The 57,671-nt window shown below is 34.6% G+C and carries 55 protein-coding genes and 1 other RNA gene; 8 read left to right on the forward strand and 48 right to left on the reverse strand.

Translation table 11 applies throughout. The features are described 5' to 3' along the window. Positions 1-39 precede the first annotated feature (39 nt). Both NEH74_RS07820 and NEH74_RS07825 read right to left on the reverse strand, forming a co-directional pair. Positions 40-1,320, reverse strand: coding sequence for a VanW family protein (locus NEH74_RS07820; protein WP_055305527.1), 1,281 nt, complete (start codon positions 1,318-1,320; stop codon positions 40-42). Between the two features lie 41 nt (positions 1,321-1,361). Continuing rightward, complete coding sequence (locus NEH74_RS07825; RefSeq protein WP_055305526.1) at positions 1,362-3,449, reverse strand: vWA domain-containing protein; 2,088 nt, start codon at positions 3,447-3,449, stop codon at positions 1,362-1,364. 262 nt (positions 3,450-3,711) lie between these two features. Between NEH74_RS07825 and NEH74_RS07830 the strand changes: the two genes are divergently transcribed. Next, positions 3,712-4,635: an exonuclease domain-containing protein gene (locus NEH74_RS07830; RefSeq protein WP_055242082.1), complete on the forward strand. Its 924-nt coding sequence runs from the start codon at positions 3,712-3,714 to the stop codon at positions 4,633-4,635. Positions 4,636-4,669: 34 nt separating this feature from the next. On the opposite strand, the gene NEH74_RS07835 is transcribed toward NEH74_RS07830, so the two are convergent. From NEH74_RS07835 to NEH74_RS07850, 4 genes are all read right to left on the reverse strand, one after another. Next, entirely contained in the window at positions 4,670-5,830 is a 1,161-nt protein-coding gene (locus NEH74_RS07835) for a serine/threonine-protein phosphatase (RefSeq protein ID WP_262941258.1), read from the reverse strand. A 3-nt stretch (positions 5,831-5,833) separates the two neighbouring features. Continuing rightward, the gene (locus NEH74_RS07840) at positions 5,834-7,531 is read right to left on the reverse strand and encodes a [Fe-Fe] hydrogenase large subunit C-terminal domain-containing protein (RefSeq protein WP_055242078.1); all 1,698 of its coding nucleotides are present in this window, start codon (positions 7,529-7,531) and stop codon (positions 5,834-5,836) included. 1 nt (position 7,532) lies between these two features. Then, positions 7,533-7,790: a (2Fe-2S) ferredoxin domain-containing protein gene (locus NEH74_RS07845; RefSeq protein ID WP_212724584.1), complete on the reverse strand. Its 258-nt coding sequence runs from the start codon at positions 7,788-7,790 to the stop codon at positions 7,533-7,535. 315 nt (positions 7,791-8,105) lie between these two features. After that, a complete protein-coding gene (locus NEH74_RS07850; RefSeq protein ID WP_262941259.1) occupies positions 8,106-9,830 on the reverse strand; it encodes a D-alanyl-D-alanine carboxypeptidase family protein in 1,725 nt (574 codons plus the stop codon). 167 nt (positions 9,831-9,997) lie between these two features. Between NEH74_RS07850 and NEH74_RS07855 the strand changes: the two genes are divergently transcribed. Both NEH74_RS07855 and NEH74_RS07860 read left to right on the forward strand, forming a co-directional pair. Continuing rightward, positions 9,998-10,489 (forward strand): CotY/CotZ family spore coat protein, encoded by a 492-nt coding sequence (locus NEH74_RS07855; protein ID WP_055242075.1) that lies wholly within the window; start codon positions 9,998-10,000, stop codon positions 10,487-10,489. A 98-nt stretch (positions 10,490-10,587) separates the two neighbouring features. Next, positions 10,588-11,070: a CotY/CotZ family spore coat protein gene (locus tag NEH74_RS07860; RefSeq protein ID WP_055242073.1), complete on the forward strand. Its 483-nt coding sequence runs from the start codon at positions 10,588-10,590 to the stop codon at positions 11,068-11,070. Between the two features lie 37 nt (positions 11,071-11,107). Here the strand turns inward: NEH74_RS07860 and NEH74_RS07865 are convergent, their stop codons facing one another. Beyond that, complete coding sequence (locus tag NEH74_RS07865; protein ID WP_055242071.1) at positions 11,108-11,959, reverse strand: hypothetical protein; 852 nt, start codon at positions 11,957-11,959, stop codon at positions 11,108-11,110. Positions 11,960-12,154: 195 nt separating this feature from the next. Between NEH74_RS07865 and NEH74_RS07870 the strand changes: the two genes are divergently transcribed. Continuing rightward, positions 12,155-13,435: an FtsW/RodA/SpoVE family cell cycle protein gene (locus NEH74_RS07870; protein WP_055305523.1), complete on the forward strand. Its 1,281-nt coding sequence runs from the start codon at positions 12,155-12,157 to the stop codon at positions 13,433-13,435. 33 nt (positions 13,436-13,468) lie between these two features. Here NEH74_RS07870 and addA read toward each other — a convergent pair whose 3' ends face one another. From addA to NEH74_RS07920, 10 genes are all read right to left on the reverse strand, one after another. Continuing rightward, a complete protein-coding gene (addA, locus tag NEH74_RS07875) occupies positions 13,469-17,071 on the reverse strand; it encodes a helicase-exonuclease AddAB subunit AddA (protein WP_055274797.1) in 3,603 nt (1,200 codons plus the stop codon). Then, entirely contained in the window at positions 17,064-20,621 is a 3,558-nt protein-coding gene (gene addB, locus NEH74_RS07880) for a helicase-exonuclease AddAB subunit AddB (protein WP_212724581.1), read from the reverse strand. Before addB ends, addA begins: the two co-directional genes overlap by 8 nt. Before the next feature lie 151 nt (positions 20,622-20,772). Next, positions 20,773-21,045 (reverse strand): HU family DNA-binding protein, encoded by a 273-nt coding sequence (locus tag NEH74_RS07885; protein ID WP_055242063.1) that lies wholly within the window; start codon positions 21,043-21,045, stop codon positions 20,773-20,775. 215 nt (positions 21,046-21,260) lie between these two features. Continuing rightward, positions 21,261-22,736: a stage IV sporulation protein A gene (gene spoIVA / locus NEH74_RS07890; RefSeq protein ID WP_055305520.1), complete on the reverse strand. Its 1,476-nt coding sequence runs from the start codon at positions 22,734-22,736 to the stop codon at positions 21,261-21,263. A gap of 337 nt (positions 22,737-23,073) precedes the next feature. Then, positions 23,074-23,322, reverse strand: coding sequence for a stage VI sporulation protein F (locus NEH74_RS07895; RefSeq protein WP_055242059.1), 249 nt, complete (start codon positions 23,320-23,322; stop codon positions 23,074-23,076). A 114-nt stretch (positions 23,323-23,436) separates the two neighbouring features. Then, on the reverse strand, positions 23,437-24,444 hold the full coding sequence (locus NEH74_RS07900) for an NAD(P)H-dependent glycerol-3-phosphate dehydrogenase (protein ID WP_055305519.1): 1,008 nt from the start codon (positions 24,442-24,444) through the stop codon (positions 23,437-23,439). A gap of 26 nt (positions 24,445-24,470) precedes the next feature. Continuing rightward, complete coding sequence (der, locus tag NEH74_RS07905) at positions 24,471-25,781, reverse strand: ribosome biogenesis GTPase Der (RefSeq protein ID WP_055274792.1); 1,311 nt, start codon at positions 25,779-25,781, stop codon at positions 24,471-24,473. 137 nt (positions 25,782-25,918) lie between these two features. Continuing rightward, positions 25,919-27,595, reverse strand: coding sequence for a S1 RNA-binding domain-containing protein (locus tag NEH74_RS07910; protein ID WP_055305518.1), 1,677 nt, complete (start codon positions 27,593-27,595; stop codon positions 25,919-25,921). Then, a complete protein-coding gene (gene cmk, locus NEH74_RS07915; RefSeq protein WP_055242051.1) occupies positions 27,595-28,260 on the reverse strand; it encodes a (d)CMP kinase in 666 nt (221 codons plus the stop codon). Before cmk ends, NEH74_RS07910 begins: the two co-directional genes overlap by 1 nt. 153 nt (positions 28,261-28,413) lie before the next feature. Further along, positions 28,414-29,397, reverse strand: a complete 984-nt coding sequence (locus tag NEH74_RS07920) for a hypothetical protein (protein WP_055305517.1) — start codon at positions 29,395-29,397, stop codon at positions 28,414-28,416. A gap of 233 nt (positions 29,398-29,630) precedes the next feature. Here NEH74_RS07920 and NEH74_RS07925 point away from each other — a divergent pair, with 233 nt between their 5' ends. Next, a complete protein-coding gene (locus NEH74_RS07925) occupies positions 29,631-29,864 on the forward strand; it encodes a ferredoxin (protein WP_055242048.1) in 234 nt (77 codons plus the stop codon). Positions 29,865-29,950: 86 nt separating this feature from the next. Here NEH74_RS07925 and NEH74_RS07930 read toward each other — a convergent pair whose 3' ends face one another. From NEH74_RS07930 to NEH74_RS08005, 16 genes are all read right to left on the reverse strand, one after another. After that, positions 29,951-30,718 (reverse strand): pseudouridine synthase, encoded by a 768-nt coding sequence (locus NEH74_RS07930; protein WP_055305516.1) that lies wholly within the window; start codon positions 30,716-30,718, stop codon positions 29,951-29,953. 132 nt (positions 30,719-30,850) lie between these two features. Then, on the reverse strand, positions 30,851-31,369 hold the full coding sequence (locus NEH74_RS07935; protein WP_082411177.1) for a spore maturation protein: 519 nt from the start codon (positions 31,367-31,369) through the stop codon (positions 30,851-30,853). A gap of 4 nt (positions 31,370-31,373) precedes the next feature. Further along, positions 31,374-32,000: a nucleoside recognition domain-containing protein gene (locus NEH74_RS07940; RefSeq protein WP_055274782.1), complete on the reverse strand. Its 627-nt coding sequence runs from the start codon at positions 31,998-32,000 to the stop codon at positions 31,374-31,376. Then, positions 32,000-33,103: a D-alanyl-D-alanine carboxypeptidase family protein gene (locus NEH74_RS07945; RefSeq protein ID WP_055305515.1), complete on the reverse strand. Its 1,104-nt coding sequence runs from the start codon at positions 33,101-33,103 to the stop codon at positions 32,000-32,002. Before NEH74_RS07945 ends, NEH74_RS07940 begins: the two co-directional genes overlap by 1 nt. A gap of 174 nt (positions 33,104-33,277) precedes the next feature. Next, complete coding sequence (locus NEH74_RS07950) at positions 33,278-33,421, reverse strand: hypothetical protein (protein ID WP_156344111.1); 144 nt, start codon at positions 33,419-33,421, stop codon at positions 33,278-33,280. 63 nt (positions 33,422-33,484) lie between these two features. Further along, positions 33,485-34,057 carry an SMC-Scp complex subunit ScpB gene (gene scpB / locus NEH74_RS07955; protein WP_082411166.1) on the reverse strand — a complete coding sequence of 191 codons (573 nt, stop codon included), beginning with the start codon at positions 34,055-34,057 and terminating at the stop codon, positions 33,485-33,487. Next, the gene (locus NEH74_RS07960; RefSeq protein WP_055242037.1) at positions 34,050-34,784 is read right to left on the reverse strand and encodes a segregation/condensation protein A; all 735 of its coding nucleotides are present in this window, start codon (positions 34,782-34,784) and stop codon (positions 34,050-34,052) included. The genes scpB and NEH74_RS07960 overlap by 8 nt, the downstream gene beginning before the upstream one ends. Positions 34,785-34,992: 208 nt before the next feature. Continuing rightward, a complete protein-coding gene (locus NEH74_RS07965) occupies positions 34,993-36,456 on the reverse strand; it encodes a spore germination protein (RefSeq protein WP_055305514.1) in 1,464 nt (487 codons plus the stop codon). Positions 36,457-36,496: 40 nt separating this feature from the next. Beyond that, a complete protein-coding gene (gene spoVAE / locus NEH74_RS07970; protein ID WP_055274776.1) occupies positions 36,497-36,847 on the reverse strand; it encodes a stage V sporulation protein AE in 351 nt (116 codons plus the stop codon). A gap of 46 nt (positions 36,848-36,893) precedes the next feature. Further along, the gene (gene spoVAD, locus NEH74_RS07975) at positions 36,894-37,898 is read right to left on the reverse strand and encodes a stage V sporulation protein AD (RefSeq protein WP_055305513.1); all 1,005 of its coding nucleotides are present in this window, start codon (positions 37,896-37,898) and stop codon (positions 36,894-36,896) included. A 39-nt stretch (positions 37,899-37,937) separates the two neighbouring features. Continuing rightward, positions 37,938-38,444, reverse strand: a complete 507-nt coding sequence (spoVAC, locus tag NEH74_RS07980; protein ID WP_055305512.1) for a stage V sporulation protein AC — start codon at positions 38,442-38,444, stop codon at positions 37,938-37,940. A gap of 332 nt (positions 38,445-38,776) precedes the next feature. Beyond that, positions 38,777-39,487, reverse strand: coding sequence for a sigma-70 family RNA polymerase sigma factor (locus NEH74_RS07985; protein WP_055242027.1), 711 nt, complete (start codon positions 39,485-39,487; stop codon positions 38,777-38,779). A gap of 46 nt (positions 39,488-39,533) precedes the next feature. Continuing rightward, entirely contained in the window at positions 39,534-39,974 is a 441-nt protein-coding gene (gene spoIIAB, locus NEH74_RS07990; protein ID WP_055242025.1) for an anti-sigma F factor, read from the reverse strand. A gap of 1 nt (position 39,975) precedes the next feature. Next, positions 39,976-40,329 (reverse strand): anti-sigma F factor antagonist, encoded by a 354-nt coding sequence (gene spoIIAA / locus NEH74_RS07995; RefSeq protein ID WP_055242024.1) that lies wholly within the window; start codon positions 40,327-40,329, stop codon positions 39,976-39,978. Positions 40,330-40,502: 173 nt separating this feature from the next. Continuing rightward, positions 40,503-41,672: a D-alanyl-D-alanine carboxypeptidase family protein gene (locus NEH74_RS08000; protein ID WP_055274772.1), complete on the reverse strand. Its 1,170-nt coding sequence runs from the start codon at positions 41,670-41,672 to the stop codon at positions 40,503-40,505. Positions 41,673-41,953: 281 nt separating this feature from the next. Then, on the reverse strand, positions 41,954-43,255 hold the full coding sequence (locus NEH74_RS08005) for a pyrimidine-nucleoside phosphorylase (protein ID WP_055242020.1): 1,302 nt from the start codon (positions 43,253-43,255) through the stop codon (positions 41,954-41,956). Between the two features lie 170 nt (positions 43,256-43,425). On the opposite strand from NEH74_RS08005, the gene NEH74_RS08010 reads away from it, so the two are divergent. Next, a complete protein-coding gene (locus NEH74_RS08010; protein WP_055242018.1) occupies positions 43,426-43,710 on the forward strand; it encodes a hypothetical protein in 285 nt (94 codons plus the stop codon). Positions 43,711-43,915: 205 nt separating this feature from the next. Further along, on the forward strand, positions 43,916-44,371 hold the full coding sequence (gene tnpA / locus NEH74_RS08015; RefSeq protein ID WP_262941260.1) for an IS200/IS605 family transposase: 456 nt from the start codon (positions 43,916-43,918) through the stop codon (positions 44,369-44,371). A 217-nt stretch (positions 44,372-44,588) separates the two neighbouring features. Here the strand turns inward: tnpA and NEH74_RS08020 are convergent, their stop codons facing one another. The 15 genes from NEH74_RS08020 to NEH74_RS08090 all read right to left on the reverse strand — a co-directional run bounded on the left by NEH74_RS08020 (position 44,589) and on the right by NEH74_RS08090 (position 57,109). Continuing rightward, positions 44,589-44,786 (reverse strand): hypothetical protein, encoded by a 198-nt coding sequence (locus NEH74_RS08020; RefSeq protein ID WP_055242016.1) that lies wholly within the window; start codon positions 44,784-44,786, stop codon positions 44,589-44,591. 14 nt (positions 44,787-44,800) lie between these two features. Beyond that, a complete protein-coding gene (locus NEH74_RS08025; protein WP_055242015.1) occupies positions 44,801-45,025 on the reverse strand; it encodes a hypothetical protein in 225 nt (74 codons plus the stop codon). A gap of 121 nt (positions 45,026-45,146) precedes the next feature. After that, entirely contained in the window at positions 45,147-45,866 is a 720-nt protein-coding gene (locus tag NEH74_RS08030) for a lysophospholipid acyltransferase family protein (protein WP_055242013.1), read from the reverse strand. Between the two features lies 1 nt (position 45,867). Continuing rightward, positions 45,868-46,344: a dihydrofolate reductase gene (locus NEH74_RS08035; protein WP_055242010.1), complete on the reverse strand. Its 477-nt coding sequence runs from the start codon at positions 46,342-46,344 to the stop codon at positions 45,868-45,870. A 76-nt stretch (positions 46,345-46,420) separates the two neighbouring features. After that, on the reverse strand, positions 46,421-47,227 hold the full coding sequence (locus NEH74_RS08040) for a class I SAM-dependent methyltransferase (protein WP_237257998.1): 807 nt from the start codon (positions 47,225-47,227) through the stop codon (positions 46,421-46,423). 144 nt (positions 47,228-47,371) lie between these two features. After that, a complete protein-coding gene (locus NEH74_RS08045) occupies positions 47,372-47,755 on the reverse strand; it encodes a single-stranded DNA-binding protein (RefSeq protein WP_055274769.1) in 384 nt (127 codons plus the stop codon). Positions 47,756-48,182: 427 nt separating this feature from the next. After that, a complete protein-coding gene (yfmH, locus tag NEH74_RS08050; RefSeq protein WP_068758901.1) occupies positions 48,183-49,472 on the reverse strand; it encodes an EF-P 5-aminopentanol modification-associated protein YfmH in 1,290 nt (429 codons plus the stop codon). Further along, positions 49,472-50,746 carry an EF-P 5-aminopentanol modification-associated protein YfmF gene (yfmF, locus tag NEH74_RS08055; RefSeq protein ID WP_055274767.1) on the reverse strand — a complete coding sequence of 425 codons (1,275 nt, stop codon included), beginning with the start codon at positions 50,744-50,746 and terminating at the stop codon, positions 49,472-49,474. The genes yfmH and yfmF overlap by 1 nt, the downstream gene beginning before the upstream one ends. A 97-nt stretch (positions 50,747-50,843) precedes the next feature. Continuing rightward, positions 50,844-51,560: a CAP domain-containing protein gene (locus tag NEH74_RS08060; RefSeq protein WP_147614362.1), complete on the reverse strand. Its 717-nt coding sequence runs from the start codon at positions 51,558-51,560 to the stop codon at positions 50,844-50,846. Positions 51,561-51,725: 165 nt separating this feature from the next. Continuing rightward, positions 51,726-52,436: a purine-nucleoside phosphorylase gene (gene deoD, locus NEH74_RS08065; protein ID WP_055242000.1), complete on the reverse strand. Its 711-nt coding sequence runs from the start codon at positions 52,434-52,436 to the stop codon at positions 51,726-51,728. Positions 52,437-52,464: 28 nt separating this feature from the next. Continuing rightward, entirely contained in the window at positions 52,465-53,127 is a 663-nt protein-coding gene (deoC, locus tag NEH74_RS08070; protein ID WP_055241998.1) for a deoxyribose-phosphate aldolase, read from the reverse strand. Between the two features lie 313 nt (positions 53,128-53,440). Next, positions 53,441-54,517: an AI-2E family transporter gene (locus NEH74_RS08075; protein ID WP_055274765.1), complete on the reverse strand. Its 1,077-nt coding sequence runs from the start codon at positions 54,515-54,517 to the stop codon at positions 53,441-53,443. A gap of 116 nt (positions 54,518-54,633) precedes the next feature. Then, positions 54,634-55,692 carry an RnfABCDGE type electron transport complex subunit D gene (locus NEH74_RS08080; protein WP_055305463.1) on the reverse strand — a complete coding sequence of 353 codons (1,059 nt, stop codon included), beginning with the start codon at positions 55,690-55,692 and terminating at the stop codon, positions 54,634-54,636. Between the two features lie 114 nt (positions 55,693-55,806). After that, positions 55,807-56,322 carry a peptide-methionine (S)-S-oxide reductase MsrA gene (gene msrA, locus NEH74_RS08085; RefSeq protein WP_055274764.1) on the reverse strand — a complete coding sequence of 172 codons (516 nt, stop codon included), beginning with the start codon at positions 56,320-56,322 and terminating at the stop codon, positions 55,807-55,809. Between the two features lie 25 nt (positions 56,323-56,347). After that, positions 56,348-57,109, reverse strand: coding sequence for a ThiF family adenylyltransferase (locus NEH74_RS08090; protein ID WP_055305462.1), 762 nt, complete (start codon positions 57,107-57,109; stop codon positions 56,348-56,350). A gap of 355 nt (positions 57,110-57,464) precedes the next feature. Between NEH74_RS08090 and ssrS the strand changes: the two genes are divergently transcribed. Then, positions 57,465-57,647: non-coding RNA, 6S RNA (ssrS, locus tag NEH74_RS08095), on the forward strand. The last annotated feature ends 24 nt before the right edge of the window (positions 57,648-57,671 follow it).

Consider the following 57,671-nt stretch of genomic DNA (forward strand, 5'->3'; position numbering starts at 1 on the left):
CGGGCGCACATAAAAAGGATTCCTTGATGGAATCCTTTTTTAATGAGTTTTCTTTTTATAAACACTCGTATGTAAAAACTGTTCGTAGACCACTTCCCCATCAGCATTATAGCCATAAAGCGTCGTATCTGCCTTTAGCCCGCCATCATAGATGATCGTTTTAGGACGATAAGTAATGCCATGTAGCGCTTCGGAATTCGACCAAATTTCAACCGTTAGGCTTCCATATTGCGCATAAGTATGAATGTAGATTGGATATTCTAGCGTGTTAATGAACTTTAAATCAATCGCATTATCCGCCATCGTGGCATCTTGACCGAGTGGAACATAACTAACTGGCAAACTATGATTGCGTCGCTCAGTGGCGATAATACCTGCCTTAAGTTGAGCATTATAAAGGGTTGAAGAGACTTGGCAGATTCCCCCTCCAACTCCAGGAACAGCTCTCCCATTTAAAAAAATCGTTGCATTCACATAACCATGCGCGCCATCAACCGGGGACACCTTTTCTGCATAAGAAAACTGTTCACCCGGCATCAAAATCGTATGATTGATTTTAGATGCGGCTAGCTCAACATTTTTAGCACGAGGAATTCCTGTTGGATAATCTGTCGAATAAGAGGAAATCTTAGTGTTGATCATTTTTAACTGCTCAATATCTCGTTCACGAGGATCAGTCATCACATTTGCCTCAACCTCAATCGGATCCATAGAACTTATATCCAGTTCCTCAATTAACATATCCCTTAATTCTTCGGTCAAAATGAGTTGACCATCTTGACCTTCATTTAATTTTAAGATTCCGTAACCAGCCATTTCGAATTTCGGTTCCACTTTTTCAACATAAACCTCTTTCTCGATCATTCGCGCCCATTTTTCAACTTCATCATGATCATAAGTATAGCCGACCGTAAATTCATAACGCATCGGCTCTTTGATTTGAGAGACCTGTTCCATTAGTTCTAAATCTTTTCCAATCGCAATAATTTCATCAACTAACTGGTCGATCTCTTGATTAACCGTCGGATTAAACTGTGATAACGTTGTTTCAAAATCTTTTTCTCCAACATGAACGATGATTTTCCGTTCTTTATACTGCTTTATTTGATCATCAATCATCGCTTTAATCTCATCTCGATTTAAGTTCGACACGTCTAAATCATTAATAAAGATATTTGGTAAGGCGATGTCTTCATACGCTAACACTAACGCTTTCGCATCTTGAAATTCCAACATCTTATATGCAACGAACGATAAGATAAACACCGTATTTAAAAAAGCAATGATTAAGCGAATGATTCGTCCTTGATTCATCTCCATCTCCTATATACCTCCTTTGTTAATGATTTTAGTGTCTCTTCTTAGGTTGTCGAGTGAATGTAATATTTATTCTCACAGACGACAATTTCACCAATTTTTTGTTTTGAAGTCAGCATTTTCCCAGTTGTTAGGTGCGTGTGTTGACCTTGTTTTTTCACTTCTCTCTCATATACCTCATCCCAATAAAAAATAGGTTGCCCACATAACTGAGACTGGATTCTTAATAAGTAGATTTTATTTTGAAGTATTAATCGTTGCTTTTTCGTCTCATTTAACCGTGTATATAATAACTGAAGAGGATTCTCTTGACTCATCAGCACTTGTTGTTGAATATTTTCATAGAGTCGTTGCCATTCACTCTGTTTTGGAAAATTTTCTATTGACCATTTGGTGAAGCTCTCATCATAAGCATCCCGTTTCGCTAATGCGTTTGATTTCACCCTTGGAATAAATAATCCTGACGGACTCACATGATACTGACTCCGGATGCGATTAATCGATTCATCTATTTGATGCTTGTCTAATCTAAACGTCGATTGATTCGTTGAAATAAGTGTTTTTAAGACTTGTTGTCTCAAGGTTAATTGTTCGAGTTCATATAATTGTTGAGCCATCATTTGACTAATATCAGATGAAAAACATTGAAAATGAGTTAACTTTAATCGTGATAAATCAATTAAATCAATTTCAGATTCATGATTGAGTTGCCCTGAAATGAGCTTTAATGCTACGAATCGCTTTCTGAGTGTCGGTGATAACCGGCACGCTAACGTTTGTAACTTTAAATTTCCACCTTCAATTAAAAAATATTCCCGAAAAATATAACAATCTAACTTCAAGTCCGTTTGATTTTGCTTCGCAACACCTTCGACTTTTACCGTGAACGTCACATTTTGTTTGGTCGTACTAGCTCGAACTTGAATAATTGGAAAATATAGCTTATCATGTGCCGTAAAGGTCACCCGACCATCGTCTTGTTTAATGGGAAATCGAGCTTCATTTTTATAATAAAGCTGAGAGAAGGAATCGTCTAAAATCATTTGAATCAATTCAAACACCGATAATGGAATAAACGATTGCACTCTTAATGCCTGCGGTGTGTATCGGGCTTGATTAATCGATGCTAAACTTCGACTTATTTCATTGATGGAATATCCTTGATGGATGATTGGGAAAAGCTCTGTCTCTTGAAGTAAAAAAGAGGCATCATCAATCTGACGTTGCTTGATAAGATAGTAGCCATAAGCAAGCTTAAAGTGTTGTTCAATCTCCTTTGAAACTTCATCAGCTGACGCTGGAACTTCTTGTTGTTCAAGTTTTAACGTTTCATCAAAGGTCACCACGAGTTGAGGAAGCGTCAATAACTGTTTAGGCTGATGAAGATGTAACGTTTGGGCCATGAGAAAATAGTCCTTATTAAATAGACAGATTTCCTGATGAGCGCCTTTTTTTAGTGAACTTTTCCATTGCTTGAAATGAGTTCGATATGTCTTTAAGTTTTGATAAGGATAAAAATCACCTGTCCGACTTGTCGTAGCTAACCAAGTTAAAAAATTTAAGTTATATGTTCCTATCCCTACAATATGCGTCATGACGTGTTGCTTCGCCAAATCAAGCATCCAACCATAACATCTCGATTGCTCCACGACAATGGAATGACTGGATGGATAAAGATGACCGTCTGTTACCACAATGAGCTGGATTTCTTCCTTATCCTTTTGTTTCGTTAACATGGCAAATGTGGTTTCAAGGGCAGACGATAACACCGTCCATTCATCACCACATCGTTCTTCTAGACGCTTGTGTAACTCTTCAGTAAGTAGATCTTTATCTATAATAAACTCTTGATTGACAAGCCAATCGTCTTCAAATTCATTCCCAAACAGTAAAATGGAAAGTTTATGGGATACATTTAATTGATGAATGGTTTCATGAACAATCTGCTTGAGGTCTTCTAAATAAGGAAGCATACTTGCTGAGCCGTCAATTAATAAAACTGTATGCAATAGATTATTTCTTTTTTGATGGTTTCCAATCTTATAAAAATAGCATGTCCTAGTTAGTTGTGGTGTTAAACGTAGTTGCTTTCTTCCTAAACTTTGAACACTTATTTGAACTTCTTTATTCAAAGCAACCGCCCCCTCATATGTAGTCACTGCTACCCAATATATGAGCGGGGCTTCGTCATTATTCTAGCAAACTTTAAAAATAGAAATTGGTCACTTTTTGTAAATCAACGACACATTCATCATATTTCGATGATTCTTTTTTCATTAAATCTGATGGTAGTCTCTATGGTTGTCAGTTTCTGTACTTTTGCTTCTAACCCTTAACAGAAAACCATTTGACAGTTATAATAGTGAATACAATCATTATATAGGGGGCTTCGTCATGAATTTTATCGCTATCGACTTTGAAACAGCAAATGAAAAACGTGCGAGTGCTTGTTCACTCGGGATGACGATTGTCAAAAATGGACAAGTCGTTGATGAATTATATTATTTAATCAAACCTAAGGAGTTAAGATTTAGTCCGATGAATACATGGATTCACGGATTAAGAGCTCATGATGTGAAAAATGCAAAAGAATTTGATGCTCTTTGGCCTGAACTTGAACCTTACTTTAGAAATAACTTTGTCATTGCTCACAATGCATCCTTTGATATCAGTGTTTTACGTGCGACCTTAGACGCCTATAGCCTTCCTTATCCATCATTTGACTATGGCTGTACGATGCTCTTAGCAAAAAACTTCTTTCCTATGCTTGAAAATGCCAAACTAAATACTGTTAATCATTACTTAGGACTTGAATTTAATCACCATCATGCGGGCGCCGATGCGTTTGCCTGCGCAAATATTTTATTAAAAGTTAAAGATGAGCTTAATTCCTTAACGATTCACGACGTGTTTGATCAAGTTGGAATTAAACCCGGAAAAGTGTATGATAAAGGTTATCAAGCACCCAAAAAAGGGCATTCGACCTTAACTTCTAACCGTCAATTCCAACGAATTACCTCACCGTTGTTTAATAGTCAAACAGACTTTTTCAAGCACAAAACAGTCGTCTTTACTGGTCCTCTTCAATCACTCTCACGCACAGAAGCGATTGCTTTAATCGGCCAATTAGGTGGAACGGTAGGCAGCTCAGTTACGAAAAAGACAAACATTATTGTGACAGGGATTAAAAACATTTATGAACTCTCTGCTGATGAAATGAGCACAAAACTAAAAAAAGCCATTCAACTAGTGTATCATGGTCAAGAAATCCTCTTTTTAAATGAAGACGAGTTTTTAAAAATTTTAACCTCATCATAAAAGGCATCCTCACTAATCGAGGATGCCTTTTGCTTTAAAAATATTGAATATGAACAACTTTTCCAACTTTAATTAAAATTTCTTCTAGCTCCTCAATAACTCGTAATTTAATGCTCAATTCTTTAGGAAAATCAGGATTTTGATGAGCCGCATTAATGGCCCTACCAATCAGTAATTGAATATGCGTACATTCCTCATACAATAACTTCGCTAAACGTGCTGCTCCATGTCCTTCTTCAAGTTTTTCAAATCTCGAATTCATTTGCACATCTTTTAAAATCTCGACGGCTCCTTTAATCGTCAATACGCCCTCTGTGACTAAATCAATCCCACGAATGGAAGCAATCGGTGGAAAACGTGGATCAATATAATCAAAAATCGTCTGTATCTCTTCACCAATTTCTCGTGCCACAATATTAGCGGCTGTTCCTCCACAAATAATTTTCTTCCCGCTACTTTTCATGAGTGTTTTGACAACCTGTTGATCTTCTAATTTCACCTGTGGCGGCCCAGCAAATAAGGTTGCCCATTTGGGTTTCATAACTTTTAAAGTCGCCACCGTTGTGTCATCCCCCGGTTGACCGACATATAAATCAGAACACACGTCAAGCAATAAATTCGTGATTTCACGAGCTGTCTTTTCTTCATCAATGACTGACTGTAAAAAACAAGACACTTCTGGCCAACTCCATCCTAAATTTAAAACCGTCCCAACGCCCGCATGAATCACACCATCACTTGTTAACACCAGTGTATCGCCTTCTTGTAAAACAAATTGACTTTCTTTAATTGTTCGCCCATTAATACAACGCTCTGTACTTTCTAAAGGTTTTACCCCTCCATCTCGAATAAAAAACACACTAGGATTATCGATCTCTACCACATAGACATTATCAGAGACGTCAATTTTAACGATGGTTAAGGTGGAATAGGCAAGCTTTCTCACTTGACAAACCGGGAGGGTATGAACCATTGTATCAACCACCTCATCAATCGAAAGTCCCGCTTTAAGCATCGTAATTGCAATTTTTGAACTCAACGTTGCTAGAATATTTGCTTTAACTCCACTTCCTAGTCCATCCGATAAAACTGCAATCACACAATCAGTCGTTCGAAAAAATTCAACTTTATCTCCACAAAGTTCTTCTCCTACCTTATTTAAACTACGACAAGCAAAATCGACAAAGTAATTCATCACTTATACCTCATTTTCTTGGATTAATTCTTTTAGTCGGGTTAAGGTTACTTTCGTCTCAGCTGTTGTCTCTCCTAGTAAGCTAGCGATTTCTTGTGCTACAATCATCTGTTTATTAATGACTTGTTGAGCCATATCAATCGCATTAATTTTTAACCGCTGTAAATGTTCTTCATGACGAATTTCTTCAGTTAAATCATGTAAAATACAAAGCATTACCTCTTGGTGCTCGATTCGAATAATACTCTCAATTACGGTTGTTTGATTATTATTAAGTGTCAAACGTAACCCTACTAAATCTTGTTTCGACTCCATCACTTCTAAAAAAGGCTCCTCCTCTAAAAAGACGGAAATGGGCAGCTCAATCGCTTGATCTTTCGTAATATCAAAAAAACGTTGTGCGGCCGGGTTCATATCAACAATCGTTAATTCATGATTAACTACTAAAATAATGCTTGGCGTCACATCAAAAATAACATGTGAGTATGTCTCTGCCTTATGCTTCATATAAGGTAAGCACATTGATGGTTCAGCCATATGATTATAAACAGCAATCGCCTTCTGCCGACATGTTTTATACCCGCACGAACCACAATTCAGCTCATCAGCAGATGAATATTTGCCTATATGATTTAAGATCTGTTCAATTTCTTTTTCACTTGGCTGAAGGATGGGGGCATATTTATTTTTAAATATTCGACCTACGTTAACGTGAAGCGGGTAGGTTTGTGAAGCAGGAATTTGATTTGGATCATTAAGTTCCCGATATTTTTTAATTCTCATTTTACGTTTGAAAATATTAACTTCCTTATCACCAATCGCAGGTCCTCCGATACAACTATGGTGGCAAGCACTCATCTCAAAAAAACAATTTTCAAATTCTCTACGCTCAATTCCTTCTAAGACTTTAATACAATCTTCAATGCCATCTACTGGAACAATCTCAATGTTTTTCTTTCGTTTAGTAAAGCAACTACTCATTCCCCCAACTATAGGATACGTTCGTTGACTTTGTTCCGTGGCATCTAAGTTCATCGATTCAACTTGATCAAAATCGAGATGTTCTTCAGAAATCCACTGAATGAGCTCCTCGATTGTAAGGACCGCATCAATAAACTCATCTTCTTCTCCTTCAATCTTTTTTGCTAGACATGGACCAATAAAAACCACCTTCGTTTCATGACCATATTTTTGTTTTAATAATCTAGCATGCACCATTAATGGAGTTAAAACAGGAATAAGTAATGGAATGAGCTTAGGAAAATGTTTTTCAATCAATAAGTTAACTGAAGCGCAGCAACTTGTAATACAACAAGTCTCTTCCATTTCCTCTTGAATCTTTTGATAAGCATTGGTGACCGCTAAGGCACCGACAGCTGTTTCCTCAACATAAAAACAACCTAACTTCTTTAATGCACCACAAATCTTTTGGGCTGAAACATCAAATACACCAAAACAAGTCGGTGCTAAAGAAATAGCGACCTTTTCCCCCTTATTCAAATAAGACTTAACTTTCTCAAGTTCCGTTTCAACCTTTTTTACATTTTTAGGACAAGCCTTTAAACATAATCCACATGCAATACAACGATCTTCCATAATGATAGCTTGCTCATCTTTTATTTTAATTGATTGAACAGGACATGCTCTCACACAGGCATAACAGTTCTTACAATTAGTTGACTCAAAATTAATCACACTCATCTTACTCTTCCTCCATTACAAGAGGAAGAATAACAGACTTAAAAATATGTTGAACTTGATCCGGTGATACACCTATCACTTCCCCCGTTGGTAACACCAATGAAACAGCCTCTGTACAATGACCTAAACAAAACGCAGCTCTTAGTTCAATACATGTTTCTAAACCCGCGTATTTAATAAGTTGTTGTAACAGTTGAATCACCTCATACGATCCTTTTAAATGACAGGAACTCCCGACACAGATTTTTATAGATTTCATCTTATGACGTCCTCCTTATTTGTGTATAAATACCTCTTTTAAAATATATGACTATCTCTTCAACAATCATGCTCATTCATTACATTTTTTATTTAAAAAGCTAGCTTTCGTTGCCTCTCGCAAACCTCGCTAGCTTTTTTTTATTTTTCTGACAAATCCACCTTATTTCCGAACATTTCGACAATCCTTTTAAACTATTTCCCGACAACTTTTTCTACCCTCTAATTATCGACAAACAATTTCCCGACATTTTTTTCAGTTAAATTGGAAATAAAAAAAGTGCAAATCTGCACTTTAAACTGGGGATGAATCAAACTATAATTGATATTTTTCTTGATCACTTAATTCCCTATTTTCTTGAATCGCTTGTTGTCTATCCTCATCTGATGACGACCCATCCATAGAGGAATCTTCGTTTAATTCAGAATCCATTGAATCAGACTGACTAGCATTACTTTTATCGGACAACGCTTCTTGATCTGATTCATCAAGGTGATCAGTCGATTCCTCTTCATCTATATCATCCGCCTCATTAGAGTCCTCTAGAGAAGAGTCTGAATGTGAAGGCTCTTGCTCTATTGTCCCTTCTTCTGGAGTCTGAACTTCATCTGATACGGCATCTAATAAACCATAGTTTAAAATATAGTCTTCTAACGTCCAATTGTTTTCAAAAATTTCAGTTGCTACTTCAACTCCAACATAACGAAGATGATACGGTTCATAGAAATAGCCAACTTCTGATTCACGATTTTCGGGATAACGAATAATAAATCCATACTCATGCGCATGTGCTAATACCCATTTTCCTTCCTCAGTATCAGCAAACTCTAGTGATAGCTCGTTATTAATCGATGGAGTCGTGATGTCAATGGCTAGTCCGGTTTGATGTTCACTATGTCCTGGTCGACTATTGAATTTATCAGCATACTCAAGTCCCATTTCATAGACGTCTTGATTGTATAAACTCTTCTGCACACTATACGAAATATAACCTGTTCTTAGTGTTAATTCATATCCCGCTTCTTGAGCTTTAGAAAATAATAATTCCGTCGCATCAGCAGCGTCACGACGTAAATAATTCGTATTCACTTGAGAATACGGTGTGACTGGTACCTCCACAGGAACAAAATCTGTCGGTGCATAAAATTCATCTAAACGATAATTTTGATTCACTAAAACAAGTAAGCTGTTCGTATTTGGTGTTTCAACGATGTCTTGATAAAATTTAGATTTTACGTTCGGATACTTAGCATATTGCAATGCATAAGTCACCGAATAATTTTCATCTTGACTTAACACTTCATCGTAGATGGCAAAACTTGAAGAATCAAAGCTACTTGCCGCCATCAACTCAAAAGCTTGATCTGGATTTAAAGTCGTTTCCATTAATGATTTCAAATCTGATAAGCCAAATTGATAAAACAATGCCTCAACTTCTTGTGATTCATACCCTTTAGATTTTAAATTGGGTAGCACAACCGTTTGATATTCATCAATAGCTGAGATAACTTCATCAAGTTTTAAATATGGATTTTGCTTTTCATAATTAACATAACTAAATAAAGTCATCAAATCACTTTCTGTTTCTTTAGCATAGTTTAATAGACGATTTAACGCTACGATATCAACTGATTCCACATACGTATTAAAATCAGGATCAGAGAACCAGGCCTTTATGGTCTCCTCTTCATATCCTTGCTGAAGCAAAGTTGGAAAAAAGACATGATCTAAAAATGTCGCTAAATAAACCACTTCACTCGATTCAAGAGTTGGATAATACTCCGCTAACTTCACATAAGCGTCATAACAATCATAATTAAATCCTTTAATCGTTAGATAATCTACAATATCTTCGCTTTTTCGATCATCCTCGATTAAATCTTGAACAAGATCAGGTTGTTCATTTATTAGGCTCTCAATCAGTGTTCGGTCATAACCAAGTCGTCTTAACACCATTTCATCACTCATCATATAGGAGTAAAATAATAGACCTGACCCAAGCAAAGCGACAATACCAATAGGAACTAATACTTTTTGCATCTAACAAGCACCCCTTTCCACATCATGTTTAGTATGTACCATCTTTTAAAAAATAAACCTAAAATTTAACAATTAAAATAGATAAATTAAATATCAAATTTGGGGATTTTAAATAGACATCTGTCTGAAATAGGCATAAATTAGTAGTGTATCTAGGAGGTGAGAATATGAGTTGTGAATGTAGTACTCCATCAACAAACAATAACTCAAATGCAAATAGATCAGCAAATTGTGTAGCTGACACAGTCAGATTCATTAATCGATTACAACAAGCGGTTGTTCCAACTGAAATTGGTTGCTCTCGTTGTAATACGCCTGTATTAGGCGAAACTTCTAAGGCTAATACACGGCCATTTATTTTATATCTTCCAAATGGTGAACCCTTTAGACTAGCCGTATTAACAGATAGTCCAAATGAACCAATTCCAGTCTTTCGGGTCGAAGATGTTAATGGAAATTGTGCTACCTTAAGAGCTTTAACAACAAGAAGAACTTGTTGTATGAATGACCGTGATATGCTTAATGAATTTAATTCAAATAATCCAGAGTCAGAATTCATTCCGACACGTTCTTGTGTCACTGTCAACTTAAATGATTTTATTGCTATTCAGTGTTTAGATGATGTATTCTTAAAATTAGAGATTTGTGATTGTATTTAAAAAAAGAGGATTAATCCTCTTTTTTTAATATTTAGGGAAACTCACTATACGGCCTATCGCAGTGAGCATAAATTATAAAGTGTAAGGGGGTGAACCGTGTGAGTTGTAGTTATTATCATACTATTCATTGTGAAACTAGTCCTTCTTGTGTTGAGAAAAATTGTATAGCAGACACATTAAAATTAATTGATCGATTACAACGTCAATGCCAATCTAAAGAAAAGGAAAGTCTTTGTACACGCTGTGATAAGCCATTTCTAGGACATCGTTCAACAGCTAATACTCGACCAATTATTCTATATTTAAAAAATGGCGATCCATTTGAAATTATCTATTGTGAAGAGAATACTTCTGCCTCTCATCTCATTTTTCGAGTTGAAGAAGTCAAAGGGAATTGTGCAGTTTTAAGATTATTAATTCCAATTTGTCCATATCATAATGAGGAAATAAACTTATATTCACCTTCTACATCTAAACTCTATAAAGTTACCCAAACATGCGTAACCATTAATTTAGATGATATCAGTGCTATTCAATGTCTTGATGACGTTCATTTAAACTTAAAAGGGTGTCAATATTAGTTTAATAAGTGAAAGAAGCCAACTAACTGGCTTCTTTTTATAAATGTAAAATTCTAATTCCTTCAATGTCTGCCAATGAAATAGTTTCAACGTCGTCCATCAAATTATCAATGGTGATGTGCCGATCATCTACAATTTCAATCATTCCCGATTTTAAACTTCCATCTTTTTTTACAATTTGAACAATTGGAGCTTTCATCATTGAAGGTCGATTAGTTAAATCTTGAATAAACATTAAAATCTCTTGTTGTTTTTCATCTAACTGCAATTCAGAACCATTTTGTTCAGCACCTTCGCTATTCATAACATGAACAACATCCTGATTACTTTCATTGACATCATTTATCATCACCTCATTATCCTCTGCTTCATGAATAACACTTTCTTCTGTAATCGAATGGCTATCTTCTTCAGCTAGAGTGTTTTCTTCAGATAAGTCGCTCATCTTTTCTTCTGCCAGAACACCTTCTTCATAGAAGGGGCTAATTTCTTCTTCAACCAAAGTATCTTGTTCATCTGAAGCATTTATCTCTTTTTCATTAAAGAATGATGTTTGTGGATGCTCTCCATAATCGACTAAAATATTAACAGTTTCATACGGACAACTCTCTTCTTCATAAGAAGCAATCGCTTCTGACTCATCAACTAATGGAGATGTTGGCACTATACTTGGTCGCTCTTCAACAACTTCACGGATGGTCACATTGGATGGAATTAATGATTTAAAATTACTTTCACTCATCTGATCAAAATTATGAACGTAATTATCCGCTACAATATCTTTTGGCTTTGGCGTTGGTGTTTTAAAAAAGCTTTGTTCGTTCACAAAACATCCTTTATACGTTGTATCAACAAATAAAAGTGGCTCTTTTTCAAATGATTTTGCCATTAAACTAACCTCCCTTACCTTCGTCATACTATAATCTATGCAATCACTCGTCAGAAGTCACTACCAGCTTTTTTTAATTCTAGAGTAGACTTAAAGTAATGAATTTGATTTTATCAAAACATTTCCCTTCAATTACTTATCAATTCCACGATTATCTGATAGAATAAAATTATCCTTATGTGATAGGTGATAAACTTGAGAACTATTTTAAATAAATTTCGGATTTTATTATATAATCCCATTATCGTGTACTTGATTTTAATTATCGGAATTGGAATTGTAGCTATCCAATCTGCCATTCCACTTGCTAAAATCAACTATCCTAACCTTCCGGCTAACTATGCGACGAAGCAATTAATGTTCGTTAGTCTAGGTGCATTTGTCGCTATTTTAGTTGTCATCATTGGTGTGGATCGAATTCGCGCCCTTCGTTGGTGGATTTATGGTTTTTGGATGATTCCTTTATTAGGTTTATTCATTTATAAAAAATTTCATATCCCCATTCCATTGGTAAAAGAAGCAACAAATGGCGCTGTTTCTTGGTATAATTTACCCGGTATTGGAACCATCCAGCCCTCTGAATTTATGAAAATTGGAATTGTGCTAGTTGTCGCTGATATTATTCAAACGCATAATGAGCGATATCCACATCTGACACGAACATTTAAAACAGATTTACATTTGTTAGTTAAAATTATGGCAGCTGTCTTACCGCCAGCTTTCCTTATCTTTGAACAACCCGATTCAGGAATTACGATGATTATTTTATTCTTCGTTGCTCTGATGATTTTTGCATCCGGTATTCAATGGCGTTATATTTTAACTGTTGGTGGCTTTGTAGCGGTTATCGTTACTTTATTTATTTTATTAGTAGGCGTCTTTCCTGAGTTTCTAACGGAAACATTAAAGATTGACCTTTATAAATTAAGTCGTTTCTCTGGTTGGTTTGACCCCTTTGGAACGATGGGAAATGAAGGAATGCAACTTGCTAAAGGGCTATTAGCCATTGGTTCTGGAAATTTAATTGGGAATGGATTCCAAAGTTCGTTAATCTACTTCCCAGAGGCTCATACCGATTTTATCTTTGCGGTCATCGGGATGGACTTTGGACTCATTGGAACGTTAATTACCGTCATTTTATGCGGCTTATTTGATTATGAAATTTTAAATACCGCCACATTAAACCGTGGACATTATAACAGTTATGTTTGTATTGGAATTTTTGGTATGTTATTCTTCCAACAAATCGAAAATATTGGAATGACGATTGGTCTTCTTCCTATCACAGGGGTAACATTACCATTTGTTAGTTATGGGGGAAGTTCTTCACTTTCTTACATGATTTTATTCGGTCTCGTCTTAGCTTCTTATATTGAAGGCATTAAGATTAAACATAACGAAGTGGATTATCATGAGCGTACACTCTATTTAAAAACAAAAGCCTATATTAAAGACAATGTAAAATTTGATGATTAAAAAAGCTGAACCCTTTTGGGATTCAGCTTTTTTCTATTCATAAACAATATATTGTTGAACTTTTAAAAAGTATACATAACAGCTTACTTTTTTAGTAGGATAAATTTCTTTAATGGCTTTTGAGTAATACTTCATCTGCACCGCGTAGCGATCTTTTAGCTCTTCATATTGAGTATTAAAATCACGAACATAATCGGTTTTATAATCAATAATCCAAACGTAATCCTCAAATTCTGCTAATAAATCGATAACCCCTTGTAATAAAATTTGAGATTGTTCATGATCGGCAACTTTAACAAGCGTCATGAATGGAACCTCTTTTTTCACACTTATTGCTTTCGTCAATTGTTCATAAAGAGGGTTCTTTGTGAAAGCTAATACTTGTTGTAAATCAATTTTATTAGCCATTGCCTCAGTCATCATTTCTTTTTCTATCACACGAGTTTTCATATCTTGCAAACTCTCAAGCGTATGATCGAGACTTATCGGCAAGTGTTGCATGAATTGATGTAGTGCAGTTCCCGCTTCTGGTCCACTCACTTGTTGTTCTTTCATAAATGATGGACGATCATAGGCGACTTGTGGCTTAACTTCAGGAATCCCTTTAAACATCGGGGTGGTTTCTTCTTCTTTTCGTTGAGAGACGGATTGTTTCGCATTAATTTCAACAAGCGGTTGATAATCATATGAATGATCAAAAATCTTCTCAAAGTCAAGAGCTGGTGGTTGCATTTCAACCTGTTGGTTTTCAATTTCTTGTTCTTCTAGTTGCTCATGCTCGGTAATGATACGTAAACGCCATGAACTTTGATCATCTAAGAAGAACGGCTTCGCTTCACAACACGTTTCGACGATTTCCTTTGAGTCTTTATGCTTTAAGACGGCCGGAATCACCCAATCTGCATAATTTTTTGCACTTAAACGATGACTTGATGGTAGTAACCAAGATGAATCTTTAATCACTTCATTCATTGAAGCCAATTTCTTTTCAGTATCAAAGACCCCCGTAAAAATCAGTTTTGATTTTGCACGCGTCATGGCTACGTATAACAGACGCATCTCTTCAGCTAACATCTCTTTATGGATCATCGACCCTACCACACTTTGAGCAATCGTCTTTTGCTTTAGTCGAAGCACAGGATCAATGTATTTTACAGCAACCCCATACTTTTTATGCACGAGATAATTTCCTAATTCATCTTGACGGTTAAATGTTTTATGAATTTGTGACACAAAGACAACTGGGAATTCTAATCCTTTTGATTTATGAATCGACATAATTCGAACGACATTTTCATTCGCTGTCACCGTCTTTGCTTTTCCGAAATGCTTCCCAAGTGCTTGCATACGATCAATATAATTCACAAACCCATACAATCCTTTTTTCGTACTATTTTCATACATTCGCGCTTTATCAACAAAGACATCAAGATTCGCTTTTCGTAAATAGCCATGTGGGAGTCCTAAAACGAATTCATAGTATAAGGTCTGCTCATAAATACGAATAATCAATTGAGATAACGATGTCGTTTTTGATTCAAAACGCCAACGTTCAATCGTCTGTACAAATTGAGCCACTTTTTGTTTTAACAGTTCATCTTCTCCGGCCTGTCGGTAGTAAAGAACTAAATCATAAAATGAATTAGCTTTTGTTGCCACTTTAATCAATGACAATTCACGCTCAGTGAAGAAGAATAGTGGGGAACGCATCAAACCAACGAGTGGAATATCTTGATATGGATTATCAATGACTTTTAAGCAAGAGACTAAGTTAATAATCTCAATCGAGTCAAATAAATCGGTATTTTGTTCCGTAAAGAGTGGGATGTTATAAAGTCTGAAGACATCTTGGAAAATCGTCACACTACCAAGTGAACGCATTAAAATCACAATATCTTGATACGTAATAGGACGATAACATCCTTTTTTACGATCATAAATTTCTTGTCCATTATTTACCCACTGTAAAATCAGACGGGCAATATGATGGGCTTCAATTTCGATCGCATTTAAGTCTGCTTCACTCTCTTCATCAAACTGTTTTTTATCAATTAAATGCACTTCACTTTTGTTAAATTCATCATTATTTTCACCGGTTACTCCAAGCTTTAACATGGCCGCTTCATCATACTCAATTTCTCCAACTGGTTCATCCATGAGTTGCTTAAAGATAAAGTTCGTCGCATCAATGACTTGTTGATGTGAACGATAGTTTTTCATTAGGTCGATTTTATTTCCGGCCTCTTTATTACTTGAATAGGCTTGATACTTACCTTGAAAAATGCTCGGCTCTGCTAAACGGAAGCGATAAATTGATTGCTTCACATCTCCTACCATGAAGATCGGAATTTCAGGCTGGGCAACCTTTGCAATTGAGGTAATGATACATTCTTGCATCGAGTTCGTATCTTGATACTCATCAATCATAATTTCTTTGAATTGATGATAAATATCCCTTGCAACATCGGTTGGTTGATCCTCTTGAACTAATAAGTGAAGCGTGTTCCATTCTAAATCGGAGAAGTCAAGCATCTGACGTTCACGCTTCGCCTTCAGAAATCGTTCATGAAACTTCATCACAAGCGTTGATAATGCGATGACTAAGTGTTCACTTTCATTAAAATGGCGGGCATGTGTTTCATTAGAGTACACGAAATACTTCTCTTCAAGTTTTCCTAAACGTTTTTTAAAAGCATCTCGTGCATTTTTACTCTGTTCATGAGCTTCTTTATCATATTGTTTTGCATTAAAACGAGGGAAGGTAGCTAATTTCGTATTTTTAAAGGCTTCACGCAAATCAGCATAAGCTGATTGTTGGCTTTCTTTTAAACGAGTTGCATAAGCGACGTCTTGGTCATAAACTTCTGTCCGATATTTATGATCAATTCCCATGACTTCAGCATCTTTCGCAAATTCACGTGCCTTTTCTAAATCTAAAAGGGCTTCATCAATCGAAGGCGCAATTAGTTTTCCAATTTCCTGATAATAGCGCCATGACTGTAAATCATGTCCATCCCACTCATATAAAGAGCGTAAATTCATGAGCCACTGATGCATCTGTGGATTAGAACGAGCCAACTCATAAACTTTCAGTAACATCGTTTTTAACGCCTCGTCATCGCGATCACTATTAAAGCTCTCACTTAAACAAAGGTAATTCTCATCCTCAATTTCCGCCAGTTCATCAAATAATTCTTCGATGACATCATCTTGTAAAATACCCACTTCAATGTCATCTGCAATTTTGAACACTGGATCGAGTTGAAGTAAGTAATAGTAACGACGAATTAATTTATTACAAAAGGCATGAAAGGTCGAAATATTGGCTGCTGAAATTTTATTTAATTGAGCCGAAAGAACTAAATTCCCTGGTTGTTTAGCAAGTTCTTGCTCAATACGAGCACGGATACGCTGCTTCATTTCAGCTGCTGCTGCTTCTGTGAAGGTTAAGACGAGTAATTCATCGATGTTAATATGATCAATTAAAATTTTTTGAATTATTCGTTCAACTAAGACGGCTGTTTTTCCTGACCCTGCTCCAGCAGAGATTAATAAATCATGTCCTTTCTCATAGATAGCTTGCCATTGTTCATCATTCCATATTGTATCATCCGGCTTTTTAGGAATATTACTCATCTCCGTCTCCTCCTTCCTCTAATTTACATTTCATCGCTTCCATCGCAAGATCAGCTTTCATTTTAGGTAACAGTCGGGATTCGTTTCCTAAGAAATCGGGATCAAATTGACAGATTCCTCGATACTGACAATAATCACAGGCTGTACTTTTTCCGTACTTCATTGGATTAATATTTAATTGGCCTTGCGTAATTCTTGTGGCTGACTCCTCAATCATTTGATTTGTGTATCTACGAAGCATCTGTAATGACTCCCCCGTTAACGTTGCATTTCCTCTTGCTGAGAAGCTTCCATCTTTCTTGAGTGTAATCGGCACAATATCACTTTTTGACTGCTCACTTAAACGCTGGTCACTTAAATGAACGACTTCATAATCTTCTGGTAAATAACCATTCATCTTATATTTTTCATGCTGCATTTGCTCAACTTTTTGTTCATACGCTTCTTGCCGTAATAAATCATCAACATCATGACTAATAAATGGGCGATGCACATGGAAGTATAATAATCCTCCAATCTCAGCTGGCATGTCGATTAACTGTAGAGCATTTGAAACAACGATATCTAAATACGTCAGTAACTGTAAACTGAGTCCATAATACACTTTATCAAGCTCTAAATCCTTTTCACTCGATTTATAATCAATGATTCGTAAATACGCGTGATCACCTTTTTCATTTTTCGCCACATCGACACGGTCAATAATTCCCTTTAACGATAACTTAAAACCATTAGGTAACTCGCGTGATTTTAAGTGAATTCCCGTTGTTTGTTGCGTATCAAAGGGTAATTCAAAGAATAGTGGCTTAAATGCACTATGATTCCCTTGATATTTTAGTCCAAGTAACGTCTTATAGACGACTTGGGTTAAACGTTCCGTTAGTTTCATCATTCGTTTACTTTGACGTAAAATTTTATATAATAATTGCTCACTTAATTCATCGGATACCATTTTTGATAACGTCAAACATTCATCAGGTGTTAAATCCGCAAAGGTACGATTCTCTTTCTTAATCAACTCCGCAATCCGTTTTAAGGCCTCATGATAAAGCTCTCCAATATGCGGTAAATCAAGCTTATATTGTTCACGTTCTTTTAATTTTAACCCATAACGGAGATAATGAGCGAACTCACATTGGTTAAATAGCTCTAAGCGTGAAACACTAGCAACAATTTCATCACTGTATAATTGCTTCGTAATCTGTGCATCTAAATTTGTCACTTCATTTTGATAATTTAAAATTTGCATGATCATTTGGTAGACAATAGGCTGCGTTTCTTGATAATAATCTAATAACGGTTCATAGTAAGAACGACGATTCGGATATTGCTTTAACGTCGCAATTAAATGAGCCACCGTTTGTGAATGGGTTGTTAAATGCTCATACACTTCCTCTTCCCATTCACGTCCAACATGATCTTCAGGAGCATCTGGGAATAAACTTCTTAAATGCGCATAAATATACGATGGTAAAAATTCTTTTCCCTCATCGTTACTACTTGCATACGATAACGTTAATGATTCTTTTGGTGACGTAAACACGGTATATAAAATAAATTGCTCATCGATTTGCGTTTGAACAAGGCTTGGCGCTAGTTCAATTCCAAATGCTTTCAATGATTCACGTTCTGTTTCACTTAATAAACTACTTTCCGTCATCGATTTTGGAATTTGCCCTTCGTTAACTCCTAAGACGAAGGCATGCTTAATGCCATATTGTCCAGGTGTCGTTAAATCACTCACGAGTTGATAACGGGCACGACGAAGCTCCCCAATCGCCACTTGATCCAGACGTGGTGGAACAGTTGCATACGCCATCTCTTCAATCCCAGATTTAAAGACATTCACGAAGTCTTCTAAGCTAACGGCTTCTTCTTGACCAATTTCAACCAGTTGTTCAAAAAGAGAAAGCAATTGATTCCAAACCTGACCGTGCTGTTTATATAGTTTCAAGTCTTGTAACTCTTGAGCACTTTCCTCGAATAATGCCAGTTTTTGTGGAACTTGACACTCTTCTAGGAAACTAAACGTAGCGATCGCATAATCCTTGTACGTTTTAGCTTTCTTTAACTTCGATTCAAAGGAAGAAATAAGTGTACTGACTTCTTTACGAATTCGATTCACTTTTTGTTCTAATTCAAGGTCGGCATCCGTTTTAACATACCCACGTCCAAGACCTTGATAACGTTCATAGACCCAATCTTCTGATGTTTGCCAATCTGATTTTTTTAGATTTCGAGCTAAGCAGTAGTTTTCTAATAAGTCAACTTGTCGTTGATAAGCTTGATACAACTCATAAAAAGACTGTCCTTTTTTAAATCCTTCGACATTCATTAGCAAACCGGTCTTGATCACCGTAAACAACGATTCGTGACGCCATTGATTTAAGATAACATCAAATAAATGATAAATCATCGTCATTAACGGATGGTATAACATAGACTCTTTATAGTCTAAGAACATTGGAATTTCAAATTTCGTAAAGATGGCCGCAATTAATTCATCATAAGCAGCCGCGTCTCCTGTATAAATGGCGATATCACTATAAGTACACCCATCATGATGAACTAAGTGATGAATTCGTTTCGCGACTTCCTCCACTTCGATTCGACGATTGGCAGCTGTAAAGAAAGAAATCCCCTCTTCATTTGAGGGAACAAGTGGAACTTGTAAAAAATGTTTCTCTAAGTGATTTAGTGCACTTGCCTTAAAGAATCGAGACTGTTCATGTGCGGTTAACTCACATATTTCATAAGTTAATCCTCGTTCTTCTGCCCCATTTTGTAAACGAGTGAGTGTACGCCCTGACATTTCAAACACTTGACTTTCTGAGTTTAAATCGTGTGTTAAAACAACGGTCACTGATTTAGCATATTTCATGAGTTGGAATAAAATTAATTCCTCTTGCTTATTAAAAATATGATAACCATCGACGTAAAAATCACTATTTGCCACCGTTTGGCTGTTGGCAATTTGCTCACTTAAAAGCGTATAATAATCTTCACTCATTAAATATTTATTAAAAGAGACTTGTTGAAATGTTTCGTATAAAACCGCCAAGTCATTAATTTTTTTCGTTGATTGTAATGACCAATTTAGATCTTCATGTGGTTGATTCACACATTGAAATAACTGCGATGGACTAACACAATAGTTTTTAAACTCCGCAATCATTTCACTGACTTTATTGATAAAACCGGGCTTGTTTGCATAAAACGGGAATACTGTTAAGTCTTCCTTTTTTTCGTTCATTACTTTTTGAAGTAAAATAGCCAGTCCCACTTGATCCAAATGATAACGACTTAATCCCCCAGTTTCTTGTAAAATACGATAAGCAAAGCGGCTAAAACTTAATCCTTGAACACGCATTAAACTCGGATGCTCACTTTGCTTCAGTAACTGATACTCCATATGAAATGACATCTGATCGGGAACGATGACATAGATAGGATCCCCTTGTGGTACACTGTCACAAGCCTGTTTAATTTCATCTAAAATAACACGAGTTTTTCCTACCCCAGATCGTCCCACAATGAAACGAATACTCATACTCTCACCTCTTTATCCTTTAGTGTAATATGGTTGATTTTCATGTATGCTAAACGATGAAATCTATTGTTATTATACCATGTTCTAAAGGTGCTAAAAAAATGAAAAAAAAGACAACTCATCAGAAGTTGTCTTGTCAATCATCTATCAATTATTTTAAAGCGTCTTTTAAAGCTTTTCCAGCTTTGAAAGCTGGGTATTTGCTAGCTTCGATTTCAATAGTTTCTCCAGTATGTAAGTTACGTCCTTGACGTGCAGCACGTTCGCGAACTTCGAATGTACCGAATCCTACTAAAGCTACTTTGTCATCTTGTTGTAACGCTTCAGTTACTGTTTCGATATAAGCACTTAAAAATTTATCTGCATCTTTTTTTGTTAACTCAGCTTTTTCAGCGATTTTATCTACTAATTGAGAACGGTTCATAAGTTTTAAATACCTCCTAAGATGTTTCATTGCAAGTAAAAGTTTACCACACCCCCTATAGGGTTGCAAACATTTATTTGCATATTTTGTTGATATAACACTATTTTATCCTATTATGTAATAATTCCGTAAGCTTTAAACAACTAAGCAAAATTTTTCAAAATAATAATAAAAATTCTCTCATCAACAGGCTGATGAGAGAATTTTCGCATACATTATAGCATGATCGCAATTAATCCGCCATTACCTTGGTTGACAATTTTAATTAATGTTTCTTGAAGTTTCATGCGAGCATTTTCTGGCATTGCATATAGTTTAGCAGAAATTCCATCACGAACGATGTCACTTAAGCAACGTCCAAAGACTTCAGTTGACCAAATTGATAATGGATTTTCATCCGCATCTTTTAAGATGTAGTCGATTAAATCTTTACTTTGTTGTTCAGTTCCAATAATTGGTTCAAAAACAGATTCAACATCAACACGAATCATATGAATAGATGGTGCAATCGCTTTTAAGCGTACGCCATAGCGAGCCCCTTGTTTAACGACTGTTGGCTCACTTAAAGTCATATCTTCAATAGCTGGTGTGGCAATCCCATATCCAAGTTGTTTTACCATTTGTAAAGCACCCGCGATTGGTTCGTATTCTTTTTTAATATTTGCATAATCTTGTAATAAATACATTAAATCTGCTTTATCTTTAATTGGTCCAACTAATTCAGTTAAGATTTGATCGTATAACTGATTAGGAACTTTAATTTCTAATTCAGCTAACCCCACCCCAGCATCAAGGGCACTAATATAGCAATCTTCAACGATATCTTCTGCTTTTAACTCTTCAGCTAAGTAGTTGATATCACGAAGCTTATAAAACTCATTTGTACTTTGATTAATTAATTTTAAGAAACGAGCTTTTAACCAGTTGTCATCACTTAAAGCATCCACCCAACTTGGCAATTTGATATCTAATTCTGAAACTGGGAATTCATATAATGCTTCAGTTAACACACTATAGATATCTTTTTTCGTCATATTTTCAACACTTAATGGAATAACTGGAACCCCATATTCATCTTGTAATTGTCCACGTAACTCCGCCACATCTTCTGTTTTTGGATGCGTCGTATTCAAGATGACGATAAATGGTTTATTAATCGCTTTTAATTGCTCGATAACTAATTGCTCAGCTTCTAAGTAATCCTCACGATCAAAGTTTCCAATCGATCCATCAGTTGTCATTACAATTCCAATATGTGAGTGATCTTCAATCACTTTTTGTGTTCCAATTGCTGCGGCTTCAACAAATGGAATTGGTTCTTCATACCATGGTGTATTAACCATGCGTGGTCCTTCTTCTGTTTCATAACCAACCGCACTCGGAATCACGTATCCCACACAGTCAATTAAGCGAATATTTGCTGATACTTCTCCTTCAACCGTTACATTTACGGCTTGTGCTGGAACGAATTTTGGTTCCGTTGTCATAATTGTTTTTCCATTCGCACTTTGAGGTAATTCATCAATCATACGTTTTTTTACGTTTTCATCTTCAACTAATGGAATAACAAGTGTTTCCATGAATTTTTTGATGAACGTAGATTTTCCCGTACGAACTGCTCCTACTACACCTAAATAGAATTCTCCATTAGTGCGGGCAAAGACGTCTCTCATCAGTTCATTAGTTTCCATATCGTAAACCTCCATTTTCACTTATATTTGTCAATATCAATGTATGATGCTTATCCTCTACTTTATGAGAGAATTTAAATAAAACTTTTAAAAACTTTTCTACTGTACTGCGATTGAATGAATTTTTATGATTCACTCTAACCTAATTTGATTGTGAATTAGGCTGCAGGCCTGCGTTTTCTTCGAATTATATGCATCACTGTGTGTCAGATATGATAACTTTTAATGAATTTTATATTCTTGATTATCTTTTACTTTATTCAAACAAAAAAAGGACTTAGCGTAGCTAAGTTCTTTTCTCAATCAATACCATCTTAATTAAAACCATTGATGATGGTTACATCATCATTTTTAATAATTCATTCATATCAGTTGGAACTTCCCCATTAATAATCATTTTTGTTAATTGATCTTCAACTGATTTATCTACTTTACGTCCTACCATTGCCCCAACACTTTGAATCAAAGCACGAACTTGCTCTTCATTTTTCAAATCCATTGTAGAAGCTTGGTCGGCAATATTAAAAAGATCCGCTTGATTCACATTTACATCTTTCCCAAATCGTCCAAAAAGATTATCAAACATAATTAAAACCTCCTCATGTCTCATGTTCAATATAACATATGACACCAGGAGGTAATTTGTACCTATTAGGCAAATAATTTATATTTTTTGTCCAATCCTAAAAGTTTTTTATCATTAATAAAACTCAGGTTTCATCTCACGAGTCATTAATTGAGCAATTGCAACACGTGGATCTAATTTATTGAAAATAACCTCATAAACCGTTTCAACAATTGGCATTTCAATCTGTAAAGCTTGTGCCATTTCATATGTCGCTTGACAAGTTCGTACTCCTTCAACGACCATCGTCATACTATCGATCGCCTCTTGAAGATTTGAACCACTTCCGATTTTATATCCAGCCTGCCAGTTTCGGCTATGAACAGACGTACATGTTACGATTAAGTCGCCTAAACCACTTAAACCACTGAATGTTTCTTCTTTTGCTCCAACAGCTGCTCCAAGACGTTTAATCTCAACTAAGCCACGTGTGATTAAAGCGGCTTTCGGATTATCTCCATATCCAAGTCCCGCAATGATTCCAGCAGCAAGTGCAATCACATTTTTAATTGACCCACCAATTTCAACACCGATTAAATCATCGACACGATAAACGCGGAAATATTCATTATTAAACATTTTTTGAATTTCATTTGCTTTATCTGCTACTGTTGCCGCACAAGTAACGGTTGTCAGCGCACGCTCAATCACTTCTTCAGCATGAGAAGGTCCCGATAAGGCAACAAACGCCTCTAAGTAAGTTTGATCAATTTCTTCAGCTACAATTTCAGATACACGCTTATGCGTTCCAGGTTCAATCCCTTTACTTGCATTAATAATCATGACAGCGTGATCTAACTGCTCATTAATCGTTTTTAAGACATCACGAATCACTTTCGTTGGAACAGAAAGTAAAATTATTTGTGCATCTTTTAATGCTTCTGTTAAATTTGTTGTTGCAACTAGTCCAACTGGTAACTGAACATCTGCAAAGAAACGTGAATTACGATGATTTTGATTAATATCATCCACAATTTCTTGATTTAAGTCATATAATTTTACATTATTTTGATTATCACATAAAACTTGTGCTAATGCTGTTCCCCAACTCCCAGCACCCACTACTGTTACATTCTTAGCCATTATAAATCCTCCTCATTAACCTATCATTAATCACGATTTCTTGCAATGATATGAATTGGTGTACCTTCGAATCCAAATGCCTGACGTAAGCAGTTCTCTAAATAACGTTTATATGAGAAGTGTAATAATTCAGGATCATTTACGAAAATAACAAATGTTGGTGGTTGTGTTGAAACTTGTGTCGCATAGTAAACACGTAAACGTTGTCCATTATGAGTTGGCGTTGGATTCATTGCCACTGCATCCATAATGACATCATTTAAGACATGTGTTACGACACGTTTCTTATGGTTTTCAGCCGCTAAATTTAATGGTTCAAATAAAGTATGTAAACGACGTTTTGTTAAAGCAGATAAGAAGACAATTGGGGCATAGTCTAAGAACGCCATGTCAGTACGAATTAAATCTTCCCATTCTTTCATCGTTTTATCAGTTTTCTCAATTGCATCCCATTTATTTACTACAATCACAACTGCTTTTCCAGCTTCATGTGCATATCCTGCCACACGCTTGTCTTGCTCGATTAACCCTTTAGAGGCATCAATTACAATTAAACAAACATCACTTCGATCAATAGCACTTAAGGCACGAAGAACACTATATTTTTCAGTTGTTTCATATACTTTACCACGCTTACGCATACCAGCAGTATCGATAACTACATATTTTTGTCCATCTTTAGTGAACTCTGTATCGATTGCATCACGTGTTGTTCCAGCAATATCACTAACAATAACACGTTCTTCACCAAGAAGCGCATTTGTTAACGAAGATTTCCCAACGTTTGGACGTCCGATTAAACAGAATTTTGTGACATCTTCATCATATTCCATTCCTTTTTTCTCAGGCATGTTTAACACAATTTGATCTAACATGTCCCCAAATCCAATCCCATGAACGGCTGATGTTGCAATTGGATCACCTAAACCTAATGAATAGAATTCATAGATTTGCTCCTTGAAGTTTACGTCATCGACTTTATTAACAACTAAAACCACTGGTTTATTTGTCTTATATAACATATTTGCCACTTCTTGATCCGCTTGCGTGATTCCATCACGAGCATTTGTAACAAATACGATAACATCGGCTTCATCCATTGCGATTTCCGCTTGATGCTTAATTTGTTTCATAAATGGTTCATCACCAATTTCAATACCACCCGTATCAATAACATTGAATTTACGTGTTAACCATTCTCCACTACTGTAAATACGGTCACGAGTAATCCCTGGCTCATCTTCTACGATTGACACACGTGATCCTACGATACGATTAAAAATTGTAGACTTTCCAACGTTTGGACGTCCTACGATTGCTACTACAGGTAATACCATGTTGCCACCTTCTTTCATCTTTACACAAAAATAAGTCGTTAATATTATAGTAGTTTTTGACGGCATTAGTCAAATTTTCAATCATGAATATAAAAAGGGGGAAATTCCCCCTTTTTATAACTGAAACTTGGAATTTATTATAGTAAGTTTTTTAAAGCGTCCCCAAATAAATCCCCTAATGTTTCATTTTCTACTGTTTCTTGTTGTTGCATATATTTATTGAATTCTTCGCGCTCTGCATCTTCTTTAATACGACGAATACTTAATTCTAGTTTAAAATTATTTGGTTCAAAACGAACTACTTTTACGTCAACATCTTGTCCAATTGATAACGCATCTTCTACACGAGAGATACGTTTTTCAGTGATTTGATTCATTGGTAAGAAGCCAACGACATCTTCAGCAACTGCCACGAAAGCACCACGATCATTCGCTGATTCTACTTTCCCAGTGATCACATCTCCAGATTTAAATGTTACTTCTGTCCAAGGATTTGATTTTACTTGACGTAAAGATAATCCTAAGCGATGTTTTTTAGCATCTAATGAAATAATTTTCACTTCAACTTCATCCCCAACAGCAACTAATGACGCTAATTTCACATTAGGATTCCATGAAGTTTCTGTATAATGACATAAACCTTCAATATATGGAGCAACTTTAATAAATGCCCCTAAGTCCGTGATATTCGTCACTTGACCTTTAATTACATCTCCAACGTTATGTCCGAAGGCTACCCATGGATCTTGTTCAACTTTTTTGATTGATAAAGCTAAACGCTGATTTTGGCTATCAATTGAAAGAACACGTACAGATACACGTTTTCCTTCAGATACAATATCTTCAAGCTTCACTTTATGATCCCAAGATAATTCAGAAAGGTGAACTAATCCTTCTACGCCTGGTGCTACCTCAACAAATGCTCCAAAATCCATTAAACGAACAACTTCACCTTCAACAATATCCCCTACCTGATGGGCTGAAACGAATTGTTCAAATGGAGTTGGTAAAATAGCTTTGATTGATAATTGAAGTTTTGTTCCTTCAATTTTAATCACCTTAGCTGTCACTGCTTGATTTACAGCTAACACATCTTCAACTTTTTCTACTGGTAAGTGAGAAATCTCAGAAATATGTACTAATCCTTCTAAAGCCCCAAAGCGAACGAATGCCCCGTATTTTTCAATACGGACAACTGTCCCTTCAACCACTTCTCCAACTGTTAGTGTTGAGAATTGGTCTTCTCGTTGTGCTTTTAATTGCTCAGCCACAACGATTTTGCGAGATACTTTAATTTTTTTATTACGAGCATTGAACTCAACAATACGTACTGAAACGGTTTGTCCTACATATTGTTCTAAATCAGAAACATATGTAACGTCAATCATATTCGCTGGTAAAAAAGCTTCCATTCCGATGTTTACAATTAATCCACCTTTTACAGCGCGTTCAACTTTTGCTTCTAATGTTTCCCCTTTTTCAAACGCTACTTTTAAGTCTTGGAAACGTTGATACTCAAGTAAAGCACGACGAGATAATAAGATTTGCTCATCGTCTACTTTTTTAATCATCGCTTTGATTTTATCTCCAACTTTAATAACTTCTTTAGCTGAATCAACTTTATCTAATGTTAATTCACTTAAATAAATTGTTCCTTCGGTTGCCCCATGGATATCAACAGTTACTTCTTGATTTGTTACACGAACAACTTCACCTTCGATCACATCATTTACTGATGGTAAATCAAAGTTTTCCATTGCTAATACGTCACCCATTGTCATTTCTTCATGGTTGAAACCATCGAATTGTTTCATTACTTTTCCCCACCTTTTACAATATTTATAATTGCATCGATCACTTCATCAATTGTTAAATCTGAAGTATCTACGACTATCGCATCTTCAGCCTTAATTAATGGTGAATGTTTACGTGTTGAATCTAATTCATCACGCGTTTGAATTTCTTGTTTTAAAGTTTCTAAATCGCATGGAATGTTACGTCTTAAATTTTCATCATAACGACGTTGTGCACGAACTTCCACAGAAGCAGTCATAAAGATTTTATAATCTGCATCTGGTAATACGTTTGTCCCAATATCGCGTCCATCCATGACCACATTATCTGTTTTAGCATACTCAATTTGACGACGTTTTAATTCATCACGAACAAATTTATGAGCTGAAACGGCTGAAACATTTTGTGATACAATCGGTTGTCGAATTGCATCCGTCACATCTTCTCCATCTAAGAATACTTTTTTATCATTCGTTAAACGAATACTTGTATCTTGAAGCATTTTTGCAATTGTTTCTTCATCTTCAACATCAATATTTTGATTTAATGCTTTTAGCGTTACTGCACGATACATCGCACCTGTATCAATGTATACATACCCTAACATTTGAGCTACTTTTTGAGCAATTGTGCTTTTTCCTGCTGCTGCTGGTCCATCAATTGCAATTACTTTAGAACGAACCATATTATCACCTCGACTGTAATTATTTTATCACATTATTTCATTTATAAACAACAACAAAATAGGGTTCTCACCCCAATTATTCATAATATTTACAAAAAATAAACTAAACAAAAATCGAATTAAATTCGATTCTGTTTAGTTTAATCAAATTACTTATTTAGATTGTAACACTAAATAGATTATAATCGCTAAAACAACTATTCCTGTCATTAAAATATACATATTTAATGCATTAACTTTATTGTGTTTAATAGGTTGAGTAACGACTTCATCCATCATTGTTGCTTCGTCCACTGCTAATTGTTCTTTCTTTTGTTCAGAATAAAAAACTTCTAAACTTGCTTGCTTATGTTCAACTGCTATTACTTTCTCCGTCTCTAATGATTGAGTATTTTGTTTCAATTGATCAATGGTTTCATTTAAATCTGTTGTTAACGGTTGAATCATCGGTCGCTCAAATTCTTCCCACTCACAATCATCTAAATCAACATCTGAATTAAAGATTAATTCAATATTTTTATTAAAAACATCATCTTGATAATTAGAACTTGATTTTTGCTCATTTTCAATAATTTCACTAAAAATAGAGCTAATACATTCACTATCAGATTGTAACTTTCGTAAACGGCCGTAATCATGTTGAACAAGGGCATCTAAATAATCCAAATCTGCGTCCGCATCAAGTGCTAATTCTTCAAATGAATCTTCAAACAGTGATAAACCAGACGGTTCTAATTTAGCATCGCTTGACTCCTCAACTAATGACTCAACTTGAACAGAAAGTAATTCTTGTTCTAATTGCTCCCATTCACTGAAATCTTCACTTTTAATCATTTGGGTAATTTTTGAATAGGTACGGGCTCCATATTTATCGTGTAACGCATGAATAATGTCATTTGAACGTTGACTTAATTGCGTCGTAAATTCATTTACCTCATCTTGACCAATCGATGAAAACATCTCATTCGCATCTAGAGTTGATGTCATCACCTCATGTAGACGAGAAGAAGGCGTTTCAAGTGGTTCATCTAATTCTGATTCAAAGTTAGATTCAATCGAATGAGATGGCGTTTTATCTTTTTCAGGATGACTAAAGTACAATCTTCGTAATTCAGCATAATCCGCCTTTTGTTCCACCTCACTCACACTCCTTTTTCCTAAACAATTTTTATATCATGCACCGACATTTAATATCGATTTATTTACTATTTTGTAAAAAAAACAAATAAGACTAGGTAATTATATCATAATTTTATTTTATTTAGAGTATTAAATTTGAATTTTTTTGTCTTTTTAGTTTATAATAAGTCATGTAATTCAACTGAATTATACGATATCAAACTATCATTCCTGTGAAGGGGGACAAAACAATGGCTAAATTCACAATTGTTTCAAAAGATGAGTGCATCGCTTGTGGTGCATGTGGTGCTGTAGCTCCAGATGTATTCGGATATGATGATGAAGGATACGCAGAAAACGTATTTTCAGGAGATAACAACACTGGTACTGTTGCAATTGAAGCTAGCTTAGAAGCTGATGTTATTGATGCTGCAGAAGGATGCCCAACTGAAGCAATCAAAGTTCAAGACTCACCTTTTAACTAATATTACCAAATCACACATTATTATGTAGGATTTTTTTATGTTTTATTCAAAAAAAGAGCGATTAGTGATCACTAATCGCTCTTTTTTTAGAATTGACGCATTTTTGTAAAGCGTAATTTCGGTTTTTCTTTTTTATCATTTGCCATCGAAATTAATGTTTTAACTTCATGTGGCGTTAATGGACGGAATTCTCCCGCCGCAAGTCCAGCTACATCAATGTTTCCAAATTGCTCACGACGTAGCTTCTTAACAGGGAATCCAATTGCATCAAACATCTTTTTAACTTGATGGTAGCGGCCTTCATGAATCACTAATCGAACTAATGAGGATTGATTTTTCTTATCCACTGACACTAATTGAGCTGTTGCTGGTTTCGTTTGATATCCATCAATTTTAACTCCACGAGCTAATGGCTTTAAACTTTCTTGTGTCACGATTCCTTTAACACGTGCTAAATAAACTTTATCGATTTCTCCACTTGGATGCATCATTTTATTTGCAAAATCACCATCATTAGTCATTAATAAAACACCTGCTGTATCGTAATCTAAACGACCAACCGGATAAACACGTTCTGATACTTTATCTTGGAAGAAGTCTACAACCGTACGACGATTCTTCTCATCTGATACCGTACTTACAAATCCACGTGGTTTATGTAAAACATAGTAAACTTTTTTCTCACGTTGTAGCGGGATGCCTTCTACTTCGATTTTTTCCTTTCCAGTTACTTTAACACCTAATTCGCGAACTACTTTATCATTAACAGTTACTTTTCCTTCTAAGATTAGTTGCTCTGCCTTACGACGTGATGCAACTCCAGCATGGGCAATAACTTTCTGTAATCGTTCCATGTAAAAAATCCTCCAATCAGAGATGATACTAAATTCGACAAGAATTTGTATTTAACCATCATTTTACCTTTATTATAAGTAAAAATCAATGTTTAATCCAATCGAGGTGTTATTTCATATGTGATTTAACTCTTAAAAGAAAAGTGAGACTGCTAAAATAGCAGCAAAAAATCCGATTAAATCAGCTGTTAACCCTAGTTTAAGGGCATGTTTCATTTCACTTAGTCCCACTGCAGCGAAATAAACCGTAATAATATAAATCGTTGTATCTGTACTTCCTTGCATGATTGAAGCTAAACGACCAACTGTTGAATCTGGACCATAAATAGAGATTAAATCCGTTGTTACACTTAAAGCAGCTGATCCTGAAAGTGGCCTAAGAATCATAAGAGGTAACACATGAGCATCCACATGAATCGCTGTTAAGACAGGATTTAGAAACTGTGCAATGGCATCAACAATCCCTGAGGCAAGAAACACTTTAATCGCTACAATCATTCCAACAATATTCGGAACGAGAGATACTGTCGTTCTCATCCCCTCTTTAGCCCCTTCAACGAAGTGATCAAACGCATTTGTTTTATTAACAAACGCCATCATGAAAACAGAAAGTAAAAATACAGGTAAAACATAGACACTAATCGCTCCCACCGCATCACCTTCTTTCATAGCGCTTAGCAATCGTTTTATCACCAGACGAAGGAATTCGTTTCATTCGACTATAAATGTTATGAATGATTAGCCCACCAATCGTCGTGATTCCTGAAGCAAATAGAATAGGTAAAAACACTTCACTCGGATTAGTTGAATGATACATATGCCTCACCCCAATGATAGTAGTTGGAATAATTGTAAATCCTGCTGTATTCATGACAAGAAGTGTATACATTTCAAAACTAGGTTTGCTTGGATCGGGATTGGTCGCTTGTAATTCTTTCATTGCTTTAAGACCTGTTGGCGTGGCGGCACTTCCTAATCCTAATAAATTACTTACCATATTTGTCGTTAAATATTTTAAAGCTGGATGATCCGCTCGAAGTTTTGGATATAAAAAGCGTGTCACTGGAGCCAATACCTTGCAAAGGACATCAAGCATCTTCGAATGATTAGCCACTTGTAACACGCCCGTCCAAAACACCATAATCCCTGCTAGGTAAATGACTAAATTAATAGCTTCTTGTGCTCCAGATAAAATCGCGTTATTGACTTCACTTGTTGTTCCATAAAAAAAACTATAGATAATACCGACTGTAAAAAGTCCCATCCATATTTTATGTATCATTAGAAGCTCACCGCCCCTGTAAACCAATTCATTAATTTATCAAACCAAGATTGGCTTTCAACTTTTGGTGTAATAGCCTTATAAACAGGAATCTCTTGTTGAATTTCTCCATTAATTAAAACTTGCAGTACCCCAACTTCATTGTCCTTTGCTTTTTTATATAATGATAAATTAGTTGTCACTTTTTCACTTCCATCTTTTTTAACAATCACATTGACCATTTTTTCAACATATAACTTATCACTTAATGTTTGATTCGAGACTTGAATTTCCCCTGGTTCAATAATGGTCTGTACCTGATAATTATCAAATCCATAATTAAATAAATTCATATGATCGTTCCAATCATCGCCTGCTTTTAATGTTACTACAACTAATTCCATATCATCTTTACGTGCAGATGTCACAAGCGTTCGTCTAGCTTGTTTGGTAAACCCTGTTTTTCCCCCAATGGCATACTCATAATAACCAGTTACCAATTTATGTTTATTATGCCAAACATAAGTCATCCCATTTTTAGTAGTTGCCTTATGTGTTTCTGTTCCTGTAATTTCTCTAAAAATTGGATTATTCATCGCATATTGCATGATGAGTGCCATATCTCTAGCCGTCGATAAATTATAAGTGGTCTCATCTAACCCGGAAGGGTTTTGGAATACACTATTTGTCATTCCGATTTCTTTTGCCTTGTCGTTCATCATCTTAACAAAACTTGCTTCATCGCCCCCAACAAATTCCGCAATTGCCATTGCGGCATCATTCCCAGATCGAAGCATGAGACCATATAGTAAATCAATTAGTTTCACTTGATCGCCTAACGTTAAATACAAAGCTGAACCCACTTGGCGTGTGACATTATCAGATATTTCTACCCATTCATCCAGATTTGCATTTTCAATCGCAACAATGGTTGTTAAGATTTTCGTAATACTTGCAATATACATTTGATCATCTGGACACTTTTCATATAACACACGCCCTGTCGATTGTTCCATCAGAATCCCACATTGCGAACTAATCTCCATTGCCGATACCCCGTTCGAATCGTTCGCTAATAAGACAACGAATATCGCAATAGTCAATAGTATTTTAATTTTTTTCATTTTCTGCTCACCTCAGTCCTGTAACTATTACAACTGTATGATGCATGTCCATAAAATATCAGTGAATAAAAACACCTGTTATGACAGATTTTTAAACATCTACACGATTTGTATACGACTTTTAACAAAAAAAGCTACCCCATCTATTGATAAGGTAGCTTTAGCTCTCAATGCTTAATTATATGTTTTTTTCGGTTTTTTACCTTTTTTAAGTTTTGGTTTTGAATCATCAACCACTTCAGCTGCAATTTCTACATCTACTGTATTTTTAGCAGCTTTAGCTTTAGATACTTTTTTACTTTTCGGATCTTTTGGCATACTAAAACCTCCTGTACTTAAAATAGGATACCTTTTTAGTATGTACAAAATGATAATGAGTATTTACTCTTCCTCAGAGAAACTAAATAAGTCTGATTCTTCATCTAAATTAAAGTCTGGTGTAACAAATGGTAACTCTGGCAATTCCTCTAATGTCTTAATACCAAAGTAATCTAAGAAATCGTCCGTCGTTCTAAATAAAATAGGACGTCCTGGTCCTTCCAAACGTCCCGCTTCTTCAATAAGAGAGAACGTTAAAAGCTTTCTTAGAACATTATCACTACTTGCCCCACGAATATTTTCAATTTCATGACGGGTAATTGGTTGACGATAGGCAATAATCGCTAGAACCTCAAGTGCCGCATTCGATAATCCACGTTGATTTGGGTTTTGAATTAAACGTTTTAAATAAATTGCATGATCTTTTTTAGTTGTCATTTTATAGACACCTGCAACTTCAATAATATCAATTCCACTACTAATACTTGCATATCGTTCTCTTAATTCAATCAATAATGATTTAATTTCAACTTCATTTACTTCTAAAACGTATTCTAATTGCTGTGTACTAATCCCTTCATCACCAACAGCAAATAATAACCCTTCTAAAATACCTAAACGTTCTTGTTTAAACAATTTCATCACCTTCTAAACTAGAAATATAAATATCCTCATAATAATTTTGTTGAGAAATACTGATTTGATTTCCTTTTACCAGTTCAAGTAGTGCTAAAAAGGTTACAACGATATATTCTTTATCAAAACGATCAAACAAACTTATAAATGCAACGCGTTTCTTATATTTTAACTGTTGACCTAATGATCGCATTCGTTCTTCTACGGAAATATTTTGTGGTACAATTCTTGTCTTCAATGGTTTGGCTAATTTATGACGACGTAGTAATTTCTCAAAAGCTGAAATTAATTGTTCTACTTGAAGGTTTTGTGGAAGCTTAGCTTCTTGATCAATATAATCAGAAAAATCAATCGGTGGTTTCGTAAAGAACTGTCCACGTTCTTCTTCTAACTCTCGTAACTCTTTCGTCACTTCTTTATACTGTTGATATTCAACTAATCGTTGAATCAAAGCTTCTCTTGAATCCTCTTCATATTCATCTTCTATTTCAACGACCTGTTTCGGTAATAAGCTCTTACTCTTTATCTCAATTAAAGTTGCGGCCATTACTAAATATTCTGACGCAATCTCAAGCTTCAAATCTTCCATGGCATGAATATAATCTAAGTACTGCTGCGTAATCTCGGCAATTTTAATATCATAAATATTTACTTTGGCTTCTTTTAATAAGTGTAAAAGTAAATCAAGTGGCCCTTCAAACGCATCAATTCGTACTTCATAACTCATAACCCACCTACTTCCTACTTAATAACATTTCTTAATTGTAGCGAATTTTTAACATTTGTACAATAAGTCTAAGAAAAAAACATACTTCCTTTTATTGATGTTTAGTTCATGATATCCCTAACTTCTCTATTTATCTCAATAAGCTAAAGAATTGAAAAAAAGTTCCTTCACTATCATACAATCATGAGTGATTAGGAACTTTCCTCTTTTATTCAGGTTGTGATTTTTGTTGTTCTTGCCTTTTATGCGTATTATATCGATAAGGAATTGGATAACGAATGACACTTTTTAATAAAGCTTTAAAGTTAAATGGAATCAGTGGGTATAAATATGGCTTACCGAAACTTTTCATTGTTGCTAAGAAAATTAATCCAACAACAATCGTTCCAATGTACCCCCATAATCCTAAAAGTGCTGTTCCGACAATAATAAATAATTTAAACATTTTATTAGCTAGTCCTAGCTCATAACTTGGTGTAACAAAAGCACCTAAAGCTCCAATAGCTACATAGAATAAAATTTCTGGTCCAAATAATCCTACATCAACAGCCACTTGACCAATTAAAATCGCAGATACGATCCCAAGAGCTGAGGAAATAGCCGTTGGCGTATGTATAGAGGCTAGACGTAAAAACTCCATTCCAATTTCACCTGATATAACTTGAAGAACAATTGGGATATTGCCTTCTTCTTGTGGTCCTATAAAATTCAGAAAATCAGGTAAATATTCTGGATGAAGCACGAATAATAGCCATGTTGGCATTAGGAAGACTGATACAATAATCCCAGCATAACGAATAAGGCGTAAGAAGGTTCCCACAGCAGGAGTTTGACGATACTCCTCCACACTTGTTAAGTGATCGAACAAAGTCACGGGTCCAATCATAACACTTGGTGACGTATCAACAATAATGGCAATCATTCCTTGATATAAATGAGCAGCTACAACATCTGGACGCTCCGTATATCGTACAAGAGGATAAGGATTATAGACTTGACCAGTAATAAATTCTTCTAATTCTTTATCAGTCATCGTTAATCCATCAACTTTAACTTGCTCAATACGATGTTTTACCTCATCAACCATGCTTTGATCTGCAATATCTTCAATATACATTAAAACAACATCTGTTTTCGATTGGTCGCCAACCTTCAAAATAATATTTCGAAGTTTTCCTGTTCGAATACGGCGACGCGTCAGAGCCGTATTGACAATAATATTTTCTGTATAACCATCTCTTGATCCACGAACTGTTTTTTCTGTATCTGGTTCTGAAGGACCACGTCCTGGGTAGCTACGAACATCGACAACAAAAGCTTGAGTTTCTTTATCAACTATAATCGCAACTAATCCACTTAAAACAGAGGTACAAATATCATTGACTTTATCTGTAACCGTGACTTGCTGGTGAACAAGTCGATTATGAATCGTTTGAAAAACGTCATCGTTTGGATGTGGTAAACTATTTAATAACAATAACTGCGTCATTAAATCTACAACTAGTTCTGAATCAACTAACCCTGTTATATAATACAGCTGAATGCGACGTTCCATTACGACAATCTCACGCTGACCAACATCAAAACTTTTTCCGAAGCCTAACTTGTCTTCTAATATCTTTTGAGTCTCATCGATATTTTTCTCGACTGGTACATATGGATCGTAGGCCATATTATCCCACCTTTCCCTTGATAAATCTGTCCTTTATCTCTCATCCTTTTGGTTTGAAAATCAAGGCAACTATAAATGCAAATAAAATGGCGGCTGTAATTCCGGCGGCTGTTAAATCGAACATTCCCATCCCGATTCCAATAAAACCTAACTGTTCTGATTTTTCCATGGCACCGTGAATGACTGAATGTCCAAAACTCATGATTGGAAGCTGAGCTCCAGCTCCAGCAAATTTAATTAATTTATCATATAATCCAAATACATCAAGTGCAGCTCCTACAACAACAAATCCACAAGTAATATGTGCCGGCGTTAACTTAAAATAATCTAATATCAATTGTCCGATTGCACAAATAATACCACCGACAATAAAGGCTTTTATAAATATCATCTCTATAATCGCTTCTTTCTTATTAAAATTATCTTTAATCTTTTACTTAATCTGCAGCACATAAAGCAACAGCATGTGCAATACATGGAATTGTTTCTTTTTGCTGTAAAATTATTGGATTTAATAAAGCACCAGTTGCAACAACTAATACACGTTTTAGTTTTTTCTCTTCTAATAATTTTTTAATATGCCCATAAGTTACAACCGCACAGCAGCCACAACCGCTACCACCAGCAAATACGGGTTGGTCTTCAGAGAAAATTAACTTTCCGCAATCATTATGTTGTTGACTAATGTCGTATCCTTCACCTTTTAATATATCAATTAGAATTGGGCTTCCACACGTTGCTAAATCACCTGTTAAAATGAGGTCATAATAAGAAGGTTGAAGTCCTAAATCTTGAAAATGTTGTTTGATGGTTTGAGCCGCGGCTGGTGCCATCGCTGATCCCATATCATTTGCGTCATTTTGTGCAGCATCAACGATAATTCCAACGGTTCCAGATTCAATACGAATTTTAGTTTTTTTATGACTTACTAACGCAACACCTGAACCAGTTACGGTATACTGAGCTGTATCCGGTTTAGGGCCACCGTATTCTGTTGGATTACGATACTGACGCTCTGCTGATGAATTATGGCTACTTGTTGCTGCTAATGCAATTTTAGCATTATCACTATCAACAAAAATGGAACTTAATAATAAAGACTCCATTGATGTTGAACACGCTCCATAAATCCCAAAAAACGGAATATTCGTTTCTCTAAAGACATAGTGTGTTGGAACAATTTGATTCACAAGATCTCCAGCAAATGAAACAGATATATCACTTTCTTTAATTTTTGCTTTATTAATGACTTTTTGAATAGCACTTCTCATTAATTGTGATTCCGCTTGTTCCCATGATTTTTGACCACAGTAAGGTTCATCGTATAAAATATCAAAATCATCTTTTAATGGTCCCTGTGACTCTAATGGACCAACTGCCGTTGCCGTCTCTAGTAAATAGACGTTATTATTAAATTTCCATGATTGACTTCCAACTTTCATCGCTACCATCCTTTTCTTATGAAATTCATTGATTAATCATCATCGGATAATTAGAAGCCCCACTACCCTCATCATCTCCTCAAACTCTTTAAGTTGAGGGAAAATATTAAACTCTACTAAACAATAGCGAATAATTCCAAACACATAAGCAGAAACAACAGCAAACACAATAACAGCCCCTGCTAGCTTAAAGAGGTTCGTTGCAATTCCAAGGACCACTCCTTCACTTCTACTTTCTAACGCCGCTGAAGTTAATGAGTTCGCAAATCCACTGATTGGCACGAAAGCTCCTGCTTTTGCAATTTGGCCAAACTCATCATAAACACCTAAACCGGTTAAGATAGTTGTAATTAAAATAACAGTGACTAACGCAAGTGTACTAGCAGTCTCTCGAACAAACCCAAACCAATGAATATACATTTCGATCAGCAATTGACCACCCAAGCAGATTAGGCCACCAAAGAAAAATGAAACAGCAGCATTTTTCACATAATTGGGTTTTACTTCATGATTTTTTATGACTTCTTCATATTTTTTCGTTTTCACGTCTTGTCACCACTCCTCAAAAATGAACTCTACACTTTAATATAACTTTTTTTCTAGAAATTATTAGCTAGTCACTCAAATTTCCTTATAAATTAACATTTCATATAAATAATTAATAAAATAATAAAAAAAGATTGTTATCATTCGATAACAATCAAAAAATAATCAAACAAACTCATTTTTTGAAACATAGACACCTTCTTTTGGTCATGCGTGACAATAATAGATAAACTTAAAATTAACATTGATGACAGGTATATACGAATAAAAACAAAAAAAGAGCGTATCGCTCTATGACTATAAAACTTCAGTCATTTTGAGACACGCTCTTTTTAGGTCGTCATTTTTTCTTTTAATTCCTTTAGAATCTTCTTCTCCAAACGAGAAACAGCTACTTGATTAATTTCTAAGCGTTTTGCCACTTCAGATTGCGTATATCCTAAATCAAAGCGTAAATAAATTAGCATTTTCTCGATTGGATCTAAACTTGAGACTAATTGTTTTAACACAATCTTTTGCTCAAGTTGCATCCCTTCTTGATGATTTGGAATTCGCTCAATCAGTGGCATATCTTCTTTTTCATAATTATCTAAAGAAGCCACATTCATTGGAGCATTTAATGCCAAAATGATTTGCTCTTCTGTTAATTCTGTTGCTTCTGCGAGTTCTTTAATCGTAGGCTCTCGTTCTAATGACTTATTTAATTGATCTTTGACTTCTTGAATTTTATGAATATTACTTTTAATGCTACGGCTAATCTTAATCGGACTCTGTTCACGAATAAAGGCTTTAATTTCTCCAATAATTAGAGGAATCGCATAAGTAGATAATGTCGTATCATAAGAAGCATCGAACTGAATAATTGCCTTTAATAAGCCCATACATCCAATTTGAAATAAATCATCTTTCTCAACTTCTAAATGACCAAATTTATGAACAACCGACCAAACTAAATCCATATGATTCTTAACTAATATTAACTTTGCTTCTTCATCACCACTTTGAGCCTTTTTAATCAGCTCTTGAATTTCTTTTTTATTCATCTAACCATCCCTCATGCCTTGTCATTTAAGTATCATGTTTGTCATGTTACTTCGTTGATGAATCTACTGGTAAAAATTCTTTTTCAAATGAAATGGTTGTTCCTATTCCTAGAACTGATTTAACTTCAAATTGATCACTAAATGACTCCATGATCATAAATCCAAGTCCACTACGTTCCTCTTCTTGTTTCGTTGTATAAAGAGGCTGTTTAGCTAATTCGATATTTTCAATCCCTTTTCCAAAATCTTGGATTGTCACACGCAAGCGTCGTCCCTCAAGACTTGCTTTCATATCGATGATTCCATTTTCATTATCTTCATAGCCATGAATAATGGCATTCGTAACGCCTTCTGAGACAATCGTTTTAATTTCATTTAATTCTTGTGCATTTGGATCAAGCGGTGCAATAAAGCCAATAATGACAAGTCTTGCAAAACTTTCATTAATACTTTTTGCAGGAAATTGTAAATGCATTTCATTATTCATATTATGCAATCCCCCTAATTACAGACTCGAGATGCGAGTCATCATTAATTACTTTAATAATTTGTGAAAGTCCTGATAATTCAAACACTTTCGCGACTAATGGTTTCATACCAATAACCATGACCGATCCATTGACAGCTTTTAATTGATTATATCGTCCTAAAATAATCCCAATTCCTGAACTATCCATAAAGTCCAAATGTTTAAGGTTAAAAACGATATGTTTAATCTGTGATTCACTCATCACAGTATTAAGTCGGCTACGTAATTGATCAGATGTATGATGATCTAACTCTCCATTTAAATTCACATATAACACTTGATTTTCAACATAAAGTGAGACAGTTATACTCATAATAATCCCCTTCCCGTGTCAGATTGATTTCATTTTAAATGAAAGTTTGAGTTTATATGTCATTTTCGACAATTATAGTGTTTTTATTTTTTTATACGTAAATAAAGAAAGATTAAAATCACGACTCTATTTGTCTTAAAATTAAAAAAAAAGAGGAAAATGCATAAAACATGTTATGCATTTTCCCCGAATAAGATTTGTGACACTATATATCCTAAAAGTCCAATAAAACTATTTTTCTCTACTGGTTCTTTAACGGTTAGTGGAATTTCCTTATATGCTTTTCCGTTGTAGTAGTAAGTTAATATTCCAACTTGGTCACCCGGTTGAATCGGTAATTTAATTTCTTCATTTAAACTTAAATCATATTTTGATTCTTGTTCAGCATCTGTTTTCTTTTTAAGCACTGTTACTGGTTCAGATGTAACAATTTCAAAACTACGATTTTTAGCCAGCATATTATAACCATTTGAAACAACTTTTTGGCCTTCAAGTTTTTGTACAAGTTCATATTGTCCATAAGCATACTCAATTAGGCGAGTCACCTCTTGATTACGAATATCGGATTTACTTGCCCCCATTACAACAGCAATAACGCGCATCTCTCCACGGTTCGCTGTCGCCGTCAAACAGTAACCTGCTTCTTGCGTGTATCCTGTTTTTAGGCCATCTACACCATCTACATATTTTAGAAGCTTATTCGTATTAACAAGCCAAAATGGTGATTCTGTATCTTGACGAATATAATCTTCATAAAGTCCAGAGAATTCTATAATTTCAGGATAATCTTGTACTAAATGACGACCAATAATCGACATATCATAAGGAGTTGTCAAATGGCCTTCTTCTGTTAATCCTGTTGGATTTTTAAAGACTGTATCATTCATTCCTAACTCTTTGGCCTTTGCATTCATTTTTTCTACAAAGGCTTCTTCCGTACCCGCTACACGTTCCGCTAGCGCAGTCACTGCATCATTAGCTGAAGCAATAGCAATACTTTTAAACAAATCCCGCACTTGCATTTCTTCACCTGGTTTTAAATAGATTTGTGATCCACCTAAACTCGCTGCATGTTCACTTACGCGAATCACTTCATCCCATTGCATTGATCCATTATTAATTGCTTCAAGAATTAAGTACATTGACATCATTTTCGTCATACTAGCTGGAGCAAGTTGTTCATGTGAATTTTTTTCGTACAAAATTTCTCCGGTTTCCGCTTCGATTAGAATGGCTGCTTTTCCATCCGTCACTAAGTCATCAGCTTGAACGATGGTCACATGAATAAAACAACTAACGATAAAACATGTAACTAGACTAATTAACACTTTTCTTATTTTCATTTTTGCACCTCTTTTTCTACCTGCAGCGTTACTACACATGTATGAAAAGAGGAATTAAAATATGCAGTGTCTCTAGGAAGGCCGCTAATTTTTATTTTGTAACTTATGAAGAGATTAGCGGATAAAATAGAAAAACGAGGAACACTCACTCAATTTGTTTAAGTCCGTTGAATAACTGAATTAAATAGAAAAAGGAGTCGATAAGCTTTCGACTCCTTTAAAACGAGATGAAAAAAACAAAAATAAACACACCTATTTTGTCAAACTAAAATTAGATTAACCTAGGCAATAATATCATAAATTAAAGTAGGTGAACAAACTGAAGATGAAGAAATCTCATAAGCTTTTTTAATGTATTCAATAGCTTCTTGGGAATCTGCTTGATTTGTATGAACATAAGCTAAGACATCACCTTGATTGATGGCTTCCCCAACTTTTTTATTTAATACTACACCAACACCCATATCAATGGTATCTTCTTTTGTCGCACGACCTGCTCCTAATTTCATAGCAGCAATTCCAATTGACAATGCGTCAATCTTCTCAACATATCCAGCTTCTGTTGCAGTGACTGGGATAACAGAAGACGCCGTTGGTAATAATTCAGGATTTTCAATTTGAGAAGTATCTCCACCTTGTGCCGCAACAAACTCTTTAAACTTTTGTAAAGCTTCACCATTTTGTAATTTTTCTTTTAGTTGCGCATAAGCTTGCTCAGTATTAGCAGCTTTTTTGGCTAACACAACCATGTGACTGGCTAATTGTAAAACAAGCTCTTCTAAGTCTTTAGGACCATTTCCACTTAAGGTCTCAATCGCCTCTTTAACTTCAAGGGCATTTCCAATGGCAAATCCTAATGGTTGATTCATATCTGTTAAAAAGGCAACTGTTTCACGACCTGCATCACGTCCAATTTCAACCATTGCAGTGGCTAATTCTTTTGCATCATCTAATGTTTTCATGAAGGCCCCTGCTCCAAACTTAACATCTAAGACAATCGCATCTGCACCCGCTGCAATTTTCTTACTCATAATTGAAGAAGCAATTAAAGGAATTGACTCAACAGTTCCAGTTACATCACGAAGAGCATATAAATATTTATCAGCTGGGGCTAAATTTCCTGTTTGACCAATAATCGCTAACTTAATATCATTGACTTGCTGAATAAACTGATCCATCTCAATTTCAATTTTCATTCCTGAGATTGATTCAAGTTTATCAAGTGTCCCACCAGTATGACCTAAACCACGACCACTCATTTTCGCAACAGGTACGCCCATTGATGCAACAAGAGGACCTAAGATTAAAGACGTTTTATCTCCAACACCTCCTGTTGAATGTTTATCAACTTTAACTCCTTCAATAGCTGATAAATCAACAACATCTCCACTATTAACCATTGCTTGAGTTAATGCTAAACGTTCTGCTTTCGTCATATCATTAAAAACAATAGCCATTAATAAAGCTGACATCTGATAATCCGGAATCTCTTTGTTTGTATATCCATTAATAATCCATTCAATTTCAGCGGTTGTTAACTCAATATTATGTCTCTTCTTAGAAATTAAATCTACCATTCTCATTATTATCACCTATTTCTTTACACAGAATAAAATCCCCTTAAATTATACCCTAAAGTTATTCCTCTTGAAACTGCTTCAATAAAATATATGCTAAAAAATTTGTTTTATTGAATACTTAGACTGGCTCGTGGAAAAATAGAAATATAACCTTAACAAACTGAGGTGAAAACATGTTTCGACAACACAAAATTTTATGCGAAAATAAAGAAACAGTCATCTATCTTTTTCTTTATGATCAACAAATTGATTTAGATACGATGAAAAATATCTTCTCTCAAATTTCAAATATGACCCTTGAATCACGAATTATTGACTACTTCAACCAACATAATATTAAATGTCTTGGAAATCATGTGAGAATCGTCTATCAGTCAACCATTGTTAAAGATTTATTCATCAATCAACATCGTAAGCCAAGATCTTACGCCACAAATGTAGTAAGTCTTTATCGATAAACGAACATATCTTCCATTTAGAAGTGATAATCGAGCGATTATCACTTTTTATTAAAGGCTTTAGCCTGTTGAGCTCGCGAAGCGTGCGAAACATAAAACCACCTGCTATGCGGGTGGGAAATAAGGGTTATACCACTAAAAAATCACCTTTCTTCCTATAATAGAGTTGTTCAGGCTACTATTTTAGAAGAGAAAGGTGATTTTTATGGCCAATAAGGCAAATAGTTTATCTCACACAAAGTGGATGTGTAAGTATCACATTGTGTTTACTCCTAAGTATAGACGAAAAATAATTTATAATCAATATAAAACCAGTATAAGAGATATATTAAAACAATTATGTGCCTACAAAGGAGTAGAAATAATAGAAGGACATCTGATGCCAGATCATGTCCATATGTTAGTAAGTATCCCACCAAAAATGAGTGTCTCAAGTTTCATGGGATATTTGAAGGGGAAAAGTGCATTGATGATTTTTGATAAACATGCAAATTTAAAATATAAATTTGGAAATAGACACTTTTGGGCCGAAGGATATTACGTAAGTACAGTTGGATTAAATGAAGCAACGATTAAGAAATATAGACAGGAACAAGAAAGCCATGATATAGCCATGGATAAATTAAGTGTAAAAGAATATGAAGACCCTTTTAAAGGGTAGCTAGCCATACGAAAACTCCTTTAGTAGTAAGCAAAAGCGGCAAAGGCAAGTAGCTTGAACAAAGTGAAAGCTAGCGCCTTGAGACGCTAGCCGGTAACAAGGGCTTATAGCCCTAGTGAAAACCACCCGTTTGACGGGTGGTTTTTATTTTCAACTCCAGTAAGCGTTTTACTTCGTCTTAAGGAACAAAAACTGTAAAGGTATTTCCTTCACAGTTTTATTTTTTACTATTCTTTTTTTCTTCATCTGATGTCATAGATAAATCATTAAATATCAATTCTGACCCAAATTCATTTCCATATTCAAATGGAGTTAATAAATTTCCAAACATGCAGCGATTTATCTCATTTTGCCAAGCGTGAGAAAAAGCACTCGGATAATCCTGATTACTTTGAACAGAACGATTTTTTTTCATGTCGATGACTCCTTTTATAACAAAATAGTTGTCAAAATCACTAAGATTAAGATAATGATTAAGTAAATTAAGACAGCTCTTGCAAAATTACGCTTGTTAACATTAATCTTTCGACTAAAGCTCAAGTAAAGAAAGGCAATTAAATTGATGACTGGAATCATTCCAAGTAAGATAAGAAAAAGCCATTCTTCTATTTTAACCACTGCTTGCAATGACTCCTTCTCTTGTCGAGGTTCCACGATTTTTATATCCTCCATCATAAAAGATATTTATATTTTTTGAATAAAACATTTTTTTATACCTATTTATGTATTTTTCTGACAAAAAAAGACTGTTTTGAAAATCAAAACAGTCTTTTTTTTATGCCTTCATTGGCTCTTTAATAATTACTTCAACTTGTTCACAAATTTCATTCGTCGACAATGATTCATATGCTTCGTATGGAATTGGATCATGAATTTCCATATTAATTACTGTACGACGTGGCCAACGTTTAGATACTTCATAACTATTATAAATGGTTACTGGCACAATATCCGCCTTTGCTTTTTGAGCTAATTTAAAACTTCCTGCTTTAAAACTACCAACTTCAGCCTGAACCATACGTGTCCCTTCAGGGAAAATAACCATTAAATGTCCTTCCTTAACACTTTTCGCCGCTGCAGAAATGACTCTAACTGATTGTCTAACATCTGTACGATCCATGAATTGACATTGAATTAAACGCATTGAATCACTTAATAAGAAAATATTATCTAACTCTTTTTTCGCGACATAGCCATGTGGTTTTTTAATCGCTTTTAACATTGCGACAATATCTATATTACTTTGGTGATTTGCATAAATAACTCCATGCTTAACTTGGTCTAACTTTTCTAATCCTTTAGCATTCACTTTTACATTAAATAGTACTGGAATCGCCCATGAAACAACCCAACTAATAAATGAAAAACGCTCCTGTGCAGAATATTTTTCATCTTTTAATTGTTGAACACGAGCGTTCACACATAAAACAACAATAATAGCTAACACAATAATAACTAATAAAATTCCTAATACAATCCATAAAAATTTTAACAACTTAACTCATCCTTTCATAAACAGCAAATCGTAATTCACCACTTAAGTACTCTTTCATACACACCCATTCGTTCCAATCAATCGTTGGAAAATAGGTATCTCCTTCAAATACTTGATCAATATGTGTGATATATAAGCGATCAGCATAAGGTAATATCTGTTCATAAACCGAACGTCCCCCAATGATAAATAACTCTTTTTCTTTTGGATAATTCTGTATTATCGTTTTCCAATTCGCAAGTACCGTTACCTCTTCATAATCATAGTTCGTTGTAGTTGTTAAAACATAATGATGTCGATTTGGTAACGGCTTATTTTGATACGATAAAATGGATTCAAACGTTTGACGTCCCATCAGGATATCATGCCCCATCGTTGTTTGCTTAAAATAAGCAAGGTCTTCTTTATAATGCCAAGGCAATCGATTTTTTGACCCAATCAATTGATGACGGTCAAAGGCAACAATCAATGAAATCATAATGTTCTTTCCTCACTCATTCAATCTTATTGACTTCTACGTTCCGAACAGTATAAACGATGCACACTTAATGAACCTATTTGTAAGATTTTTCAATAACTCCATAGAAGAAATGACGTTTTTGATTTTGACGATCTATTTGAAAACCAAGCTTCCCTAGCTGATGATTCCCATAACTCGATTTAACAACGACACGCTCTTTAGCTACCCTTAATGCCTCTTGAACATGTTCTTCCGTCATCACATCATATGATACAATTGGCTTAATTATTTTAATACCATGTGAACTTTCTACTGATTGATTAAACATAAAATCAAAGTAAACAACATCCACTGACTCATCTGGACATTGTTTTAAATAATCCAAATTATCAGTATTAATAATGGATACTTGATCAATTATTGCTTTCCACTCCAGCTTTTCATTAGTGGCATAATACTGTAATCCTTCCCTTACTAAAACAGATAGAGGGAAGCTTTTCTCAAGTGAGATCACTTTCCCAGTAGGTCCAACAATATAATTTGCAACTAATGTATCAGAAGCTAATCCCAACGTGCAATCTAAAAAAGTCATTCCTTCTTTAAGCTGACAAGCCGTCATTAAACTATCCGATTGCCCATTCTTAATTTGCTTAATTCGATGCATCGCCATATTCGGATGAAAGAAGACTTCCTCTTGTCCCTGTTCATAATAACTTAGTCCACGTTGGTTATTCACAACAAAAATATGAGGATCGACATGCTCAAGTAGATATTTAACGGTTTTTTTATTTCGTGCCATATATGGAACTTGCAAAGATTCAGACAACTCTTTCGCCTTTATAATCAATTCTTCTGTTTCATCAAATGCTGTTGTAATAATCATCATGTCACCGCTTTTCATTAAACTCTATCTTAATATTTTGACAGATAATGCTTTGAAGTTCAAGCCGTTTTAAATAACTTCTTTTTATGTTTTTCAAACTAACTTACTTTTATAAAAAAAGCCGCTACTACATTAGTAACGACTTTTTTAGCTTCATTTAATTTACATAGCTATTTCTTCAATTTGTACTTCCTGATTCTCTAATTCGCTTCTTTGATCACCAGTTCGAGTCTGGATAAATGATACTTTTTCTGCAACCACCTCTACTGCACGTAATGATTTATGATTAGGAATTTCATATGTTTTATGAACCAAACGTCCTTTAACACCGATGATAGCACCTTTACCACAATATTCAACGACGCTCTTAGCAATCCCTTCCCATAACGTAATATTGATGAAGTCAGTGTCATATTCACCACTGGCTGCATTTTTAAAGGAACGCGTTACGGCCAGTGTAACAGTCGAAACTTTTTTCCCTTCTTGAGTTTGAATCAATTCAGGTTGGCGTACAACACGCCCAACTAACACAACATTATTTAACATATCAATAATCTCCTTTAACTTCTTTATTTGTGCGCACTTATCTATATATACGCTCATCTTTTATAACTTCCTTTTATATTTTTTCTTTTTTCAAAAGAAAACGTGTTCATGTAAGTTTTCATAACTGAACACAGAAAGGACACATTATTTTGTCGAATTTTGATATAATTTCAAATGTATTCATGAACACCCCCCCCGTTCATGCAATACATTCCTTTCATTATTGTTTTTCATTCCATTTTTAATTTTTTACATCCCCTCATCAAACAAACGTATTGGGTTATGAACTTAGCAAACTTTTTTCGCTAAGTACCAATGCAACCTTATACTATTCCCCTCTCGGAGAACTGGTGCCCCCCACCAGTTCTCCTTTTTTATTTTCTTCATTATAGCTATAAAGAAAAGCTCCCCAAAAGGGAGCTTTTCTTTATGCTTGTTTAGGTAAAAGTTTAAAGATACTCATACGATCTTCAACAAAGTAATCTTTTGCTAATTGTTGTAAATCTTCAATTCTTAATTCATCTAAAATATCTAGAATTGAGAATAATTGAACTCCATTAAATGCATACTGAGTAAATTGGTTTGCAATAAATTCAACCGAGTTTAATGCTGATAAGAAACGTCCAACCTTTTTATTCTTAATACGTGTGAATTCAGTTTCATCAAATGTCATCGTTGGAATTGTTAATAATTTTTCTTTAATACTGTGTGCTAACTCATCAGGATAACGTGTATCTCCACCAACAATTGAGAAGCCAAATGATAATTCACAATTTGTTTCATATGAGAACGTATCATTAATATAGCCTTTATCTAACATCTCTTCATAGTACGTTGATGAGCTACCAAATATTAAATCAAAAATAATGTCTAAGGCCACTTCCTTTTTAAGCAAATCTTTACCATCTTGATCCGCACTTGCATCTTTAACTCCAACAAAAACTTTTGCTGTTCCAACTTCCATTTCTAACGTACTTTCCGGACGAACAGCTTGAGGCTCTTCTTTTGGATATTCACGTGGAATTGGCTCTTCTTTTTTATAATCTTTTTTCGCTTGATTTTCACGGACTAATGCCATCATCTCTTCAACATCGAAATCTCCAATCACAAATAATAACATATTTGATGGATGATAAAACGTATTATAACATTCGTATAATAATTCTGCTGTAATCGGTTGAATCGATTCGACTGTTCCAGCAATATCAATTTTTACTGGATGTTCTTTAAATAGATTTCCAATAATTTCGTAGTAAGCACGGAAATCTGGATTATCATCATACATCTTAATTTCCTGCGCAATAATCCCTTTTTCTTTTTCCACGGTTTGTTCTGTGAAATAAGGAGATTGTACGAAATCAATTAATGTTGTTAAGTTTTCTTTTAAGTCACTCGTACAAGAGAATAAATAGCATGTTCTTGTAAACGATGTGAAAGCATTAGATGAGGCACTATGTGCAGAGAATTTTTCAAACACATCATAATCTTCTTTTTCAAACATTTTGTGCTCTAAAAAGTGCGCAATCCCATCGGGAACTAATTTCATCTCACTTTGCCCAATTGGAACAAAATGATTATCAATTGATCCATACTTTGTTGTAAAGGTTGCAAATGACTTATTGAAACCTCGTTTAGGTAACATATATACTTCTAAACCATTCTCTAATTGTTCATAATATAACTTTTCTTGTAGTTGAGGGAATTCTTTAAACTCCATTACTCAGTCACCTCTTTCCCTGTTAAGAAGAAGATTGTATCTTCTTTAATCTTTTTAGCAACTGAAACAATTTGTTCAGCTGTCACTGAATTCACTTGGTTTACCCATTCTTCTACTGTTAATGGAGTTGGTAATAATTTATTTAAAGCTTCATGCGCCATCATTCCTGAAGCTTGATCCATTGATTCTAATTTTGAATTAATTAATGACTTCTTAGCTAAATCAATTTCTTTATCTGTAAAATTACCTGCCACCATATCTTTTAGTTGCTCATCAATAATTTTAAGGGCTTTTTCATAGTTTTGAGACTCAATTCCAGAGTAAACATACATCACACCTTTATAGTTATCTAAGCGAGATGCGCAGTAATAACATAATGATGCTTTTTCACGAACATTCATAAAGAGTTTAGAGTGTGCGTATCCTCCGAACATACCATTGAATACAAGTAATGGTAAATAATCTTCATCACCAATACGGGTATGGGTACGATATCCGATGTTTAATTTCCCTTGTGAAATATCTTGTTCTTCTTTAACGACCTTCACTTCTTCGATTTCTTTATCTTGATGATCAACGACTTGTAAATTTACTGAACGGTGCGCAAAATCGAAGTGATTTTTAAAGATTTCATAAACTTTATCATGATCAATATCTCCGACCACTGTAATATTCACTTGATTTTCATTTAACATCTGTTCATATGTTTCCATTAATGTTTGACCATTAATTTGTTCTAAATCATCCACATAACCAATTGAATTAATACTGAAAGTTTCACCTTCACACATATTTTCAACAAGCTTTTGTAAGGCGTATGATACTTTATCATCATAAATCGATTCAATGTATTCTTTTAATAAACGCTTTTCTATTTCAACCACTTGTTCTTTGAAACCACCATCAATCACTAATGGTTTTAAAATCACGTCTTTTAAAAGCTCAACCCCTTCTTCAAGCAACGGTTCACGATTTCCTAAGAACTTTTCATTCGCTAATGAAAGATAGAACTTAATATTATGGGTTTGCCCACGTTTTTCAACTGTTGTCGATAAAGAGGCTCCATATAAAGATTCTAAATACGTGTTAATTTCTTTTTTAGACGGATATTTTTCTGTTGCTGAACGTAAAACATAAGGAAGTAAAGAACGTTTCGTTACTGTTTCACGATTAATTTCAGATTGAAATGAAACTGAAATTAAATTTGTCTTAAATTTATCCGTTTTAATTGTTGTTAAGGAATAACCTAAATCATCAAATTGACGAACTTCCATAAAGTCACCACCTATTTTCTATTTACTATCTTTTTTTGTGCACCTTCATTATAGGTTATTTTAAGGATTAAATCAAAAAAATTCCATATTTTTTCGTTTAATCCGTTAAATGTTGGGTGACATAATATGTTCGTACACCCTCTTGTTCAATTCCATAAACCCCAATACCCATTTTTGTAAACTGTTCATTCGTCATATTAGCATAATGAGTTGGTGATTGCTTCCAAGCTTCAAAAATTTCTGGGGCAACTAGTAATGGACTTTGAGATTTGAAAATATTTTCACCACTTATCTGACAGGATATTTGATAGGTTTCTACCAGACTGGCGAATGTTAAATGTCCTTCATGACTAAAGTAATTATACTTAGCCATATCCTCCGATTTTAAACGCGCAGTTGTTGTTAATGACTCAGACTGTTCAACTGCCTCAAGCCCAAGTTGAAGGCGTAAATCATTGACTAGCTCAATCACCTCTTGTTCAATTGTAGTATCATAAAATCCTATCACATCATCTGTTGCTTCATTTTTATCAGGTATAGGTGGCTTTTCAGGAGTCGTTTCTTCAACTATTTTATGATCAGTCTCTTGATTTTGATCACTTGGCTTTTCAGGCTTTAAAAAAGTTCCATCCATTATGTGATTTGAAGATGACTGATTTTCATTGGAATGATTGATGATGATTGGTTTTTTGGCTTCAAATGTAAAAATTACTTTATCTAATAAAGCTAACGTTGTTGATGACGTATTAGTCTGACATGCCCCTAGTAAAAGGACACAAATCATAAAATAAATTCTTATGACCTTTTTAAACAAACTCCTTCACATCCTTTTTAATCCACCATTACTTTATTTAATATCAGTTAGAACTATAATTTTATACACATTTTAACGATACATTCATGCGAAATCATCAATCCTTGCTACTTATTGAAGATAAAAAAAGAACAGCCAAAACTGGTTGTTCTTTTGAAAGAAAAATTATGCTAATTCTAATGCAATCTCCATCATTTGAGTAAATGTATTTTGACGCTCTTCTGCAGATGTTACTTCATGTGTTACTAATGAATCTGAAACCGTTAAGATACATAAGGCATTAACTCCAGCGTAAGCTGCATTCATGTATAAAGCAGCAGCTTCCATTTCAATTCCCATAACTCCCATTGCAGACCATTTTTTCCATGAATCCTTTTGAGCATCATAGAATGTATCTGAAGATAAAATGTTACCTACTTTAACTTCAATTCCTTTTTCATTCGCAACATTCACTGCTTTATTTAATAGATCCCAAGAAGCAATTGGTGCGTATGTTCCTGGTAATTCATATTGTGCAGCGTAATTTGAGTTTGTACAAGCACCCATTCCAATAATAACGTCACGGATTTTAACATCTTCGCGAATTGATCCACAAGATCCAATACGAATTAAGTTTTTCACTCCGTAGAAGTGGATTAATTCATAAGAATAAATTCCGATTGAGGGAATCCCCATTCCTGAACCCATAACAGAGATTTTTTTCCCTTTATATGTTCCAGTATATCCGAACATATTACGTACTGTATTAAATTGAACAACATCTTCTAAAAATGTGTCCGCGATAAATTTCGCACGTAATGGATCTCCTGGTAATAAAACTGTTTCTGCGATAACACCTTGTTCAGAACATCCAATGTGTGGTGTTGGAATTGCCATAAACTTCACTCCTCTAATTAATGATATTTTAGTATGCTGTTGTGTTTTCTTTTCCTTGTACTAAAGCAACTCCGCCTGAAGTTCCGATACGGTTAGCTCCAGCTTCAAGCATCGCTTTCATATCTTCAGATGTACGAACTCCACCTGATGCTTTAACACCTACTGTTTCACCAACAGTTTGACGCATTAAGCGAACATCTTCAACTGTTGCTCCACCTGTAGAGAATCCTGTTGATGTTTTAACAAAGTGAGCTCCAGCTTTAACAGACATTTCACAAGCTTTGACTTTTTCTTCATCTGTTAACAAGCAAGTTTCAATGATTACTTTAACTAATGTTCCATTAGCAGCATCAACAACTGCTTTAATATCTTCATATACTAATTCCCAATTACCATCTTTAGCAGCACCTACATTGATAACCATATCAATTTCAGTTGCACCGGCTTCAATTGCACATTTTGTTTCAAATGCTTTAACTTCTTTCATTGTTGCTCCTAAAGGGAATCCGATTACTGTACAAACTTTTACATCTGTTCCTTGTAATTCATCTGCACATAAAGAAACCCAAGTTGGATTAACACAAACTGAAGCGAAATCATGTTCTTTGGCTTCTTGACATAATGTTAAGATTTGTGCTTTTGTCGTTTCTGGTTTTAAAACTGTATGATCGATATACTTACTTGCTTTCATATGGAGCCTCCTAATGACTATAAAATACCGCTATATAAGTCTTTATTATTATAGCTGAAGTCTTAAAGGTTATAGCGAAAAACAAAAAAATAGCCTTTTCATTTTTAGTTAATCCTTTTAACTCAACATAAAAATTTAAACAATTATTGGGACTATATAACAACTCGTTATTAATTCTACCAAAAACCTATTTATTTTAAAACATTTTTTCAAGAGATAATTGTACTTTTTGAAAGTTTTATGTCGTTTTTTACGTATCACTTACTTATAAAAAATAACCCTTACATCCTTCATTATCCTCTCTTTTATTTTATTAACTTTTTAAATTATGAATATATCGAGTAACCGTACGAATCACTAAAAAGACTGGAATCGCAAAAAATACTCCCTTTAGACCAAAAAAACTTCCTGAAAGCATCATTAAAATCATAATAAACAAAGGATGAATATCTAAATTACGTCCAATAATAAATGGCTGTAGAAAATTTCCTTCAACTGCTTGTAAAATAGCAAGAATAATAATGACAAGAATAACCTTATTCCAGGAAATAGAGAGCGCAAAAATAATCACAGGAATGGCACCAATAAAGGGTCCAATAAAAGGAATAAAATCAGTTAAACCAATTAAAAATCCGAAAAGTAAAGCATAATCAATTCCAGCAAACATTAATAAAATGGTCGCAATTAATGAGACACAAACCATAATAAGTGCTAGCCCACGAATATAAGAACCTAACGAATCATCTAATAAGCTAGACAAAGAAGCAACATGTGATCGATATCGTTTCGGAACTAACTTTAATAACCCATTCAAAATTTTTTCATAATCTTTCAAAAAATAAAACAACGCAATTGGAACAATAACAATAAACATTAATGACCCGACAATTGAAAAAATTAAGTTAAAAGTAAAACCAGTCACTTCACGAATATGCTCTGTTAACGTACTGACCCACGTATTATATTCACTAAAAAATATCTCACTTAAATTTAAACCCATTCGTTCATCAAAGATTAGTAATTGATTTTGAATAGCTGTTAAATAAATGGGTAAATTTAAAATCAAATCATGAATTTCTCTAATAATGGTTGGTAAAAACCACGAAATAATTCCATATAAACTTCCAAATACAACGACATAAAATAAAAACACCGAAATTACTCGGGGTAAACGAATTCGATCAATCCACAAAATAAGCGGATGAATAATATAAGCCAGTAAAAATGCAACAAAAAATGGAAATAAACTTCCCCAAATTTCACTCCAAATCCTTCCCCAAACGGGTGATGTTTGAATAAATAAAAATAAGATCACTAAACTGACTAAACAGGCAATGGCATAAAGCAAATAACGAATCATCCGACTATGTTTATTAAAAAATTCATCCATCTCTAACACCTCATTATCTCAACTAATTGCTACTATTGTCTTTATATTATAAGTGTGTAGAATATGATTATGCTTATTTTAGATATAAAAAAAGTCCTAACAAAGATTAGGACCCACTATGCAATTAAAAGTTGTTTTCGATAAATAACTTTTTTGATAAAATCAACCCCCAATGTGACAAGTTGCACCAGCATAACCACTAAATATGGCGCAAAGATAAAATGAATAAAGTAACTTAATAAGGCTGAGAAAATGCCACAAATAATAATATAAGCATATTTAAACATTAAATGTCTATCTAAAACAACAATATCTGGTAAAATAAAAATTCCTGTTATTAACACCGAACCATTTAATAAGAACAAAATCGTTAACCAATTCGGTTGTTGAAAAATAACACCTAGCAAAATACTTACTAATCCGTAAACACCTAAATAAAGAAACGATACTTTATAATCAATGACTTGACGCTTCACTAAAAATAAGGCACTTAGTAATAAAGGAATAATGAGTGTAAAGCATAGACTGCCCTCAAAGATTCCAAAGATTACTGTTTGTAACGAGTAATATTCTGAAATAAAACCATCGAAGGACAATGGATGAAGCGCATTTGTTACTACCATATAGGGGGCTGATAGCATCGGGGGAAGTTCAGTTAATCCTAAATTATAATTAGTCATTTTAATTCCAAGTACTCCAATAAAATAACCAATTAATGCAGGATGAAGATGATAAAACGTGTGACCCTTTTTTGTATTTTGTGAAAAAATAGTCATGACCATAATTGCCATACAAAAAACAGAAATAGGGGCATCTAATGAAAACATCAAAATTAATAACGTGCTAAATAAAAATGTTGGACGCTTCAAAGGAAAAAATATTCCTTCTTTCACTGTGTGTGGATTCGTCCCAACAATAAATGAAACTAATAGATCAATCAAGTAAGCGTAGCCTAAAATCAATCCTAATTTGATAACATGAACCTTGAAAATTTCAAATGCTATGCTTTGTCCTAAATGACCAATCGTTGAATAATATCCAAATTCAACGAATAATCCCAACTGAATTAAGACAAACGTCACTAATAAAAAATGTTTGACTTGACGTTCTCCATAAATTCGTCTAGCATGATACTCCTTTGCCTTTTGTTTAATCACTTCTTTAATTCGCTTCATTTTCGAATGGACTCACTCCCTCTTTTGAAATAATTCTATTCTAACATGAGAACTTGATTTTTTGTTAAATGAAATAACTTTAATTTAAAAAGATTAGCTCATAGCTAATCTTTTTTATTTTGATCGATACTCTTCTTTTAAATCTTCTTCTGGAATTCGATATAAATTGACATGACAATAACCTGTTGGATTTTTAGTTAAATAATCTTGATGATATTCCTCTGCATCATAAAAAGCTGTCTGCTTTTTAACTTCAACAACAATTTCATCTTCATACTTCAATTGTTCTTGATTAATAAATAATCGAATCACTTCTGCGTCTGCCTCATCTTCATAATATACACCCGTCCGATACTGTGTTCCTATATCTCCACCTTGTTTATTTAAAGAGGTCGGGTCGATGATGCAAAATAAATGTTCTAAAATTCGTTCTAATGAAATGATCGTTTCATCATAAAAAATCTCACAAGCCTCAACATGATGCGTTTTTCCTGTGCAAACTTCTTTATAGGTTGGATCTGCCGTTAGACCATCCGTATACCCAACTTTTGTTTTAATAATCCCTTTGATACGTTTAAAGTATGCTTCAACTCCCCAGAAGCATCCTCCAGCTAAAACAATTTGTTTCATATTTTCTCACATTCCTTCATACTTATTAGTGCTCTTTACGACGAATTGGAATTGACTTCGTTAATTCACGAACCACATAACTTGCTGCAATTAATCCGGCCACACTTGGAACAAAAGCATTTGAAGCGGGTGGTAGTTGCTGTTTACGAACTTCACTATCTTCTTTTCCAACAACCTTTAACGTATCTTCTCGTCCAATGATTGGACTTTCTGTTGAATAGATAACTGGAACTTTTCCACTCACTTTTTCTTTCTTCAGCTTTGTACGAATTACCTTCGCTACTGGATCATAAGACGTTTGGTGAATGTCTGCAATCTCAAATTTTGTAGGATCTAGTTTATTGGCTGCCCCCATTGATGAAATAAATTTAATTTTACGACGTAGACATTGTTTAATTAAATGAATTTTAAATGTAATCGTATCTGAAGCATCAACAACAAAATCAATCTGATGTTCGAATAATCTTGGAGCAGTTTCTTCATTATAGAACATATGCATTTGAATAACATTACAATTTGGATTAATCTCTGCAATACGCTCTGCCATAACTTCTACCTTAGAACGACCAACTGTTTTTAATGTCGCATGAATTTGACGATTAACATTCGTAATATCAACGACATCTTTATCAATTAAAATTAATGTTCCAACGCCCGTACGTGCTAATGCTTCAGCAGCGAATGACCCAACACCTCCAATACCTAAAATAGCAACTGTACTATTCTTTAAGATTTCTGTTCCTTCTGGTCCATAGACTAATTCATTTCTAGAAAATTGATGTAACATATCTTTGAAGCTCCTTACTCTTTCTATTTAAAAGTTATAAACTGATTATACCTTTATTATGTCCAAAATGCTATGAAGAGCGTCTAAAATGAATAGAACTTTTTAATTTTTTTATTGTAATAACGATTAAAATTACACAATCTGCTCATACTAGTACTGTCAAGAAGAGAAGTAAATTTGCAGTGAGTATTTGTTGCCGATATGATACCTATACGTCGGATTAAGGTATGCAACATCAAGTCACTGTACGTCTGATAATTATATATGTGAGATAATCTATTATTATTGCTCTTCTTGAACACGTATATTCTGAATTTCCTATTTAGCGATTGTAACGAATATACACTCTCTCTTAGTTTCCCTAGATTGTGCGTAAGGTGATTAGTTGTTGAATCCGAACATTTCTGATAAGGGAATCTGGTGTTCTAATACGGTGTTGAATGCCCAACATTGTTGGGACTCCTAATGTATTAGACAGGATACCCACCTGCTACCAAGCGGGTTTTTATCCTAACACCTACGGCAATTTGGGCAATTAAGAAGAACACGGGTCCGTACCCGT

The sequence above is a fragment of the Turicibacter sp. GALT-G1 genome (assembly GCF_025594995.1).
GTDB lineage: Bacteria > Bacillota_I > Bacilli_A > MOL361 > Turicibacteraceae > Turicibacter > Turicibacter bilis.

What these genes read in the sequence shown, in the direction of transcription:
- NEH74_RS07820 (WP_055305527.1), bottom strand. Translation starts at nt 1,320, where the DNA reads ATGGAGATGAATCAAGGACGAATCATTCGCTTAATCATTGCTTTTTTA.
- NEH74_RS07830 (WP_055242082.1), top strand. Translation starts at nt 3,712, where the DNA reads ATGAATTTTATCGCTATCGACTTTGAAACAGCAAATGAAAAACGTGCG.
- NEH74_RS07835 (WP_262941258.1), bottom strand. Translation starts at nt 5,830, where the DNA reads ATGAATTACTTTGTCGATTTTGCTTGTCGTAGTTTAAATAAGGTAGGA.
- NEH74_RS07840 (WP_055242078.1), bottom strand. Translation starts at nt 7,531, where the DNA reads ATGAGTGTGATTAATTTTGAGTCAACTAATTGTAAGAACTGTTATGCC.
- NEH74_RS07845 (WP_212724584.1), bottom strand. Translation starts at nt 7,790, where the DNA reads ATGAAATCTATAAAAATCTGTGTCGGGAGTTCCTGTCATTTAAAAGGA.
- NEH74_RS07850 (WP_262941259.1), bottom strand. Translation starts at nt 9,830, where the DNA reads ATGCAAAAAGTATTAGTTCCTATTGGTATTGTCGCTTTGCTTGGGTCA.
- NEH74_RS07855 (WP_055242075.1), top strand. Translation starts at nt 9,998, where the DNA reads ATGAGTTGTGAATGTAGTACTCCATCAACAAACAATAACTCAAATGCA.
- NEH74_RS07865 (WP_055242071.1), bottom strand. Translation starts at nt 11,959, where the DNA reads ATGGCAAAATCATTTGAAAAAGAGCCACTTTTATTTGTTGATACAACG.
- addA (WP_055274797.1), bottom strand. Translation starts at nt 17,071, where the DNA reads ATGAGTAATATTCCTAAAAAGCCGGATGATACAATATGGAATGATGAA.
- addB (WP_212724581.1), bottom strand. Translation starts at nt 20,621, where the DNA reads ATGAGTATTCGTTTCATTGTGGGACGATCTGGGGTAGGAAAAACTCGT.
- NEH74_RS07885 (WP_055242063.1), bottom strand. Translation starts at nt 21,045, where the DNA reads ATGAACCGTTCTCAATTAGTAGATAAAATCGCTGAAAAAGCTGAGTTA.
- spoIVA (WP_055305520.1), bottom strand. Translation starts at nt 22,736, where the DNA reads ATGGAAACTAATGAACTGATGAGAGACGTCTTTGCCCGCACTAATGGA.
- NEH74_RS07895 (WP_055242059.1), bottom strand. Translation starts at nt 23,322, where the DNA reads ATGTTTGATAATCTTTTTGGACGATTTGGGAAAGATGTAAATGTGAAT.
- NEH74_RS07900 (WP_055305519.1), bottom strand. Translation starts at nt 24,444, where the DNA reads ATGGCTAAGAATGTAACAGTAGTGGGTGCTGGGAGTTGGGGAACAGCA.
- der (WP_055274792.1), bottom strand. Translation starts at nt 25,781, where the DNA reads ATGGTATTACCTGTAGTAGCAATCGTAGGACGTCCAAACGTTGGAAAG.
- NEH74_RS07910 (WP_055305518.1), bottom strand. Translation starts at nt 27,595, where the DNA reads ATGAAACAATTCGATGGTTTCAACCATGAAGAAATGACAATGGGTGAC.
- cmk (WP_055242051.1), bottom strand. Translation starts at nt 28,260, where the DNA reads ATGGTTCGTTCTAAAGTAATTGCAATTGATGGACCAGCAGCAGCAGGA.
- NEH74_RS07925 (WP_055242048.1), top strand. Translation starts at nt 29,631, where the DNA reads ATGGCTAAATTCACAATTGTTTCAAAAGATGAGTGCATCGCTTGTGGT.
- NEH74_RS07930 (WP_055305516.1), bottom strand. Translation starts at nt 30,718, where the DNA reads ATGGAACGATTACAGAAAGTTATTGCCCATGCTGGAGTTGCATCACGT.
- NEH74_RS07940 (WP_055274782.1), bottom strand. Translation starts at nt 32,000, where the DNA reads ATGATACATAAAATATGGATGGGACTTTTTACAGTCGGTATTATCTAT.
- NEH74_RS07945 (WP_055305515.1), bottom strand. Translation starts at nt 33,103, where the DNA reads ATGAAAAAAATTAAAATACTATTGACTATTGCGATATTCGTTGTCTTA.
- NEH74_RS07950 (WP_156344111.1), bottom strand. Translation starts at nt 33,421, where the DNA reads ATGCCAAAAGATCCGAAAAGTAAAAAAGTATCTAAAGCTAAAGCTGCT.
- NEH74_RS07960 (WP_055242037.1), bottom strand. Translation starts at nt 34,784, where the DNA reads ATGAGTTATGAAGTACGAATTGATGCGTTTGAAGGGCCACTTGATTTA.
- NEH74_RS07965 (WP_055305514.1), bottom strand. Translation starts at nt 36,456, where the DNA reads ATGGCCTACGATCCATATGTACCAGTCGAGAAAAATATCGATGAGACT.
- spoVAE (WP_055274776.1), bottom strand. Translation starts at nt 36,847, where the DNA reads ATGATATTTATAAAAGCCTTTATTGTCGGTGGTATTATTTGTGCAATC.
- spoVAD (WP_055305513.1), bottom strand. Translation starts at nt 37,898, where the DNA reads ATGAAAGTTGGAAGTCAATCATGGAAATTTAATAATAACGTCTATTTA.
- NEH74_RS07985 (WP_055242027.1), bottom strand. Translation starts at nt 39,487, where the DNA reads ATGAATAAAAAAGAAATTCAAGAGCTGATTAAAAAGGCTCAAAGTGGT.
- spoIIAB (WP_055242025.1), bottom strand. Translation starts at nt 39,974, where the DNA reads ATGAATAATGAAATGCATTTACAATTTCCTGCAAAAAGTATTAATGAA.
- spoIIAA (WP_055242024.1), bottom strand. Translation starts at nt 40,329, where the DNA reads ATGAGTATAACTGTCTCACTTTATGTTGAAAATCAAGTGTTATATGTG.
- NEH74_RS08000 (WP_055274772.1), bottom strand. Translation starts at nt 41,672, where the DNA reads ATGAAAATAAGAAAAGTGTTAATTAGTCTAGTTACATGTTTTATCGTT.
- NEH74_RS08005 (WP_055242020.1), bottom strand. Translation starts at nt 43,255, where the DNA reads ATGAGAATGGTAGATTTAATTTCTAAGAAGAGACATAATATTGAGTTA.
- NEH74_RS08010 (WP_055242018.1), top strand. Translation starts at nt 43,426, where the DNA reads ATGTTTCGACAACACAAAATTTTATGCGAAAATAAAGAAACAGTCATC.
- tnpA (WP_262941260.1), top strand. Translation starts at nt 43,916, where the DNA reads ATGGCCAATAAGGCAAATAGTTTATCTCACACAAAGTGGATGTGTAAG.
- NEH74_RS08020 (WP_055242016.1), bottom strand. Translation starts at nt 44,786, where the DNA reads ATGAAAAAAAATCGTTCTGTTCAAAGTAATCAGGATTATCCGAGTGCT.
- NEH74_RS08035 (WP_055242010.1), bottom strand. Translation starts at nt 46,344, where the DNA reads ATGATTTCATTGATTGTTGCCTTTGACCGTCATCAATTGATTGGGTCA.
- NEH74_RS08040 (WP_237257998.1), bottom strand. Translation starts at nt 47,227, where the DNA reads ATGAAAAGCGGTGACATGATGATTATTACAACAGCATTTGATGAAACA.
- NEH74_RS08045 (WP_055274769.1), bottom strand. Translation starts at nt 47,755, where the DNA reads ATGTTAAATAATGTTGTGTTAGTTGGGCGTGTTGTACGCCAACCTGAA.
- yfmH (WP_068758901.1), bottom strand. Translation starts at nt 49,472, where the DNA reads ATGGAGTTTAAAGAATTCCCTCAACTACAAGAAAAGTTATATTATGAA.
- yfmF (WP_055274767.1), bottom strand. Translation starts at nt 50,746, where the DNA reads ATGGAAGTTCGTCAATTTGATGATTTAGGTTATTCCTTAACAACAATT.
- deoD (WP_055242000.1), bottom strand. Translation starts at nt 52,436, where the DNA reads ATGGCAATTCCAACACCACACATTGGATGTTCTGAACAAGGTGTTATC.
- deoC (WP_055241998.1), bottom strand. Translation starts at nt 53,127, where the DNA reads ATGAAAGCAAGTAAGTATATCGATCATACAGTTTTAAAACCAGAAACG.
- NEH74_RS08075 (WP_055274765.1), bottom strand. Translation starts at nt 54,517, where the DNA reads ATGGATGAATTTTTTAATAAACATAGTCGGATGATTCGTTATTTGCTT.
- NEH74_RS08080 (WP_055305463.1), bottom strand. Translation starts at nt 55,692, where the DNA reads ATGAAGCGAATTAAAGAAGTGATTAAACAAAAGGCAAAGGAGTATCAT.
- msrA (WP_055274764.1), bottom strand. Translation starts at nt 56,322, where the DNA reads ATGAAACAAATTGTTTTAGCTGGAGGATGCTTCTGGGGAGTTGAAGCA.
- NEH74_RS08090 (WP_055305462.1), bottom strand. Translation starts at nt 57,109, where the DNA reads ATGTTACATCAATTTTCTAGAAATGAATTAGTCTATGGACCAGAAGGA.